At 70.0% G+C, this 44,744-nt stretch carries 37 protein-coding genes and 1 pseudogene; 20 read left to right on the forward strand and 18 right to left on the reverse strand.

The features are described 5' to 3' along the window. The first annotated feature begins 175 nt into the window (after positions 1-175). The 6 genes from pdhA (ACFYPC_RS20525) (at position 176) to ACFYPC_RS20550 (ending at position 7,962) form a co-directional block, all read left to right on the forward strand. Positions 176-1,339, forward strand: coding sequence for a pyruvate dehydrogenase (acetyl-transferring) E1 component subunit alpha (gene pdhA, locus ACFYPC_RS20525; protein WP_388677972.1), 1,164 nt, complete (start codon positions 176-178; stop codon positions 1,337-1,339). Then, positions 1,336-2,340 (forward strand): alpha-ketoacid dehydrogenase subunit beta, encoded by a 1,005-nt coding sequence (locus tag ACFYPC_RS20530; protein WP_365441235.1) that lies wholly within the window; start codon positions 1,336-1,338, stop codon positions 2,338-2,340. Before pdhA (ACFYPC_RS20525) ends, ACFYPC_RS20530 begins: the two co-directional genes overlap by 4 nt. After that, positions 2,340-3,980: a dihydrolipoamide acetyltransferase family protein gene (locus ACFYPC_RS20535; protein WP_388677975.1), complete on the forward strand. Its 1,641-nt coding sequence runs from the start codon at positions 2,340-2,342 to the stop codon at positions 3,978-3,980. The genes ACFYPC_RS20530 and ACFYPC_RS20535 overlap by 1 nt, the downstream gene beginning before the upstream one ends. Before the next feature lie 63 nt (positions 3,981-4,043). After that, positions 4,044-5,300 carry a DUF6457 domain-containing protein gene (locus tag ACFYPC_RS20540; protein WP_388677978.1) on the forward strand — a complete coding sequence of 419 codons (1,257 nt, stop codon included), beginning with the start codon at positions 4,044-4,046 and terminating at the stop codon, positions 5,298-5,300. After that, on the forward strand, positions 5,297-6,856 hold the full coding sequence (locus tag ACFYPC_RS20545; protein WP_388677981.1) for a molybdopterin molybdotransferase MoeA: 1,560 nt from the start codon (positions 5,297-5,299) through the stop codon (positions 6,854-6,856). The genes ACFYPC_RS20540 and ACFYPC_RS20545 overlap by 4 nt, the downstream gene beginning before the upstream one ends. Next, on the forward strand, positions 6,853-7,962 hold the full coding sequence (locus tag ACFYPC_RS20550; protein WP_388677983.1) for a potassium channel family protein: 1,110 nt from the start codon (positions 6,853-6,855) through the stop codon (positions 7,960-7,962). The genes ACFYPC_RS20545 and ACFYPC_RS20550 overlap by 4 nt, the downstream gene beginning before the upstream one ends. A 202-nt stretch (positions 7,963-8,164) precedes the next feature. Here ACFYPC_RS20550 and ACFYPC_RS20555 read toward each other — a convergent pair whose 3' ends face one another. Continuing rightward, positions 8,165-9,013: an ABC transporter permease gene (locus tag ACFYPC_RS20555; RefSeq protein ID WP_388677986.1), complete on the reverse strand. Its 849-nt coding sequence runs from the start codon at positions 9,011-9,013 to the stop codon at positions 8,165-8,167. Beyond that, positions 9,010-10,053: an ATP-binding cassette domain-containing protein gene (locus ACFYPC_RS20560; protein WP_388677989.1), complete on the reverse strand. Its 1,044-nt coding sequence runs from the start codon at positions 10,051-10,053 to the stop codon at positions 9,010-9,012. Before ACFYPC_RS20560 ends, ACFYPC_RS20555 begins: the two co-directional genes overlap by 4 nt. A 218-nt stretch (positions 10,054-10,271) precedes the next feature. Here ACFYPC_RS20560 and ACFYPC_RS20565 point away from each other — a divergent pair, with 218 nt between their 5' ends. Next, positions 10,272-11,252, forward strand: coding sequence for an NAD(P)H-quinone oxidoreductase (locus tag ACFYPC_RS20565; protein WP_388677992.1), 981 nt, complete (start codon positions 10,272-10,274; stop codon positions 11,250-11,252). Between the two features lie 229 nt (positions 11,253-11,481). On the opposite strand, the gene ACFYPC_RS20570 is transcribed toward ACFYPC_RS20565, so the two are convergent. Then, positions 11,482-11,955, reverse strand: a complete 474-nt coding sequence (locus ACFYPC_RS20570; RefSeq protein WP_388677994.1) for a hypothetical protein — start codon at positions 11,953-11,955, stop codon at positions 11,482-11,484. 173 nt (positions 11,956-12,128) lie between these two features. Between ACFYPC_RS20570 and ACFYPC_RS20575 the strand changes: the two genes are divergently transcribed. Further along, positions 12,129-12,671, forward strand: a complete 543-nt coding sequence (locus ACFYPC_RS20575) for a bacterial proteasome activator family protein (RefSeq protein WP_388677995.1) — start codon at positions 12,129-12,131, stop codon at positions 12,669-12,671. A 159-nt stretch (positions 12,672-12,830) separates the two neighbouring features. Here the strand turns inward: ACFYPC_RS20575 and ACFYPC_RS20580 are convergent, their stop codons facing one another. Next, a complete protein-coding gene (locus ACFYPC_RS20580) occupies positions 12,831-14,483 on the reverse strand; it encodes a protein kinase (protein WP_388677998.1) in 1,653 nt (550 codons plus the stop codon). Between the two features lie 390 nt (positions 14,484-14,873). Between ACFYPC_RS20580 and ACFYPC_RS20585 the strand changes: the two genes are divergently transcribed. Continuing rightward, on the forward strand, positions 14,874-16,451 hold the full coding sequence (locus tag ACFYPC_RS20585; protein WP_388678001.1) for a protein kinase: 1,578 nt from the start codon (positions 14,874-14,876) through the stop codon (positions 16,449-16,451). Positions 16,452-16,560: 109 nt separating this feature from the next. On the opposite strand, the gene ACFYPC_RS20590 is transcribed toward ACFYPC_RS20585, so the two are convergent. From ACFYPC_RS20590 to ACFYPC_RS20600, 3 genes are all read right to left on the reverse strand, one after another. After that, positions 16,561-17,586, reverse strand: a complete 1,026-nt coding sequence (locus ACFYPC_RS20590) for a phosphotransferase (RefSeq protein WP_388678112.1) — start codon at positions 17,584-17,586, stop codon at positions 16,561-16,563. A 102-nt stretch (positions 17,587-17,688) separates the two neighbouring features. After that, entirely contained in the window at positions 17,689-18,138 is a 450-nt protein-coding gene (locus ACFYPC_RS20595; protein ID WP_388678004.1) for a pyridoxamine 5'-phosphate oxidase family protein, read from the reverse strand. A gap of 182 nt (positions 18,139-18,320) precedes the next feature. Then, positions 18,321-18,989 carry a response regulator gene (locus ACFYPC_RS20600; protein WP_388678007.1) on the reverse strand — a complete coding sequence of 223 codons (669 nt, stop codon included), beginning with the start codon at positions 18,987-18,989 and terminating at the stop codon, positions 18,321-18,323. Positions 18,990-19,369: 380 nt separating this feature from the next. Here ACFYPC_RS20600 and pdhA (ACFYPC_RS20605) point away from each other — a divergent pair, with 380 nt between their 5' ends. The 4 genes from pdhA (ACFYPC_RS20605) (at position 19,370) to ACFYPC_RS20620 (ending at position 23,527) form a co-directional block, all read left to right on the forward strand. Further along, a complete protein-coding gene (gene pdhA, locus ACFYPC_RS20605) occupies positions 19,370-20,602 on the forward strand; it encodes a pyruvate dehydrogenase (acetyl-transferring) E1 component subunit alpha (protein WP_388678010.1) in 1,233 nt (410 codons plus the stop codon). A 2-nt stretch (positions 20,603-20,604) separates the two neighbouring features. Next, the gene (locus tag ACFYPC_RS20610) at positions 20,605-21,585 is read left to right on the forward strand and encodes an alpha-ketoacid dehydrogenase subunit beta (RefSeq protein WP_388678013.1); all 981 of its coding nucleotides are present in this window, start codon (positions 20,605-20,607) and stop codon (positions 21,583-21,585) included. Positions 21,586-21,595: 10 nt separating this feature from the next. Then, positions 21,596-23,116 carry a dihydrolipoamide acetyltransferase family protein gene (locus tag ACFYPC_RS20615; RefSeq protein WP_388678016.1) on the forward strand — a complete coding sequence of 507 codons (1,521 nt, stop codon included), beginning with the start codon at positions 21,596-21,598 and terminating at the stop codon, positions 23,114-23,116. Between the two features lie 225 nt (positions 23,117-23,341). After that, entirely contained in the window at positions 23,342-23,527 is a 186-nt protein-coding gene (locus tag ACFYPC_RS20620) for a DUF397 domain-containing protein (RefSeq protein ID WP_388678018.1), read from the forward strand. Positions 23,528-23,661: 134 nt separating this feature from the next. Here the strand turns inward: ACFYPC_RS20620 and ACFYPC_RS20625 are convergent, their stop codons facing one another. Both ACFYPC_RS20625 and ACFYPC_RS20630 read right to left on the reverse strand, forming a co-directional pair. Further along, positions 23,662-24,582: a Bro-N domain-containing protein gene (locus tag ACFYPC_RS20625; protein WP_388678021.1), complete on the reverse strand. Its 921-nt coding sequence runs from the start codon at positions 24,580-24,582 to the stop codon at positions 23,662-23,664. A gap of 199 nt (positions 24,583-24,781) precedes the next feature. Further along, complete coding sequence (locus tag ACFYPC_RS20630; RefSeq protein ID WP_388678023.1) at positions 24,782-25,678, reverse strand: D-alanyl-D-alanine carboxypeptidase family protein; 897 nt, start codon at positions 25,676-25,678, stop codon at positions 24,782-24,784. Between the two features lie 181 nt (positions 25,679-25,859). Here ACFYPC_RS20630 and ACFYPC_RS20635 point away from each other — a divergent pair, with 181 nt between their 5' ends. Both ACFYPC_RS20635 and ACFYPC_RS20640 read left to right on the forward strand, forming a co-directional pair. Further along, positions 25,860-26,582 (forward strand): GntR family transcriptional regulator, encoded by a 723-nt coding sequence (locus ACFYPC_RS20635; protein ID WP_388678025.1) that lies wholly within the window; start codon positions 25,860-25,862, stop codon positions 26,580-26,582. Continuing rightward, positions 26,579-27,877, forward strand: a complete 1,299-nt coding sequence (locus ACFYPC_RS20640; protein ID WP_388678028.1) for a nitrate/nitrite transporter — start codon at positions 26,579-26,581, stop codon at positions 27,875-27,877. Before ACFYPC_RS20635 ends, ACFYPC_RS20640 begins: the two co-directional genes overlap by 4 nt. 161 nt (positions 27,878-28,038) lie before the next feature. On the opposite strand, the gene ACFYPC_RS20645 is transcribed toward ACFYPC_RS20640, so the two are convergent. Then, positions 28,039-28,863 carry a maleylpyruvate isomerase family mycothiol-dependent enzyme gene (locus ACFYPC_RS20645; protein ID WP_388678031.1) on the reverse strand — a complete coding sequence of 275 codons (825 nt, stop codon included), beginning with the start codon at positions 28,861-28,863 and terminating at the stop codon, positions 28,039-28,041. Between the two features lie 155 nt (positions 28,864-29,018). Between ACFYPC_RS20645 and ACFYPC_RS20650 the strand changes: the two genes are divergently transcribed. Beyond that, entirely contained in the window at positions 29,019-29,813 is a 795-nt protein-coding gene (locus ACFYPC_RS20650; protein WP_388678033.1) for a carbon-nitrogen family hydrolase, read from the forward strand. Positions 29,814-29,992: 179 nt separating this feature from the next. Here the strand turns inward: ACFYPC_RS20650 and ACFYPC_RS20655 are convergent, their stop codons facing one another. Then, positions 29,993-30,487, reverse strand: coding sequence for an LURP-one-related/scramblase family protein (locus ACFYPC_RS20655; protein ID WP_388678036.1), 495 nt, complete (start codon positions 30,485-30,487; stop codon positions 29,993-29,995). Beyond that, the gene (locus ACFYPC_RS20660) at positions 30,484-31,482 is read right to left on the reverse strand and encodes a GlxA family transcriptional regulator (RefSeq protein WP_388678039.1); all 999 of its coding nucleotides are present in this window, start codon (positions 31,480-31,482) and stop codon (positions 30,484-30,486) included. The genes ACFYPC_RS20655 and ACFYPC_RS20660 overlap by 4 nt, the downstream gene beginning before the upstream one ends. Positions 31,483-31,534: 52 nt before the next feature. Between ACFYPC_RS20660 and ACFYPC_RS20665 the strand changes: the two genes are divergently transcribed. Further along, entirely contained in the window at positions 31,535-31,927 is a 393-nt protein-coding gene (locus ACFYPC_RS20665) for a cupin domain-containing protein (RefSeq protein ID WP_388678042.1), read from the forward strand. A 74-nt stretch (positions 31,928-32,001) separates the two neighbouring features. On the opposite strand, the gene ACFYPC_RS20670 is transcribed toward ACFYPC_RS20665, so the two are convergent. The 4 genes and pseudogenes from ACFYPC_RS20670 to ACFYPC_RS20685 form a co-directional block, all read right to left on the reverse strand. Then, on the reverse strand, positions 32,002-32,247 hold the full coding sequence (locus ACFYPC_RS20670; RefSeq protein ID WP_388678045.1) for a DUF6458 family protein: 246 nt from the start codon (positions 32,245-32,247) through the stop codon (positions 32,002-32,004). Between the two features lie 111 nt (positions 32,248-32,358). Beyond that, positions 32,359-33,666, reverse strand: a complete 1,308-nt coding sequence (locus ACFYPC_RS20675; protein WP_388678047.1) for a M18 family aminopeptidase — start codon at positions 33,664-33,666, stop codon at positions 32,359-32,361. A gap of 289 nt (positions 33,667-33,955) precedes the next feature. Beyond that, a complete protein-coding gene (locus ACFYPC_RS20680; RefSeq protein ID WP_388678049.1) occupies positions 33,956-35,782 on the reverse strand; it encodes an acyl-CoA dehydrogenase in 1,827 nt (608 codons plus the stop codon). A 218-nt stretch (positions 35,783-36,000) separates the two neighbouring features. Next, positions 36,001-36,525: pseudogene (locus ACFYPC_RS20685) on the reverse strand (intradiol ring-cleavage dioxygenase); the annotation flags it as partial. Positions 36,526-36,571: 46 nt separating this feature from the next. Between ACFYPC_RS20685 and ACFYPC_RS20690 the strand changes: the two are divergent. Then, complete coding sequence (locus tag ACFYPC_RS20690; RefSeq protein WP_385730424.1) at positions 36,572-37,063, forward strand: SseB family protein; 492 nt, start codon at positions 36,572-36,574, stop codon at positions 37,061-37,063. Positions 37,064-37,175: 112 nt separating this feature from the next. After that, on the forward strand, positions 37,176-38,147 hold the full coding sequence (locus tag ACFYPC_RS20695) for a pirin family protein (protein ID WP_388678052.1): 972 nt from the start codon (positions 37,176-37,178) through the stop codon (positions 38,145-38,147). A 128-nt stretch (positions 38,148-38,275) separates the two neighbouring features. On the opposite strand, the gene ACFYPC_RS20700 is transcribed toward ACFYPC_RS20695, so the two are convergent. Beyond that, positions 38,276-40,012 carry a multicopper oxidase family protein gene (locus ACFYPC_RS20700; protein ID WP_388678055.1) on the reverse strand — a complete coding sequence of 579 codons (1,737 nt, stop codon included), beginning with the start codon at positions 40,010-40,012 and terminating at the stop codon, positions 38,276-38,278. 380 nt (positions 40,013-40,392) lie between these two features. Further along, positions 40,393-42,564, reverse strand: coding sequence for a SpoIIE family protein phosphatase (locus ACFYPC_RS20705; protein WP_388678057.1), 2,172 nt, complete (start codon positions 42,562-42,564; stop codon positions 40,393-40,395). Positions 42,565-42,797: 233 nt separating this feature from the next. Between ACFYPC_RS20705 and aspS the strand changes: the two genes are divergently transcribed. Then, positions 42,798-44,561 carry an aspartate--tRNA ligase gene (gene aspS / locus ACFYPC_RS20710; RefSeq protein ID WP_388678060.1) on the forward strand — a complete coding sequence of 588 codons (1,764 nt, stop codon included), beginning with the start codon at positions 42,798-42,800 and terminating at the stop codon, positions 44,559-44,561. Positions 44,562-44,744: the final 183 nt, after the last annotated feature.

A 44,744-nucleotide genomic window follows, 5' to 3' on the forward strand; every position in this document is an offset into this window, starting at 1 on the left:
GTCCCCCCGCCTCTCTACCATGGACGTACTGCGTCCATCTCAGGCTGTGCAGAACCGTTTGTCCACAGCTTGCGGGGGTCTGTAGCCAAAATGTGCCGACGACCGAACAATCGGTAGGTGAGGCGCATCACAACCGTGACGCGTCCGGAGCCGTCTCCCATGAGGAGGTGCCGTTATGACGGTCATGGAGCAGCGAGGCGCTTACCGGCCAACCCCGCCGCCCGCCTGGCAGCCCCGCACCGACCCCGCGCCGCTGCTGCCCGACGCGCGGCCCTACCGAGTCCTCGGCACCGATGCAGCCGCGCAGGTCGACGCGGGCCTGCTGCGCCGTCTGTACGCGGAACTGGTGCGTGGCCGCCGCTACAACGCGCAGGCCACCGCCCTCACCAAGCAGGGCCGCCTCGCGGTGTACCCCTCCAGCACCGGCCAGGAGGCCTGTGAGGTCGCCGCGGCGCTCGCTCTGGAGGACCGCGACTGGCTCTTCCCCAGCTACCGCGACACCCTCGCGGCCGTCGCCCGCGGCCTCGACCCCGTCCAGGCGCTCACCCTCCTGCGCGGCGACTGGCACACCGGGTACGACCCCCGCGAGCACCGCGTCGCGCCCCTGTGCACCCCCCTCGCGACCCAGCTTCCGCACGCCGTGGGCCTCGCACACGCTGCTCGCCTCAAGGGCGACGACGTGGTCGCCCTGGCGATGGTCGGCGACGGTGGCACCAGCGAGGGCGACTTCCACGAGGCGCTGAACTTCGCCGCGGTCTGGCAGACCCCGGTCGTCTTCCTCGTCCAGAACAACGGCTTCGCCATCTCGGTACCGCTGGCCAAGCAGACCGCCGCCCCGTCGCTGGCCCACAAGGCCGTCGGCTACGGGATGCCGGGCCGCCTGGTCGACGGCAACGACGCGGCGGCCGTGCACGAGGTGCTGAGCGAAGCCGTCCGCCGTGCGCGCGCGGGGGGCGGTCCGACGCTCGTCGAAGCGGTGACGTACCGCATCGACGCACACACCAACGCCGACGACGCCACCCGCTACCGCGGCGACTCCGAGGTGGAGACCTGGCGTGCGCACGACCCGATCGTGCTCCTGGAGCACGAGTTGACCGAGCGCGGGCTGCTCGACGAGGACGCGATGCGGTCCGTGCGCGAGGACGCCGAGACGATGGCCGCCGACCTGCGTCAGCGCATGAACCAGGACGCGGTGCTCGACCCCATGGATCTGTTCGCCCATGTGTATGCCGAGCCCACACCGCAACTGCGTGAGCAGGAGGCGCAGCTCCGCGCGGAGCTGGCGGCCGAGGCCCACGAGACGGTGGAGGCCCACGGTCCGGAAGGAGCCGGGCGATGACGACCGTTGCCCTGAAACCGGCCACCATGGCGCAGGCCCTCGGGCGCGCACTGCGCGACGCCATGGCCGCCGACCCGGCCGTCCATGTCATGGGTGAGGACGTCGGCACCCTCGGCGGCGTCTTCCGGGTCACCGACGGGCTCGCCAAGGAGTTCGGCGAGGACCGCGTCACGGACACCCCGCTGGCCGAGGCGGGCATTCTCGGGACGGCCGTCGGCATGGCGATGTACGGGCTGCGGCCGGTCGTGGAGATGCAGTTCGACGCCTTCGCCTACCCGGCGTTCGAGCAGTTGATCAGCCATGTCGCGAAGATGCGCAACCGCACCCGCGGCGCGATGCCGCTGCCGATCACGATCCGCGTCCCGTACGGCGGCGGCATCGGCGGCGTCGAGCACCACAGCGACTCCTCCGAGGCGTACTACATGGCGACTCCGGGGCTCCATGTCGTCACGCCCGCGACGGTCGCCGACGCCTACGGTCTGCTGCGTGCCGCCATCGCCTCCGACGACCCGGTGGTCTTCCTGGAGCCCAAGCGGTTGTACTGGTCGAAGGATTCCTGGAACCCGGACGAGCCGCCGGCCGTTCAACCGATAGGCCGCGCGATGGTGCGGCGCTCCGGCCGGAGCGCCACGCTCGTCACGTACGGGCCGTCCGTGCCCGTCTGTCTCGAAGCCGCCGAGGCGGCGCGGGCCGAGGGCTGGGACCTGGAAGTCGTCGATCTGCGCTCCCTGGTGCCGTTCGACGACGAGACGGTGTCGGCTTCGGTCCGGCGGACCGGGCGCGCGGTCGTCGTACACGAGTCGGGTGGGTATGGCGGCCCTGGCGGGGAAATCGCCGCGCGGATCACCGAGCGGTGCTTCCATCATCTGGAGGCGCCGGTGCTGCGCGTGGCCGGGTTCGACATCCCGTATCCGCCGCCGATGCTGGAGCGGCACCACCTGCCTGGCGTCGACCGGATCCTGGATGCCGTGGGGCGTCTGCAATGGGAGGCGGAGAGCTGATGGCCCAAGTGTTGGAGTTCAGGCTTCCCGACCTCGGTGAGGGACTCACCGAGGCGTTGATCGTCCGCTGGCTGGTCGAGGTCGGCGAGGTCGTCGCCGTCGACCAGCTCGTTGTCGAGGTCGAGACCGCGAAGGCGATGGTCGACGTCCCCTGCCCGTACGGGGGTGTGGTCACCGCGCGATTCGGCGAGGAGGGCGCGGAACTGCCCGTGGGCGCCCCCTTGTTGACGGTCGCCGTGGGCGCGGCTGCCTCCGGCGAGGGTGACGAGGTCGACGAGGCCGACGAGGGGTCCGGGAACGTACTCGTCGGTTATGGCACAGGGGCCCCTCCGGCGCGGCGTAAAAGGGTGCGGCCGCCGGGCGTCACCGGCCTGGCGGGCGGCCCGCGTGCGGAGGGGCAGCCGGCGCCGGGTGCCTTTGGGCTGTCGGCGCCGGGTGCCTTGGAGGGTGTGCCGGGCGCTTCGGTGGCTGTGGACGGTGCGGTGGCCTCCCCTGACGCGGTGCGTGAAGCGGACCGTCGGCCGGCTGCACGTTCGGGGGACTGGGACCACGCGGTTCCCGACGGCCGGTACGGCGCGGGCACGGACGTCCGGGACCGGTCGGCGGAAGGCGATCACGGCATCCATGGTGATCACGGCAGCCATGGTGATCACGGTGGTGTCGCGGTGTACGGGGACGGTCCCGTGCCGGTCATCTCTCCGCTCGTGCGGCGGCTCGCGCGGGAGAACGGCGTGGACCTGCGCGAGTTGGAGGGTTCGGGGCCTGATGGGCTCATCCTGCGGGCGGACGTCGAGTACGCGCTGCGTGCGGCGGCAACCGGTCACGCACGGGTGCCCACAGCCGCGGAACCCCGCAGGTCACCGGCAGTCGGCCACGGGCCGGTCGCGCCCCTTGGCGCACCTCAACTCCACTCCCGGCCGGCGACCGGGATCGGTCCCACCGAGGCCCCGAACGGCACCCGTATCCCCCTGCGAGGCATCCGCGGAATCGTCGCCGACAAGCTCTCCCGCAGCCGTCGGGAGATCCCCGACGCGACCTGCTGGGTGGACGCCGACGCCACGGAACTCATGCACGCGCGCGTGGCGATGAATTCCGCCGGTGGCCCGAAGATCTCCCTCCTGGCCCTGCTCGCCCGGATCTGCACGGCGGCGCTCGCCCGCCACCCGGAGCTGAACTCGACGGTCGACATGGATGCCCGCGAGGTCGTCCAACTCGACCAGGTGCACCTGGGTTTCGCGGCGCAGACCGAGCGCGGGCTCGTCGTACCTGTCGTTCGGGCCGCGCACGCCCGCGACGCGGAGTCGCTGAGCGCGGAGTTCGCGCGGCTGACCGAGGCCGCGCGGGCCGGGACACTGACCCCCAGGGACCTCACGGGCGGCACCTTCACGCTGAACAACTACGGGGTGTTCGGGGTCGACGGCTCCACGCCGATCATCAACCACCCCGAGGCGGCCATGCTGGGCGTCGGCCGGATCGCCCCCAAACCCTGGGTCCACCAGGGCGAACTGGCGGTGCGGCAGGTCGTGCAGCTCTCCCTCACCTTCGACCACCGGGTGTGCGACGGCGGCACGGCGGGCGGGTTCCTGCGCTATGTGGCGGACTGCGTGGAACAGCCCGCGGTGCTGCTGCGGACCTTGTGACTGCACCTGTCCACATGCTGCCCAGGGGGTGGCAATGATCCTTCGGGCGCTCATACTCGGGGGATGAACGCGTACGAGGCCCCGGGTGAACCCGGCGCCGGTGTGCCGTACGGCGCCGGTCTGCCGTACGACGCTGTCGTGCTCGCCGGAGGCGCCGCCCGGCGGCTCGGCGGGGTGGACAAACCCGCGGTGCGGGTGGGCGGCCGGCCGCTGCTCGACCGGGTGCTCGCCGCCTGCGCCGGTGCCGCGACGACGGTGGTGGTGGCCGAACCACGGTCCACCGCCCGTCCCGTGGTGTGGGCCCGGGAGGACCCACCCGGCGGGGGACCGCTCGCCGCGCTCGGTGCTGGGCTGCGGCACACCACCGCGGAGTTCGTCGTCGTGCTCTCCGCCGACCTGCCGTTTCTGGAAGCGGGGACGGTACGGCGACTGGTGGAGGCCCTTCAGCTGAGCACCACCAGGCCGGTGCACACCTTGAACGCCGAAAAGAAGCCCAGCGGCCCGGTGGACGCCGAAGGCAAGCCGAGTGGCCCCGACGGCGTCCTGTTCGTCGACCCCGGAGGCAAGCCGAGTGGTCCAGACGGTGTTCTGCTCGTCGACCCCGAGGGCAAGCCGAGTGGTCCAGACGGTGTTCTGCTCGTCGACCCCGAGGGCAAGGACCAGCCGCTCGTGGCCGCCTACCGGGTGGCAGCCTTGCGGTGGGAGCTGGCCTCACTCGCTTCCGCAGCCATCAGGGGCTCCGCCACCGTCGCCGCGGCTGACAACGGTTCCGCCACCGCCGCCGCGGCCGCGGCTGACAACGGTTCCGCCATCCCTGTAGCCATCGGCGACTCCGTCGCGGGCGGCGGTCTGGCCGGGCTGCCGCTCCGGCGGCTCACCACCGCGCTCGATCTCATCCGAATCTCCGACCCCGTCGCGTCCTTCGACTGCGACACCTGGGACGACATCGCCGCCGCCCGGGCACGTATCAGGGAGCATGGTCACGTGTTGGATGAATGGATTTCCGCAGTCAAGGACGAACTGGGCATCGATCTGGACGTCGACACCGGCCTCCTGCTCGACCTCGCTCGCGACGCCGCGCACGGTGTGGCCCGGCCTGCCGCACCGCTGACCACGTTCCTCGTGGGCTACGCGGCCGCCCGGGCCGGAGGAGGCCCCGAGGCGGTGGCCGAAGCCTCCCGGAAGGCCGCCGCGCTGGCGCTCCGCTGGGCCGACGAGGAGGCCGCCGACGCCGCCGACGCCAAGCCGGAGACCGGTCCCGCAGAAGGTCCCGCAGGCGTATCCGGTGCGGGTTCCGACGCCCGGCCGGACGCCGGATGACCGCCGCGCGCGGCACCCGGGACAGCCAGGACGCCGACGACCTCGACGACCTCGACGTTGACGAGGTGCTGGCACTGGTCAAGGAAGGCAGCGCCCGTGCCTCGGCCGGGCCGGGCCCCGGGGACAGCGCCGCCGGGGACCGCTTCGGCGCACCCGCCGCCCCCATGCCCACCCCCCAGGGCGAGCACCACACGCACGCCGCTGGCAGCGGCCACCGGGGCCACGGCGGCGGCCACGGGGAGCGCAACGGCGGCGGCCACGGAGAACAGAGCGGCGGCGGTCACGGAGAACAGAGCAGCGACCACGGCGTGCGCCACAAGGCCACCTCCTGGCCGCAGGCCCGCACCACCGCCGAGCGAGCCGCCCGTGCCCTCCCGCGCCCCACCGCCCTCTCCGTACCCCTGGACGCCTCCCTCGGCCTGGTCATCGCCGCCCCCCTCACTGCTCTCTCGGACCTCCCCTCCTTCGACACCTCGGCGATGGACGGCTGGGCGGTCGCCGGGCCCGGGCCCTGGGACGTACGCGAAGAGAGCGTGCTAGCCGGGCACGCGCAGCCCGCGGCGCTCACCGACGGCGAGGCGGTGCGGATCGCCACCGGGGCGCGTGTCCCGCAGGACGCCACCGCCGTACTGCGCAGCGAGCACGGGCGTATCGACGACAAGGGGCGGCTGCACGCGGCCCTCCCCCAGGCTCCTGGCTCCGTCCGGGCAGGGGGCACCCCGGACGTCGTGCACGGGCAGGACATCCGGCCGCGCGGTCAGGAGTGCCGCAGCGGCGACCAGCTCCTGCCGGTCGGCGCGCTGGTCACGCCCGCCGTGCTGGGTCTCGCCGCCGCCGCCGGGTACGACACGCTTGCCGTCATCCCCCGGCCACGCGTCGAAGTCCTCGTACTCGGCGACGAGTTGCTCACGGAGGGGCTGCCGAAGGAGGGGCTGATCCGGGACGCTCTCGGCCCGATGCTGCCGCCCTGGCTGCGTGCGATCGGCGCCGACGTCGTCGCGATGCGCAGGCTCGGTGACGACGCCAAGGCCCTGCATCGGACCATCACCAACTCCGAAGCCGACCTGATCATCACGACCGGCGGCACCGCGGCCGGCCCCGTCGACCATGTCCACCCCACCCTGCGCCGCATCGACGCCGAACTCCTCATCGACGGCGTCAAGGTGCGCCCCGGCCACCCCATGTTGCTGGCCCGCACCAAGCAGAATCAGTACCTCGTGGGCCTGCCGGGCAACCCCCTCGCGGCCGTCTCCGGCCTGCTCACGCTCGCCGAGCCCCTGCTGCGTATCCTCGCCGGACGACCGGCGGCGGAGTCGTACACGCTGCCCCTCAAGGAAGCCGTGCACGGGCACCCGTACGACACCCGGCTCGTGCCCGTCGTCCTGCGCGCGGACCGGGCGGTGCCGCTGCACTACAACGGCCCGGCGATGCTGCGTGGCATGGCGGCGGCCGATGCCCTCGCGGTTGTACCGCCGGGGGGTGCCCGCGCGGGTCAGGAGCTGGAGCTCCTCGATCTGCCGTGGGCCACGGCAGGAATCGGGGTGTGTTTCACGTGAAACAACCGGGCCATGATGCGATTGCCCGCCAGGCGGACGAACACCTCGTGACCCATCGAGTGAAGCTCCCGAAGAGCGTGGTGGAACGTCCGATCCGCCAGGTGGGGAAGCGCGTGGCAATGGCCCTGCTGGTGCTCGCCGGCACGGCGTTCATCGTGTGGGCCGACCGCGACGGCTACACCGACAACTCGGACGGCGCCGTCGATCTGCTCGACGCGTTCTACTACGCGACCGTCACCCTCTCCACCACCGGATACGGCGACATCACCCCGGTCAGCGACGGCGCCCGGCTCACCAACATCTTCGTCATCACACCGCTGCGGGTGCTGTTCCTGATCATCCTGGTCGGCACCACGCTGGAAGTCCTCACGGAGCGCACGCGCGAGGAATGGCGGCAGAACCGCTGGAGGGCGGCCTTGCGAGATCACACCGTCGTTGTCGGCTTCGGTACCAAAGGGCGGTCGGCCATTGAGACCGTGTGTGCGACCGGGCTGAAGAAGGAGCAGGTCGTGATCGTCGACCCCAACTCCAAGGTGGTCGACGCGGCGACGGCCGATGGATACGCGGGGGTCATAGGGGACGCGACGCGCACCGAAGTGCTGGATCGGGCCGAGGTGCGCAAGGCCCGGCAGATCATCATCGCCACCCAGCGGGACGACACGGCCGTGCTGGTCACGCTGACCGCGCGACAGCTCAACAGCGGGGCGAAGATCGTCGCCGCGGTGCGGGAGGAGGAGAACGCGCCGCTGCTGCGTCAGTCCGGCGCCGATGCCGTGATCACCAGCGCCAGCGCGGCCGGGCGACTGCTCGGGCTCTCCGTGCTCAGTCCCGCCGCGGGCATGGTCATGGAGGACCTCATCCAGCAGGGCACCGGACTCGACATCGTGGAGCGGCCGGTCGTAAAGGCCGAGGTCGGCAAGGGCGTGCGGGAGACGGAGGACCTGGTGGTGAGTGTCGTACGAGGGCATCGGGTGCTCGGATACGACGATCCGGCCGTCGGCACACTGCAGTTGACGGACCGGCTCATCACGATCGTGCGGGTGACGCCGGGCACCCATGTGGCACCCGACGCCCATCGCCTGCGCACGGACCCCCGCAGGCCGTAGCAGTCGCCGGACGCGCGGACCACCGCAGGCCCTGGCGGGCATTCACGCCCGCACCATCGGGCGGTAGCAGTCGCCTCGTGCCCGGACCACCGGGCCGTGGCGGTCGCCTGGCGCCTGGGCCACCGCAGCCCTGGTGGGCGCCTGCGCCCGGGCCACCGCAGCCCCTGGCGGTCACTCACGTACGAATCACGGGCCCTGGCGGTCACTTGCGGTTGTACAGGCGCATCGTGATGGGTCCGAAGACCAGGACGAGCAGTCCTGCCCAGCCCAGTGACCAGGCGACCTCCGCGGCCGGCCAGTCGCCCGCCATCAGGCCGCGCACCGCGGACGACACGTGGGTGATCGGACTGTTGTTGACGAAGGCCTGGAGCCAGCCGGGCATGGTCTTGGGGTCGACGAAGACGTTCGACAGGAAGGTCAACGGGAAGATCACCATCATGCTGACGCCCATCACCGACTTCTCGGTGCGCAGCAGCAGTCCGAACATGGTCCAGATCCACGAGAACGCGAACGAGAAGACCAGCAGCAGGGCGATCCCGGCGAGTACGCCGAGGACCCCACCGTCCGGGCGGTAGCCGAGGATGACGCCGACGACCAGCATCACCACCGACGCCATCGTGTAGCGCAGGGCGTCGCCGAGGAGATAGCCGACCATCACCGACGGCCGCCAGATCGGCAGCGTACGGAAGCGGTCGAAGACGCCCTTCTCGATGTCCGTGTTGACCGAGACACCCGTGTACATCGTGATCATCACGACCGACATCACCAGGATGCCCGGCAGCAGGAACTGGATGTACTCCGTGGGCGATCCGGCCAGCGCACCGCCGAAGAGGTACGTGTACATCAGGACCATCATGATCGGGAACGCGGTGACGTCGAAGAGCTGCTCCGGCACGTGCTTGATCTTGAGGATCGCCCGCCAGCCGAAGGTCAGCGACGCCGACAGGGCGCTGGGCCGCGGCGGACGGTCCTTGCTGATGAGCAGCTCGGCCAGCGACTCGGCGCTGACCGGGGCGAGATCCTTGCTGTCCGTGGTCGTCGCGGTGCTCATACCGCCGCCTCCTTGTCCATCGCGGTGTCGGCCGAAGGAGCCTCGGGGTCGGTCACGTGTCCGGTGAGGGCGAGGAAGACCTCGTCCAGGCTGGGCTGTCCCAGCGAGAAGTTGTCGACGATCACGCCGGTGCGGGCCAGCTCGGCGAGCGCTCGCGCGGCCTGTTCCGCCGCGCCCCGGCCATTGGCGGCGCCGGCGCCGACCCGGGCCGTCAGTGCCACCGGATCCGGCTCCAACTGGACCTCGGCGTCCAGGGCCAGGCGCAGCACTTCCTGCGCCTGCGGGCGCTGCGCCGGATCACGCAGCCGCAGATGTACGGAACCGGCGCCGACGGACGCCTTCAGCTCGCCCTTCGTGCCCTCGGCGATCACCTTGCCCTTGTCGATCACCGCGATCCGGGACGCCAACTGGTCGGCCTCGTCCAGATACTGCGTGGTGAGCAACACGGTGGTGCCCTGGGCGACGACCGCACGCACGATGTCCCACACCTGGTTGCGGCTGCGCGGGTCGAGGCCGGTGGTCGGCTCGTCGAGGAAGAGCAGGTCGGGGGTGTTGAGGATGGAGGCGGCGATGTCGATACGGCGCCGCATGCCGCCCGAGTAGTGCTTGACCTGCTTGCCCGCCGCCTCGCTCAGCCCGAAGGCCTCCAGGAGCTGCGCCGAGCGGATCGCCGCGGCCCGCTTGTGGTGGCCGAGTAGGCGGCCGAGCAGCACCAGGTTCTCGTGGCCGGTCAGGTCCTCGTCCACGGACGCGTACTGGCCGGTGAGGCTGACTCTCTCGCGTACCCGGTCGGCCTCCTGCACGACGTCGTGGCCGAAGACGTGGGCCTGGCCGCCGTCGGGGCGCAGCAGGGTGGCCAGCATCTTCACGGTGGTGGTCTTGCCGGCGCCGTTCGGGCCGAGGACGCCGTAGACCGTGCCGGCGGGCACGGCGAGGTCGACGCCGTCGACGGCCCGGGTTTCGCCGAACGTCTTCACCAGACCCGCGGTCTCGATGGCCAGACCGGATGTCGGTGTGTTCGGTGCGCTGCGTGCGCTCATGTCTCGGTGTCCTTCCAGGTGCGTGGCTACGCAAGGGAGACCGCCGCCGCGACGCGAACTCATCGCCCGCCGTATGAGTAATTCGCGCAGTTGTCCGTTTCGCTGTTCACGCGGCCATCCGCCGCCACGGGCCGTGACTTTACGGTCCCTTTGCCTCCACCGTGCCTCTACTGGAGCGTCCGCGCATCCCATTTACTGCGAGGAGTAGCGTCCCCCTCATGTACGCGATCACGATTCCTGAACCTGGTGGGCCCGAGGCGCTGGTGTGGGACGAGGTCCCGGATCCGGTGGCCGGTCAGGGCGAAGTGCTGGTCGATGTGGTGGCCAGCGCTGTCAACCGCGCTGATCTCCTGCAACGACAGGGCCTCTACAACCCGCCGCCCGGCGCGTCCCCCTACCCCGGCCTCGAATGCTCGGGGCGCATTGCCGAGGTAGGCCCCGGTGTTTCGGGGTGGGCGGTGGGCGACGAGGTGTGCGCGCTGCTCTCGGGCGGCGGCTACGCCGAGAAAGTCGCCGTTCCCGCCGGGCAACTGCTGCCGGTGCCCGAGGGCATCGACCTCAAGCAGGCCGCCGCGCTGCCCGAGGTGACCTGCACCGTCTGGTCGAACGTCTTCATGGTGTCCCATCTCCGCCCCGCCGAGACCCTGCTCGTGCACGGCGGCTCCAGCGGTATCGGCACCATGGCGATCCAGCTCGCCAAGGCCGTCGGCGCGAGGGCCGCGGTCACGGCGGGCACCAAGGAGAAGCTCGACTTCTGCGCCGAGCTGGGTGCGGACATCTTGGTCAACTACCGCGAGCAGGACTTCGTGGAGGAGATCAAGCGAGCCACCGACGGGGCGGGCGCCGACGTCATCCTCGACAACATGGGCGCCAAGTACCTGGGCCGCAACGTCCAGGCCCTGGCCGTCAACGGGCGGCTCGCGATCATCGGCATGCAGGGCGGCATCAAGGGCGAGCTGAACATCGCCACCCTCCTCAACAAGCGTGCCGCGGTCACCGCGACCTCGCTGCGCATCCGCCCGCTGGGGGAGAAGGCGGCGATCGTCGCCGCCGTACGCGAGCACGTGTGGCCGCTGATCGCCTCCGGCCACGTACGCCCGGTCGTCGACCGTGAGCTGCCGATGAACGACGCCGCGGAGGGGCACCGGGTGCTGGAGGGCAGCGGACACATCGGGAAGGTGCTGCTGGTCGCCCCCTAGGGAGCGCGCTACCCGGGAGTTTCAGCAGCGCGCGCCCTACGAAGTTCTCCGCTCTGGAGCTGCGCGCTTCCGAGGGAGCTCGCAGCTCGGGACGTTCCAGCCGCGTGCTTGCCAGAGAGCGCGCCGCCCGGGAGGTTTCAGCAGTGTGCCTCCCAAGGAGCGCGCTGGTCGTGGGGTTCCAGACGCGCGCTTCCCAGGGAGCGCATCGCCCGGACGGTTCCGGGCGGCATCAGCCGCGCCGGACGCGCAGGGCGAAGAACGCCAGTCCCAGGCCCAGCCCGATGAGGATCAGCCCGCTGCCGAGCGGCACGATCTGCAGTACCGGCTCCGGGGTGCGTCCGGGGCGGCCGACGTTCTGCCGTACGGGGATCGCGGCCTCCTGCGGCGCGGCGCTCGCCTCCGGGCGGTCGAGGGCGGCGGGGTCGCGGTCCGTGTACGTCGGCTCGGCTGCCTCGGACTCCGACAGGCCGCCGGGCTCCTCGCGTCCGGGCCGCGCCCGGCCCTCTCCCGGACGGCTCCCCGCACGGGAGGCATCGGCGCTGGGATCGGGGGCGTACGACGGGGCGTGTGAGACGCGGTGAAGGGCTGCGTACGACGGGGCGTGTGTGACGCGGTGAAGGGCTGCGTGTGACGGGGACGCCGCCCCGGCCGTCAGGGCCAGCAGCAGTCCCGTCATGTGCAGCGCACGGAGCCATGGAGTCACGCCGGTGACCCCCTCCCGGTGAGGAGTCAAAATGATCAACGGGTCAAGATCAATGGGTCAAGCCTCACATGCCCCCTTTGCCCCGGCATCTCGGCTGCTCCTTTTGCTCACGGTGTCCCCGCCGACGCGGGCCGGGGGGTGGCGCGGTGGACGGGTGCGAGACAATGGGCGGCATGGAGATGCCGAGGAACGAACGGTCGCCGGAGAACCCTCAGATCCTGGTCCTGGGCCAGGACGGAACAGCTCTCGGTGGCGCCGGAGACGAGGACTCCCGCGAGATCCCGGTGACGGAGATGGTGGAACAGCCCGCCAAGGTGATGCGCATCGGAAGCATGATCAAGCAGCTTCTCGAAGAAGTGCGCGCCGCACCTCTTGATGAAGCCAGCCGTGTCCGGCTGAAGGAGATCCACGCGAGTTCTGTGAAGGAACTGGAGGACGGCCTGGCCCCCGACCTGGTCGACGAGTTGGAGCGCCTCTCTCTTCCCTTCACGGACGAGGCGATTCCCTCCGACGCCGAACTGCGCATCGCGCAGGCACAGTTGGTGGGCTGGCTGGAAGGCCTCTTCCACGGGATCCAGACGACCCTCTTCGCCCAGCAGATGGCGGCGAGGGCCCAGCTGGAGTCGATGCGCCGCGCCCTTCCGCCGGGCACCGGCGGCGCGGAGGGAGACGAGGACCCCCGTGCGGGCGGCCGTTCGGGCGGACCGTACCTGTAGCCCCCGGCGGCGGCACCCGGACAACGAAACAAGCCCGGCACGAGAGTGCCGGGCTCTTTCGTATCTTGATCCGGACCGCGGACCGCGGACCGCGGACCGCGGACCGCGGACCGCGGACCGCGGACCGGACCGTGATCCCGACCTCGATCCGGACCGGGATCAGGACGGATTGCCGGTCGACACCTTGAGCTGGATCTCCGGCATGTCCTCCGGGTCGACGTCCGTGCCTTCGGAGGGGAACTGGTCCATGACCGTGCCCTCGCCGTAGGTGTTCTCGTCGACGTACTCGATCTTCATCTGCCAACCCGCTGCCTGGAAGCAGGACTTGACCGACTGGAGGTACCTGTAGGTGAAGTCGGGGACCCGGATCTTGTTCTCGTCGTTGTACGACTCCTCCGGCTCCGTGCACTTCTCCGTCTCGATGGTCTTCGTCGTGTCCGGCCCCTTGTGGCCCGCCGCCACGGAAGGCGCCTGGCTGGCCTCGCTGCCGCCGCCCGTGTCGTCGGCGCCGGTCCCGCCGTACAGCGCCAGCGCCGCGATCAGGCCGCCGACCGCGACGACCGCGACGACGATCGAGCCGACGACCACCCCCCTGGCGCTCTTGCGGCCGCCCCCGGAGCCGCCCGGCTGGGGGGTCGGGTACTGGGGTGTCAGGTTGTACGGCGGAGGGGTGGAGACGCCCTGCTGCGGGGAGTACGCCGAGGTCTGCGGCGGCGGCAGATAGCCGCCCTGCTGCGGATAGCCGTACGACGGAGCCGGAGTCTGGGGCGGGGTGGGGGCCGGGGTCGGCGAACCGTAAGGGCCCGGCTGGTAGGGGGCCTGGACCGGGCCCGGTGCCGGAGCGGCCTGGTCGACGGGAGGGAAGACCGCGGAGGCGACACCCGCGCCGCTCGACGTGCGGGCGCCCGGCACGATGCTCGGCGCGGCGGTGTGCAGCGACTGGGCAACGCGCAGGCATTCGTCGCGCATCACCTCGGCGCTGGGAAACCGCTCGTTCGGGTTCTTCTTCAGCGCGCGGGCGATGAGCGCGTCCACGGCCGGAGGCAGCGAGCGGTTGACCGAGGAGGGCGCGACCGGCTCCTCCTGGACATGCGCGTAGGCGATGGCCAGCGGAGAGTCCGCCTCGAACGGCAGCCGCCCGGTGGTGAGCTGGAAGAGCATGATGCCGACCGAGTACAGGTCGGATCTGGCGTCCACGGCTCTGCCGAGGGCCTGCTCCGGCGAGAGGTACTGCGGTGTGCCGACGACCATGCCGGTCTGGGTCATCGAGGTGACCCCGGACTGCATGGCGCGGGCGATCCCGAAGTCCATCACCTTGACGACGCCGCGCTTCGTCATCATCACGTTGCCCGGCTTGATGTCCCGGTGGACCAGGCCCATCTCGTGGCTGATCTCAAGGGCGGCCAGCACGTCCGCGGTGATCCGCAAGGCCTTGTCCGCGGGCATGGCGCCGTGACTCGCGATGTCCTGGTCGAGCACCGAACCGAGCGGGCGGCCCTCCACGTACTCCATGACGATGTACGGCGTCGTCATGCCGTCCAGGACGTCCTCGCCGGTGTCGAAGACCGAGACGATGTTCGTGTGCGTGAGCTTCGCCACGGCCTGGGCCTCGCGGCGGAACCGCTCACGGAAGGCCTGCTCGCGGCCGAGCTCGGTGTGCAGCGTCTTGATGGCGACCTGGCGGTCGAGCACCGAGTCGTACGCGAGATGGACCGAGGCCATGCCGCCCTCGCCGAGCAGATCACGCAACTGGTAGCGGCCGCCGGCGACAGCACCCCCCGCGTACCGGCCCTGTGCGCCGTCCTGGCTCATCTTCTGCGTCCCCCATCGGCGCGGCCGGAGCTGCTGGTTGCTCCCGCGGTCCGTGACTCGCTTGTCGTGATCGCGGCTGTGATCTGCCCGGTGATCGGCCGGTGTTCAGTGATCGATTGGCTCATTCCCGGCCAAGTCTGCCCGAGGGCACTGACACGTCAAGTTCGGTGCCCGTTCCGTGACCGTCTGAGAAAGAAGCGTCGCGGAAGCGTTACAGGTGCCGTACGGCCGGTACACAGGATTTGCACGCGGGTACCCGCGACGGGTTGGATGGCCGATCCATCCCACTTCCGTCTCGGACCGGAGCCTTGCGCAGAGCCTGTAGCGTGGCCCGACGGAGACCGTGACAACCACCGCGCAGACCGCGGGCAGAAACGACGGCGAGGACTGATGGCACAGCAGCAGCGCGCTCAGGGCCCGTCCGACCCCGAGGCGGCTGGCGGCGGTATGTCGGATGCGCCGGAGCTGTGGGGTAACGGCGGGCTGGTCGGCGACGGCCGGTATCGGCTGACCCACAGACTGGGCCGGGGCGGCATGGCCGAGGTGTTCGCGGCCGAGGACGTACGCCTGGGACGCACCGTCGCGGTCAAACTGCTCCGCTCCGACCTGGCCGAGGACCCGGTCTCCAAGGCCCGCTTCACACGCGAGGCCCAGTCGGTCGCCGGCCTCAACCACCACGCGGTCGTCGCCGTGTACGACTCCGGCGAGGACGTGGTCGGCTCCCGCGTCGTCCCGTACATCGTGATGGAGATCGTCGAGGGCCACACGATCCGCGATCTGCTGATCAATGCCGAGGCTCCCGGGCCCGAGCAGGCACTGATCATCGTCTCCGGTGTGCTCGAAGCGCTCGCCTACTCGCACCAGCACGGCATCGTGCACCGCGACATCAAGCCGGCGAACGTGATCATCACGCAGACCGGCGCCGTGAAGGTGATGGACTTCGGCATCGCGCGCGCTCTGCACGGCGCGCAGTCGACGATGACCCAGACCGGCATGGTCATGGGCACGCCGCAGTACCTCTCGCCCGAGCAGGCGCTCGGCAAGGCCGTCGACCACCGCTCCGACCTGTACGCGACGGGCTGCCTGCTCTACGAACTCCTCGCGCTGCGGCCCCCGTTCACCGGTGAGACGCCGCTGTCGGTCGTGTACCAGCACGTACAGGACATCCCGGTGCCCCCGTCCGAGGTCTCCGACGCGGCGCCGCCCGAGCTCGACGGGCTGGTCATGCGCTCCCTCGCGAAGGAGCCGGACGACCGGTTCCAGACCGCCGAGGAGATGCGCGGGCTCGTCCAGTACGGGCTTCAGATGCTGTACGACCAGGGCAGCCACACCGGCACCTGGAACACCGGGCCCGTCGACATACACGGTGGTCAGCGCACCCCGGCGGCGGGCTACGCCGGAGTCGCCGCGATGCCGCATCCCGGCGACTCGGGCACCTCGCAGATCCCGCAGCCGATCCTGCCGAGCCAGTACGGCGGCGGGGACGACGGCGGTTTCGAGGGGCACGGCAACAGGGGCGGCGGCCGGGGCAAGCTGTGGATCCTCGCGGTCCTCGCGGTGATCGCCATCGCGGCGGGTGTGGCGCTCGCGCTCAACCAGAGCGGCGGCGAGGGCGGCGGGACCGGTACCACCGTGTCGCCCTCGGCGTCGACGGCGACCACCGAGGACAGCGGCTCCAGCGCGACCCCCAGCCAGGAACCCACGGACACCTCCACCGACGACTCGACGGACAACGGCAACACCACGGGCTCGGGCTCGCAGTACACGCCGTCGTACACGCCGTCTCCGAGCTACAGCAGCGAGCCGTCGGCCGAGCCCACGGACGAGCCGACCACCACGGAACCGACCACCACGGAGCCGACGGACGAGCCGACCACCACGGAGCCGACGGGCCCGCCGACGGAGGAGCCGACCGGCCCCGGTGGTGTCACCGGTGACACCACCGGCGGCGGGTTGACCGGCGGCTGAACCCGGCGAGCGAAAACACACCCTCACGCGCGCGTGCGGCCCGAAACGGGCTCCACGCGCGCGTGCCGTTTGCCACCGGGCACGCTGGGCACGCTGGGCACGCCGGGGATCACCCCGCGAACGCCTCGCACACCGACTCGTACTCCCGCGTCCACCACACCGCCAGCGCCGACGCCGCCGGGAACTGCGGATCGGCGCGGGTGTCCCCGCGCTCGTAGTGCCAGCGCAGTATCCAGAAGTCGTTGAGGCGCTCCCACCACACGCGGTGCACGGCGGCGGCGAGTTCGCAGGGGGCGGCGCCCGCGGTACGGCGGTACGCGCGCGCGTAGGCCCGCACTTTCGTCAGGTCGAGTGCTCCGACGGGCTGTACGAAGAAGATCACCGCGGCGCGTACCGCCTCCTCGGCGCGGGGCTGGACGCCCAGCCGGTCCCAGTCGACGATCGCGGCCGGTTCACCGTCGCGGTAGAGCAGGTTGAACGGGTGGAAGTCGCCGTGCACCCAGCTCACCGAACCGCACTGCGGAGGCCGCCGGTCGGCATGCCGTTCCAGGAGGGCGCGTCTTTCCAGGAGCCGGTGGCGGGCCAGTTCGTCGAAGGCGTCGGACGGGCGGTGGCGGCGCACCCGGGCGAGCAGGTGGTCGATGAGCGCGAAGGTGTCGGCGGGGTCGGCACCGTCGGCCGGGGCGGCACCTTCGGCCGGTTTCGCCGAACCGCGTCCCTGCGCCGGCATCACCTGTTCCAGGCTCGCGTGGACCACCCCCAGGAGCGCACCGAGCCGCGCGCACTGGTCCGTGCTGAGCTGGCCACCGTGCCGGTGCCGTCCGTCGATCCACGGGTGCAGTGCGTACGCGTGGCCCCCGACGACGGCGACTGTGCGGCCGTCGGTGCCGGTCAGCGGCGGGGCGACCGGGACGCCGAGATCCGCGAGGCGCTGGGTGGCCCGGTGCTGGCGGGCGATCGCGGCGGGGTCGGCGGTCTCGGGGTCGAAGTGGTGCTTGAGGAAGTATCGGCCGCGGGTGGTGCACAGCCGGTAACCGCGGTTGAGCAGCCCCTGGTCGACGGGTTCGCAGGTCAGCGCGGACCCGGCAGCGGCGTACTGGCGGAGGAGGGCGCCCAGAGGGGGCGCGTGAGACACAGGGGGTGGTACAAGAGAGCGCGGCACGCGGCAGATGCTAGGGCACGAGAACGCCTCTGACCTTGGGTTTGTCACACACAGTCGCCCTGTTCGCAACATCGGTCACAGAACGTGCTGGAACCGCCGTTCCAGGCCACCGTCCGTCGCGTGCACGGCGCCGAACTGCGGCTCGATGCCCAGATAGACCGGCTCGTAGGGCTCGCCGTCCACCAGACGCGGCGCGGGGCCGAAACGCCCGAGCTGAATCTCGGTCGGCTCGACCATCTCGCACCGGCCCACGATCTGCGCGGTCCACAGGCCCTCGCCCGGACGTGCGGAGTTCAGGTTGTCGGTGCCGTACGCGACGATGCTGGCGTCGCACGCCTGGTGGTAGCCGAGGTTCCGGGGCATGCGCAGCAGGACGTGGCCGTCGGCCACGATGTGCCGGGCGAACGCGAGGAAGGGCAGGGCGCGCATGCTGGTGGCCATCCGGCCGTAGTCGGTGCGGCCGATCAGTTCCACGGCGAACTGTTCGAGGACCGGCTGCTTGGTGGCCGGCTGTGCGTCGGGCATACGACCAATTTCCGGCACCCGGAGGACCGGGGGAAGGGCCACCCGCCCTCTGCAGGCGGGCCATAAGTCCCGAATGCCGCCTCATTGGGGCGCGGGCGGCTGACGCATGGTCCCCCAATGGCCGCCTCATTGGGCCGCGGACCGCCGACGCCATGCCCCCAATGGCGCCCTGTCAGGCGCGACTACTGCCGCTGCTCCTGCTCCACCTGCAAGCGCGCCACGTACGCCGCCGCCTGGGACCGCCGTTCCATCCCCAGCTTGGACAGCAGACTCGACACATAGTTCTTGATCGTCTTCTCGGCGAGGTGCAGCCGCTCGCCGATCGCGCGATTGGTGAGCCCCTCGCCGATCAGGTCGAGGATCCTGCGCTCCTGCTCGGTGAGGTGGCCGAGCTTGTCGTCGCTCTTGGGGCCACCGCCGTCGCGCAGCCGCTCCAGGACGCGGGCGGTGGCCTCCGGGTCGAGCAGCGACTTCCCCGCGGCGACCTCACGTACGGCCGTGAGCAGTTCGTTGCCGCGGATGGCCTTGAGGACATAGCCCGAGGCGCCCGCCATGATCGCGTCGAAGAGGGCCTCGTCGTCGGCGTACGAGGTCAGCATCAGGCACTTGATGTCCTCGTCCTGGGAGCGGATCTCGCGGCAGACCTCCACGCCGCTGCCGTCGGGGAGCCGTACGTCCAGGATGGCGACGTCCGGGCGGGTGGCCGGAATCCGGACCAGCGCGTCGGCCGCCGTGCCGGCCTCGCCGACCACCTCGATGTCGTCCTCCCCCGAGAGCAGCTCGTGGACGCCGCGCCGAACCACTTCGTGATCGTCGAGGAGAAATACGGTGATTTTCCCGGTTTCGCGCACATTGTCAGTGTCACACAGGACCATTGGCCCTGCCCCGGAGTGAACTCTTCCCGTGTCCGGGGTGACCGGGATAACGTGCCGGTGTTCCGGCCCCCTGCAAGGCTGTTACCAGCGCTGTGACCAGCGGCTGTTCCCGACCGACGCGAGGTACTTGGAAACCCGACTAAAAAGTAGTTGGAAATCCGAGCAAAAACGCAGGTCAGGAGTGGTCTCACAGATTTGTGAGGCACTGGGTAACGTAGCTGTTGCAGGGCGCTCGCCGGGGCACCTGTCACGTCTGTTCCCGGCCGAGTGCACCCACCCCGTGCACGGGTACTGGACCAGGCGAGCCGCACTGGCCGACCGGCAACCCCGGGGGCCGGACCGACGGAGGAGTACACGTGACCGTGGAGAGCACTGCCGCGCAGAAGCCGCGACGCAGCGCCGGTACGAAGAGCGCCGCGAGCGCCGGCACGACCGGGGCGACCGGGACGAAGCGCGCCGCGAGCACCGGTGCCAAGCGCGCCGGTGCCAAGAAGGCACCGGGCGCCGGCCCCGAACTCATTCAGCTGCTGACCCCCGAGGGCAAGCGGGTCAAGGACGCCACGTACGACCCGTACGTCGCCGACATCACCCCCGAACAGCTGCGCGGCCTGTACCGGGACATGGTGCTGACCCGCCGGTTCGACGCCGAGGCCACCTCCCTGCAGCGCCAGGGCGAGCTGGGTCTGTGGGCCTCGCTGCTCGGCCAGGAGGCCGCCCAGATCGGCTCCGGGCGCGCCACCCGCGAGGACGACTACGTCTTCCCGACCTACCGCGAGCACGGCGTCGCCTGGTGCCGCGGGGTCGACCCCACCAACCTGCTCGGCATGTTCCGCGGTGTGAACAACGGCGGCTGGGACCCGAACAGCAACAACTTCCACCTGTACACGATCGTCATCGGCTCGCAGACCCTGCACGCCACCGGGTACGCCATGGGCATCACCAAGGACGGCGCCGACTCGGCCGTGATCGCGTACTTCGGGGACGGCGCCTCCAGCCAGGGCGACGTCGCCGAGTCGTTCACCTTCTCCGCCGTCTACAACGCCCCCGTCGTGTTCTTCTGCCAGAACAACCAGTGGGCCATCTCCGAGCCGACCGAGAAGCAGACCCGCGTCCCGCTCTACCAGCGTGCGCAGGGCTACGGCTTCCCGGGCGTCCGAGTCGACGGCAACGACGTCCTCGCCTGTCTCGCCGTCACCAAGTGGGCCCTGGAGCGGGCCCGCAGCGGCGAGGGCCCCACCCTCGTGGAGGCGTTCACGTACCGCATGGGCGCACACACCACCTCCGACGACCCGACCAAGTACCGGGCCGACGAGGAGACCGAGTCCTGGGAGGCAAAGGACCCGATTCTGCGGCTGCGCACCTATCTTGAGGCCTCAAACCACGCGGACGAGGGATTCTTCGCGGAACTCGAAGCCGAGAGCGAGGCGTTGGGCAAACGAGTACGCGAAGTCGTACGGGCCATGCCGGACCCGGACCACTTCGCCATCTTCGAGAACGTGTACGCGGACGGGCACGCGCTCGTCGACGAGGAGCGGGCCCAGTTCGCCGCCTACCAGGCGTCGTTCGCGGACGAAGGGGAGGACAAGTAGCGATGACCGCGGAAAAGATGGCGCTGGCCAAGGCGATCAACGAGTCGCTGCGCAAAGCCCTGGAGACCGACCCCAAGGTCCTGATCATGGGCGAGGACGTCGGCAAGCTCGGCGGTGTCTTCCGGGTGACCGACGGACTCCAGAAGGACTTCGGCGAGGACCGGGTGATCGACACCCCGCTCGCCGAGTCGGGCATCGTCGGCACGGCGATCGGCCTCGCGCTGCGCGGCTACCGCCCCGTCGTGGAGATCCAGTTCGACGGTTTCGTCTTCCCCGCCTACGACCAGATCGTCACGCAGCTCGCGAAGATGCACGCGCGGGCGCTCGGCAAGATCAAGCTCCCCGTCGTCATCCGCATTCCGTACGGCGGCGGGATCGGCGCGGTCGAACACCACTCGGAGTCCCCCGAGGCGCTGTTCGCGCACGTGTCGGGCCTGAAGGTGGTCTCTCCGTCGAACGCGTCGGACGCCTACTGGATGATGCAGCAGGCCATCCACAGCGACGACCCGGTGATCTTCTTCGAGCCGAAGCGGCGGTACTGGGACAAGTCCGAGGTCAACACGGAGGCGATCCCCGGACCTCTGCACAAGGCGCGGCTGGTGCGTGAGGGCACCGACCTGACGCTGGCGGCGTACGGCCCGATGGTGAAGGTGTGTCTGGAGGCCGCGGCGGCTGCCGCGGAGGAGGGGAAGTCGGTCGAGGTCCTGGACCTGCGGTCGATGTCCCCGCTCGACTTCGACTCCGTGCAGGTGTCGGTGGAGAAGACCCGTCACCTGGTGGTGGTGCACGAGGCGCCGGTGTTCCTCGGCACGGGCGCGGAGATCGCCGCCCGGATCACCGAGCGGTGCTTCTACCACCTGGAGGCACCTGTTCTGCGGGTCGGCGGCTATCACGCGCCGTATCCGCCGGCACGCCTGGAGGACGAGTATCTTCCGGGCCTGGACCGGGTGCTCGACGCCGTCGACCGCTCGCTTGCGTACTGAGGAGAGGGTCGTGACGACGATGACCGATATTGCGTCGGGGCTCCGCGAGTTCAAGATGCCCGATGTGGGCGAGGGGCTCACCGAGGCGGAGATCCTCAAGTGGTACGTCCAGCCCGGCGACCAGGTCGCCGACGGGCAGGTGGTCTGCGAGGTCGAGACGGCGAAGGCGGCCGTGGAGCTGCCGATCCCGTACGACGGTGTGGTGCGCGAACTCCGTTTCCCCGAGGGGACGACGGTGGACGTGGGCCAGGTGATCATCGCGGTGGAGGTCGCCGGAGGCGCGCCTTCGCCCGCCGGGGAGGCCACCGCGGCACCGGCTGAAGCGACTGCCGCGGCAGCGGTTGAAGTGCCCACCGCGGCAGCGGTTGAAGCGACTGCCGCAGCACCGGTTGAAGCGCCCGCCGCCGAGCAGCCCGAGGCGGAGCAGTCCAAGCCCGAGGGCCGCACGCCGGTTCTTGTGGGCTACGGCGTCGCGGTGTCCTCCACCAAGCGGCGCCCCCGCAAGGGCCCCGAGGTTCCGGCCCAGGCGTCCGAGCCGGTCTACGCGGCTTCGGCGATCCAGGCCGAGCTGAACGGACACGGCCACTCGGCGTCCGGGACGGCCCGCCCGCTGGCCAAGCCCCCGGTCCGCAAACTCGCCAAGGACCTCGGCGTCGACCTGGCGACGATCCGCCCGGCCGGCCCGGACGGCATCATCACGCGCGAGGACGTGCACGCGGCGCTGGCACCGGCGCCGACCGCTCCGGAGCCGGCCGTTCAGCAGCCCGTGGCCGCTCCTGCCCTGGCCGCTTCCGCCCAGGCCGCGGCACCCGTCGCCTCTTACGACACGGCTCGTGAGACCCGTATCCCGGTCAAGGGTGTCCGCAAGGCGACAGCGGCGGCGATGGTCGATTCGGCGTTCACCGCGCCGCACGTCACCGAGTTCGTGACGGTGGACGTGACGCGCACGATGAAGCTCGTGGAGGAGCTCAAGCAGGACAAGGAGATGCATGGGCTGCGGGTGAACCCGCTGCTTCTGATCGCCAAGGCCCTGCTGGTCGCCATCAAGCGCAACCCGGACATCAACGCGTCCTGGGACGAGGCCAGTCAGGAGATCGTCCTCAAGCACTACGTGAACCTGGGCATCGCGGCCGCCACTCCGCGCGGCCTGCTCGTCCCGAACATCAAGGACGCGCACACCAAGACCCTGCCGGAACTGGCGCAGTCTCTCGGCGAGTTGGTCTCCACCGCCCGGGAGGGCAAGACCTCCCCGGCCGCGATGCAGGGCGGCACGGTCACCATCACCAACGTCGGCGTCTTCGGCGTCGACACCGGCACGCCGATCCTCAACCCGGGCGAGGCCGCGATCCTCGCCGTCGGCGCGATCAAGCTCCAGCCCTGGGTCCACAAGGGCAAGGTCAAGCCCCGCCAAGTCACCACGCTGGCGCTGTCCTTCGACCACCGTCTGGTCGACGGGGAGCTGGGCTCCAAGGTGCTGGCCGACGTGGCGGCCGTCCTGGAGCAGCCGAAGCGGTTGATCACTTGGGCGTGATCACGGGGGCGTGAGCCAAGGACACGGGGCCGTCCCTTGAGGGTGCGGCTGAGGGTGCGGCCCCGTGTGAGGTCCTCAGGCGGTTGTCCTGCCGACCTTCAGAATCCTGATCGCCCTACGCATCCGTGTTTTCACAACGTCACGTTCGAGCGGATCGCCCGGAACGGTCTCGCCCTTCGCGATTCCGTCGACCTGATCGAACGTATCCGCAAGGAGCTGTGAGCCGTGCCGCACTTCGAGTTCGTCAAGCCCAGCTACAGCAGCGGCAATGGCGAGTGCGTCGAAGTCGCCCGCAACATCCCCGGCACCGTCGCCGTCCGCGACTCCAAGGACGCGGAGGGGCCGATACTCCGCCTCGCGCCCTCCGCCTGGGCGGCGTTCACCGGATTCGCCGCCGCACGCGAACGCTGACGCCTGACGACGGAATGTGCTGAACGTGCGGAAACCGGCACACGCTCACCCCCGTCACGTAGGCTCAGGCGCCGAGCGGTCGGCCGCAAACTCGACTTGCGGCCGGCCGCTCAACCAACCTCACCCGGCTGCGGTCAAGGCCGATCCAGTACGTAGACGAGTGTGCCGTCCTCCGCGCCACCTCTGGACCGGATGCACGCATGCCTCCGCATGAACCGCAGGCACTCGTTGACCCGATGGGCGTTCAGTCCCGTCCGCTCCGAGAGAGTTTCCAGAGACATTCGGATCTCACCGTGCTCAGCAAGCACAGGTGCGATCGTGACGGCCACGGCCCACACGTCCTCGGTCACCGACATCCGTGACCTCCAGTCCGCGAGGAGGGCGTCGGCACTCGGCCGGTACGTGTGCGCCGGGGCTGCCAGGCGCTCCGCCCGGACAGGACGGAACGCCTCCAGTGCGTCCGCGATCCGATCCATGGCATCGGCCATCCGGGACTGCACCCGCTCTGAGGCCCGTTGCGCCTCTGCGAACTCCCCGTCCAGCCGCACGTTGCGTTCTTCGAGCCGCACGATCGCGTCGGCGACCTGCGCGGGCATCGCGTACGCCACGGGACCGTCCGGGTCGCGGGGCTGTACCTCTGCTGTGGGGAGGGTGTACGAACCGTCACGCTGGACCGACATGATCACCTCGCTGACCCATTCCTTGAACGGCCTGCACGAGGGTTTGGTGCAGCCGGTCACAAGTTGGATCAACCCGGAAAGGTCGATCAGTTGCAGATCTCGGCGCCACTCTCGACCTGCGGGAACGCTGAGACTGTGGCTTCCAGTCACAGTCTCGAGAAAGTCTCGGTGCGCCTCCGGTACATGATCCAGCAGAGCCTTCCGGGTCGTTGTGTAGCCGAGCCGCTTGCATACGTCCGCCGCCGGAAACCAATGGCTCCCGTCCGGCATCGTCAGCCTCCGCACTCGGGCCCCCGTAGCCCCGTACACGAAGTCGTTGATGTCGATCGCTTCGGTCCGTGGTGCCGTGGTCGACGTCGTGTCGTGTTCGCTCATACGAACCACCTCCTTGGCGGAACGTAGATCGACATGCATCGCATATGCCAACGGGATCCGGGATGTTCACCACTCCGAGTGCAGATCACGCGTAGCCCTGCGGGGGTGCCCCAGAACGTGGTGGGCACACGACGGGGGACCTGCCGCTCGTACGCGGCAGGCCCCCCATTCCCTGTGCCTGAAGTCCCGGAGCTACCGGCTACTTGGCGAAGGCGTAGTTCATCAGCTTCTTCGCGTCCGACTCACGGGCCGTGATGGACGTGGAGGCGAGGACCGTGCCGATGACGGTCTTGCCGTTGCGGGTGGCCGCGAAGACGAGGCAGTACTTGGCCTCGGCGCCGGAGCCCGTCTTCACGCCGATCGTGCCGCTGTAGCTGCTCAGCAGACCGTTCGTGTTGGTCCACGTGCCCATGGTGCGGGTGGAACCGGTCTTCGTGATGGTCTTGGCCGTGAACGACTTCGTCTTCACGACCGCCTTGAACGCGGAGTTCTTCATCGCGCTGCTGGCGATCTTCGTCAGGTCGCGCGGCGTCGAGTAGTTGGAGCCGTTGCCGATGCCGTCGAACGAGTCGAAGTGCGTGTTCGTCAGGCCGAGGTTCTTCGCGGCCGTGTTCATCTTGCCGATGAACGACTTCACGCGGGCGGCGCGCGTGGTGCCCGTGCCGAACTTGTCGGCCAGCGCGTACGCGGCGTCACAGCCGGACGGCAGCATCAGCCCGTAGAGGAGCTGACGGACGGTGACCTTGTCGCCGACGATCAGGCGGGCGGACGAGGCGGTGTTCGCCACGATGTAGTCGCTGTAGGCCTGCTGGATCGTGACCTTCGCGTCCAGGTTGAGGTTCGGCTGGGCGAGCACGACCTTGGCGGTCATGATCTTGGTGGTGGAGCCGGTGGAGAGCCTGGTGTCCGAGGCCTTGCCGTACAGGGACGTGCCCGTGCTGTTGTTCATCACGTAGCCGCCCTTGGCGGCGATCGTGGGCGTGGTGAGGGCCTGTGCGGGAGCCGCGTTGAGGGCTCCGGTCGCGATCATGGCGCCGGTCGTGACGACTACAGCGGCAGCTCTGCGGACGCGCGTGCCCTTAATGCCGGTTATCAAGTTTCCTACCCCGATTACGTTAAATGCCCAAGGAGCGCGGCCACATAAGAGTGCCGCCTCTCGTGTGACACGTACGTCGTGCGAAAAGTTGTGCGGTTGATCGGAGAAATGTTCGTGCTTTTCGCGTCCGCATTCTGGAAGGGGCGCGACGATGCGTACGTGTTGTATCTATGCTGTGCGCATGTCCTCCGCCCCGTCCCCCGCAACAACCTCACCCGCTACCGCTACCGCTACCGAGTCGACGCCCGCGCCCACGCACGCGCCCGTGAAACAACCCCCCGCCGCCGAACGCGTCTACGCGCACGTCAAGCAGGGTGTCCTGGATCGCCGGTACGAGGGCGGCACGCTGCTCACCGAGGGTGAGCTCGCCGAGGCTGTGGGGGTCTCGCGCACGCCGGTGCGTGAGGCGCTGCTCCGGCTCGAGGTCGAGGGGCTGATCAGGCTCTACCCCAAGAAGGGCGCCCTCGTCCTGTCCGTCTCCGCGCAGGAGATCGCGGACGTGGTGGAGACCCGGCAGCTCGTCGAGGGACACGCGGCGCGTAAGGCCGTACCGGCATCGCCGCAGCTCATCGCCCGCCTTGAGGAACTGCTCGCCAGGCAGAAGGAACAGGCCGCCGCCGGGGATCTGGCCGCCGCGGCCGTCACCGACCGCTGTTTCCACGCCGAGATCGTCCGCAGCGGCGGCAACGAGATCCTCTCCCGGCTCTACGACCAGCTCCGCGACCGGCAGTTGAGGATGGGTGTCGCCGTGATGCACGCGCACCCCGACCGGATCACCAAGACGCTCAGCGAGCACGAGCAGATTCTGCAGGCGCTCCGCTCCGGTGACGCCGAGGAGGTCGTCGGCCTCATCCACCGGCACGTGAGCTGGTTCTCCAACCTGGCGCGGGGCGAGGTCCGATGACTTCTCCGGCCACGCTGCCCGGGGATCCGCCCGGCGGCCGGCGCGCCATCGCGGTCTGGAGCGTCGGCGTCTCCGTCTACTTCGTCGCCGTCATCTTCCGTACGTCGCTGGGGGTGGCCGGCCTGGACGCGGCGGACCGCTTCCACATCAACGCCGCCGCCCTGTCCACCTTCTCGATCCTCCAACTCCTCGTCTACGCGGGCATGCAGATACCCGTGGGCCTGCTGGTCGACAGGCTCGGCACCAAGAAGGTGCTGGCCATCGGCGCAGTGCTGTTCACGGCGGGGCAGCTGGGCTTCGCGTTCTCCCCCTCGTACGGGATGGCGCTCGCCTCGCGCGCGCTCCTTGGCTGTGGCGACGCGATGACCTTCATCAGCATCCTGCGGCTCGGTACCCGGTGGTTCCCCGCCCGGCGCGGACCGCTCGTCGCACAGCTCGCGGGTCTGGTGGGGATGGCGGGCAACCTCGTCTCGACGCTGGTGATCGCCCGGCTGCTGCACGGGGTGGGGTGGACGGCGGCGTTCGCGGGCAGTGCGGGCGCCGGTGTCGTCGTCCTCGTCCTCATGCTGCTGTTCCTGAAGGACCACCCCGAGGGACACGAGCCGGAGCCGTTCCCGCACCAGGGAGCCGTCTACGTGCGGCGTCAGATCGCCGCGTCCTGGCGTGAGCCCGGGACCCGGCTCGGGATGTGGGTGCACTTCACCACGCAGTTCCCGGCCATGGTGTTCCTGCTGCTGTGGGGGCTGCCGTTCCTCGTCGAGGCGGAGGGACTGTCGTCGGCCTCCGCCGGTGACCTGCTGACCCTCGTCGTGCTGTCCAACATGGTCGTCGGACTGGTGTACGGGCAGATCGTCGCCCGGCATCACGCGGCCCGGCTGCCGCTGGCACTCGGCACGGTGGCCGCGACGGCGGTCGTCTGGGCGGGGGTGCTGGTGTACCCCGGAGAGCACGCGCCCACGTGGGTGCTGGTCGTGCTGTGCACGGTGCTCGGGGCCTGCGGTCCGGCTTCCATGCTGGGGTTCGACTTCGCCCGGCCGGCGAATCCGCCCGAGCGGCAGGGGACCGCGTCGGGGATCACCAACATGGGCGGCTTCGTCGCCTCCATGATCACGCTGCTCGCGATCGGTGTGCTGCTGGACGCGACCGGTGGCAGTTACCGGCTCGCCTTCTCCGCCGTGTTCGTTCTTCAGGCGGTGGGCCTGAGCCAGATCTTCCGGTTGCGCAAGCAGGCGGCTCGCAGGGAGCGGGAGCGGTTGGTGGCCAGCAGGGTGGAGACGGTGCACGTTCCGGCGTAGGTGGTGGGGGCCGGGGGGATTTCTTTCGCCCCCTCCGCCCCTACCCGTCCCTTGTTTCTGGGGCTCCGCCCCAGACCCCGTTTCTGGGCTGCGCCCCAGACCCCGTTTCTGGGCTGCGCCCCGGACCCCGCTCCTCGAACGCCGGAGGGGCTGCGAACCGACTACCGGGTGACCGCGAAGTTCCTGAGGATCGCCGTCGTCAGTTCCGGGTCGCCCTCCGTCTTGATGCGGTCGGCGACCGCATCGGCCGTCACGCGCCCGCAGGCCAGGCGGAAGTACGTCTCCCAGTCGAGGACGAGGGTGGCGGCCGGGCCCAACGAGGGCGCGCCGTCTATCGTGCCGTTGCCTTCGGCGTCGACGCGGACCGTCCGGAGGAACTCCACCGGCCCGTGGACATCGAAGACGACCGCCGAACTCGCGGGCGCCCCCGCGTCCTTGGCGACCACCTTCGGGAGGGCGGCGAGAAGCTCGTCGCGCGCGATGTAGGCGCCCGGGGAGTCGAGGTCGCCGGGCCGGCCGAGGGCGGTGCGGAGGTCCTGCTCGTGCACCCATACGTCGAACGCGTGGTTGCGCATGGCGTGTTCGAGGGTGACCTCGGTGCCGAGGGGGCCACGCATCTTGGTGTCGGGCTGCCGGTTCTCGTTCCGCAGCTGGCGGTTGCGGCGGATGATCGTGTACTCCAGCTCGGAGGTCATCTCCGGCGCGGTGTGGTGACGGCGTACGTCGACCTGCATCTCCGTGTACCGCTGGTGTTCGTTCGTCACGTGGTACAGGTCGCGTGGCAGCGTATGGATCGGCCGCGGGTCGCCGAGCATCTCGGAGTCCAGGCCGATGACGTGCGAGACGAGGTCACGCACCGACCAGCCCGGGCATGGCGTCCGCCTGTTCCACTCGCCCTCCACAAGGGGCGACACCAGCTCGGATATCGCTTCGATCGACTGGGTCCAGGCATCGGCGTAGGACTGAAGGCTGGGATGCAGACTCACGGAAACGGGACCCCTCGGGCGATTGGACGCGGGCAGTGCACAGGCAGCGGGTGTCTTGGGACGCTAAGTTACGCTGCTGTGAGGCACCCCGGCAGTGCTTTGGTGTGACGATCGTAGGCCCGTATCAACGGCTCGAATGCCAGGACGGTGGTAGTGTGCGCGCCTCTATCCTCCAAGTCGACGTAAAAGACACCGAATCCGTCGATTCACGGCGCGCGCGGGTGGCGGCTCTGGTACGGGAGCAGGCCGGTGCCGACCTTGTCGTGCTGCCCGAGCTGTGGACCACGGGGGCGTTCGCGTACGAGGAGTTCGGCGCGGAGGCCGAGCCGCTGGTGGGGCCCACGTACGAGGTGATGGCGAAGGCGGCGAGCGACGCGGGCGTATGGCTGCACGCGGGCTCGATCCCCGAGCGGGACCCTGAGGGACCCCTCTACAACACCTCCCTCGTCTTCTCGCCCTCCGGCGAACTGGCCGCCGCCTACCGCAAGATCCACCGCTTCGGCTTCGACAAGGGCGAGGCCGTGCTGATGGGAGCCGGGTCCGAACTGGTGACCGTCCGGCTGCCGGAGACCACCCTCGGCATCGCCACCTGCTACGACCTCCGCTTCCCCGAACTCTTCCGCGGGCTCGTCGACAGGGGCGCCGAGACCCTCGTCCTGGCGGCCGGCTGGCCCGAGCGCCGCCGCTCCCACTGGACGCTGCTCGCCCAGGCCCGTGCCGTCGAGAACCAGGCGTACGTCCTCGCCTGTGGAACGGCCGGTACGCACGCCGGGGTTCCCCAGGCCGGGCACTCCCTCGTGGTCGACCCGTGGGGCGAGGTCCTCGCGGAGGCGGGGGCCGGCGAGGAGGTCCTCACGGTGGAGTTCGACCCCGCGCGGGTCGGGGTTACCCGGGAGCAGTTCCCGGCGCTCAAGGATCGGGTGCTGGGGCTCTCGCTCCCGCGGCGCTGATTTACCGGTTGCCCGGGCTGGGGGCTGGGGGCTGGGGGCTGGGGGCTGGGGTCGGGGTGGGTGCACTTGCCTGCGCTTGCAGGGTGCCGCTGTGCCCACCCGTGCCCACCCGTGCCCACCCGTGCCCACCCGTGCCGCCCCTGGCGGCACGCATGCCCACAGCGAGGACGGCTGCGGTATCAGTCCTCCTCGCGCTCCTTCTCCGCCAGGTGGATCACGCACACCGCCACCGCGATCAGCAGCGCCTGATCGGCGTCCTCCCGTACGACGTCCACGCCGTACGTCTCGCGGACGTGCAGCCGGCGGCGGGAGATCTGGGCGAGGAGTTCGTTGTCGTAGTCGATGGCGAACTCGCGGTCGAGGATCTTGCCGCTGACGTCGAGTTCCGTGCCGTCCACCAGGGACACCCGGTAGTGGTTGCGCAGCAGGGAGAACCGCTTGCGCTTGATCGTCGCGAGCGGGTCGCCGTCGCGTTCGATGATCATCGTGTCGCGCAGGGCGAGCATCTTCCGATGGATGTCGATGAGGACGCGCCCCTGCGTGTCCTTCAGCTCGAAGGTGTCCCGCAGCCGCATGGCCTTGCCGTCGACGAGGAAGACCTTGTTGCCGTGGTCGTCCTCGATCCAGTAGTCGTCACCGAAGCCGAGGAGCCGGTCGCGTACGAGGTATCTCATGCCATCACCGCTTCCCCGGCGGGCGGTCCGAAACGCCGCCGATAGGCCGACGGACTGAGTCCGGTCGCCCGCCGCACCCGCTCCCGCAGGTTGGCGGCGGTCCCCAGGCCGCTGCGTTCCGCGACGACGTCGAGCCGCTCCTCCCCGCGCTCGATGAGCCGGCAGGCCAGCGCGACCCGCTCTCCGGTGAGCCACGCCAGCGGGGTCGTGCCGAGCTGGGCCCTGAAGCGCCGGTGCAGTGTGGCCGGGCTGACCGCCGCTCGCGCCGCCAGGTCCGCGACCGTCAGCGGTTCGCCGATCCGCCGCTGCGCCCACGCCAGCAGCGGAGCGAGCGACTCGTCCGGTACGTCGGGCACGGGCCGCTCGACGAACTGCCGCTGCCCGCCGTCGCGGTGAGCGGCGAACACGAGCCGCCGGGACACCGCGTTGGCGATCTCGGCGCCGTGGTCGCGCCGTACGACGTACAGGCTCAGATCGAGCGCGGAGGCGCTGCCCGAGGCGGTGAGGATGTCCCCGTCGTCGACGAAGAGGACATCCGGTTCGAGCCGAACCTGCGGGAACCGCGCCCTGAACGACTCCGCCCACATCCAGTGGCAGGCCGCCCGCCGCCCGTTCAGCAGCCCGGCTTCCGCGATGGTGAACGCGCCGGAGCAGAACCCGATGAGCCGCGCGCCCCGCGTGTGCGCCCTGCGTACGGCGTCCAGTACCTCGCGGGAGCGCGGGGCGTCGGTGTCGGGCCGGTTCGGCACGATCAGTGTGTCCGCGTCCTCGGTCGCGTCGAGCCCAGCGACGTCGGTGAGGGTGAAGAAGCCGCCCCGCATCCGGGTGCTCGGCCCGGCCGCACAGAGCCGGAAATCGTACAGCTCACGCCCGAGCTCGGGCCTGCGCAGCCCGAAGACCTCGATCGCGCAGCTCATCTCGAAGGGGTTCGAGTTCTCGTCGACCACGAGAACCACTCGGTGCGGTCCGGACTGCTGCGAGGATCCTTGCGGCATATGCGATTTCTAGCACTCGTGCGGGCGCGGGACCACCGCCGAGGATGACGGCATGGCCAACGAACCCGTCTCCCTCGCCGCCGCCCTCGCCTCCTTCTCGGACCAGTGGAGCCCCCGCATCGTCACCTCCGTCAACGACTACGACGTACGCGTGGCCAAGGTCGAGGGCGAACACGTCTGGCACGTGCACGACCACACCGACGAGTTCTTCCTGGTCGTCGAGGGCGAGCTGCACATCGCGCTCCGGGAAGCGGCCGGCGAGCGGACCGTCGTACTCGCCGAAGGTTCCGTCTTCACCGTTCCGCGCGGCACCGAGCACAGGCCGTACGCGCCGCGGCCCACCTCGATCCTGATGTTCGAGCCCACCGGCACCCTCACCGTCGGCGACCGCCACGACGAGGTACCGGATCATGTGGACGCGACCACGGGACACCTGTTGCGCTGAGTGTCGCTGGTCCTCGCCTGGATGCGGCTCACCGGGACGTCCTGGCCCAGGCGGCCCGATCCGAACGGTGCGGCTCAGGCGCCGTACCCGTCGCGGTAGCTGCCCCGGTGGGGACGCTCCTCATCGATCACCGGGGTGCTGGGCGGCATGACCACGCGCCTGCGCCGGGCCATGCTGCTGAACGTGGCCACCCCGATCAGGCCGACGATCATGAGGATGAGACCGACCAGGTCGAGGTTGACCCCCTGCATGTCCCAGTCGGTCGCGAACGTGAGGATCGCACCTACGGCGATCAGAATGATGCATCCGCCCAGGCCCATGGGTGTCGCCTCCCTGCATTCAACTCGGTGTCGTTCTGGCCAACTTCGGGTACCCGCCGTCGAGCCGGCCATGCGCCGCGGCCCGATCCGAGGTGATCCGAGCGGCACCCGCTAGCCCTCCAGGAACGCCACCATCGCGTTCGCCAGCAGGAACGGGTCGTCCGCGCCGCACAGTTCACGCGCGCTGTGCATGGACAGGATGGCGACCCCGATGTCGACGGTCTTGATGCCGTGACGGGCCGCGGTGATGGGGCCGATGGTGGTGCCGCAGGGCATGGAGTTGTTGGAGACGAAGGACTGGAAGGGCACACCGGCCTTCTCGCAGGCGGCGGCGAAGACCGCGCGGCCCGAACCGTCCGTGGCGTAGCGGTTGTTGACGTTCACCTTCAGGATGGGCCCGCCGCCCGCACGCGGGTGGTGCGTCGGGTCGTGCCGCTCCGCGTAGTTGGGGTGCACGGCGTGGCCCGTGTCGGAGGACAGACAGACGGTGCCGGCGAAGGAACGCGCCCGGTCCTCGTACGAGCCCCCGCGCGCGAACACCGAACGCTCCAGGACGCTGCCGAGCAGCGGCCCGTCCGCGCCGGTGTCGGACTGCGAGCCGTTCTCCTCGTGGTCGAAGGCGGCGAGGACGGGGATGTACGGCAGGTACGGCTCACCGGAGTCGGCCGTCGCGACCGCCGCCAGCGCCGCCGTGCCCGCGTGCACGGACAGCAGGTTGTCCATGCGCGGGCCCGCCAGCAACTCCCGGTCGCGGCCCAGGTAGGAGGGCGGCTCGACCGAGTGGGTCATCAGGTCCCAGCCGGTCACCTCGCCGGCCGCGAGCCCCGACTCCTCCTCCAGGAACGCGATCAGGTCGCCGTCGCGGACCTGCTCGCCCAGACCCCAAATGGGCTGCAGATGACGCTGCTTGTCCAGCTTCAGCCCCTCCGTCGACACGGAACGGTCGAGGTGGACGGCGAGTTGGGGCACCCGCAGCAGCGCCCGGTCGATGTTCACCAGGCGCGTCGAGCCGTCCCGCAGCGACAGCCGTCCGGCCAGGCCCAGGTCCCGGTCCAGCCAGGAGTTCAGCAGCGGCCCGCCGTAGATCTCCACGGCCACCTGCCGCCAGCCGTGCGCGCCGCTGTCCGGGCGCGGTTTCACCCGCAGGTTGGGGGAGTCGGTGTGCGCGCCCACGATCCGGTACGGCGTGTGCGGCTCGGCACCCTCAGGTACGTACCAGGCGATGAGTGCACCCCCGCGCAGCACGTACTTCCCGCCGCTCGTCCCCTCCCACGCGTCGGTCTCGGCGACCTGACGGAATCCGGCCTTCTCCAGCCGCTCGGCGGCGTTCGCCACGGCGTGGTACGGCGTCGGACTCGCCGCCAGGAAGGGCATGAGGTCGTCGGTGTGGCCGCGGTCGAAGCGGGGGGAGGTGCTCATGGGGTTCACCTTAACGACGCCGAAGGGCCCGCTCCCGGGGATGGGAGAGGGCCCTCGTAACGGGGTTGTAAAGGGCAGACATGGCCGGACACCTGAACGGAAAGACAGGTTCCGGTCAGGTGCCCGCCCTGTCCTGGAGTGCGTCGCGACGCGGCTTTGGTGCGATGCGACGAGGCTTTGGAACGGTTGGAGCGCTTGGAACGGTTGGAGCGGTTCGAACGGTTGGAACGGTTGGAGCGCTTGGAACGATTGGAGCGGTTCGAACGGTTGGAGCGCTTGGAACGAAAGGCTAGAACGCCGCCTCGTCCAGCTCCATCAGGTCCAGGTCCACGCCCTCGGCGAGCTTGCGCGCGCCCGTGACACCCGGCAGGACGGTGGCGGCGAAGAACTTCGCGGCCGCGATCTTGCCGGCGTAGAACGCCTTGTCCTTCGCCGAGGCGGTCCCCAGCTTCTCGGCGGCGACCGCGGCACCGCGCAGCAGCAGGTAGCCGACGACCACGTCACCGGAGGCCATCAGCAGCCGGGTCGTGTTCAGGCCCACCTTGTAGATGTTCTTGACGTCCTGCTCGGTCGCCGCGAGGTCGGTGAGCATCAGGCCGACGATGGCCTCCAGCTCGACGGCCGCCTTGGCGAGCTGCTCGCGGGCGCCCGCCAGCTCCTCACCGCCGGTGCCGAGCGCCAGGAACTTCTTGATGTCCTCGGCGAGGGAGTTCAGCGCAGCGCCCTGGTTGCGGACGATCTTCCGGAAGAAGAAGTCCTGGCCCTGGATCGCGGTCGTGCCCTCGTACAGGGTGTCGATCTTGGCGTCGCGGATGTACTGCTCGATCGGGTACTCCTGGAGGAACCCGGAGCCGCCGAAGGTCTGCAGGGACTGCGCGAGCTGCTCGTAGCCCTTCTCGGAGCCGTAGCCCTTCACGATCGGCAGGAGCAGGTCGTTGAGGGCGTGCAGCTGCGCGGTGTCCTCGCCCGCCGCCGTCCGGACCGCGATCTCGTCCTGGACGGACGCGGTGTGCAGCACCAGGGCGCGCATGCCCTCGGCGTACGCCTTCTGCGTGATGAGCGCGCGACGCACGTCCGGGTGGTGCGTGATGGTGACCTTGGGCGCGGTCTTGTCCATGAAGTTCGCCAGGTCGGGACCCTGGACGCGCTCCTTGGCGTACTCAAGGGCGTTCAGGTAGCCCGTCGACAGCGTCGAGATGGCCTTCGTGCCGACCATCATGCGGGCGAACTCGATGATCCGGAACATCTGGCGGATGCCGTCGTGCTTGTCGCCGATCAGCCAGCCCTTGGCGGGGTGCCGGTCGCCGAAGGTCATCTCGCAGGTGTTGGAGGCCTTGAGGCCCATCTTGTGCTCGACGTTCGTGGCGTACACGCCGTTGCGCTCGCCCAGCTCGCCGGTCTCGAAGTCGAAGAGGTACTTCGGTACGAGGAAGAGGGACAGACCCTTGGTGCCGGGACCGGAGCCCTCGGGGCGGGCCAGCACGTAGTGAAGGATGTTCTCCTCCATGTCGTGCTCACCGGAGGTGATGAACCGCTTCACACCCTCGATGTGCCAGGAGCCGTCCTCCTGCTCGATCGCCTTGGTACGGCCGGCGCCCACGTCGGAGCCCGCGTCGGGCTCGGTGAGCACCATGGTCGAACCCCAGGTCCGCTCCACCGCGATCTCGGCGATCTTCTTCTGTACGTCATTGCCCTCGTCGAAGAGGATCCCGGCGAAGGCCGGTCCCGACGAGTACATCCAGACCGCCGGGTTCGAGCCCAGGATCAGCTCCGCGAACGCCCAGATCAGGGACGCGGGGGCGGTCGTGCCGCCGATCTCCTCGGGCAGGCCCAGACGCCAGTACTCGGAGTCCATGAAGGCTTTGTACGATTTTTTGAAGGACGCCGGTACGGGCGCGGTGTTGGTCTCCGGGTCGAAGACCGGCGGGTTGCGGTCGGCGTCCGCGAAGGACTCCGCGAGCTCGTTCTCCGAGAGCCTGGTCAGCTCGCTGAGGATGCTCTTGGCGGTGTCGACGTCCATCTCCGCGAACGGGCCGGTGCCGTACAGCTTGTCGCGCCCGAGCACCTCGAAGAGGTTGAACTCGATGTCGCGGAGATTCGACTTGTAGTGCCCCATGGCGACGGCTCCGTAAGGGATCGGGGAGGCCACAGCTCTTCGGAGAACTCGAGGCCTCGTTACACGTACCAGCAAGTAGCTACGATGATGCTACCCGTCGGTAATAAGACGCAACCCCGGACGGCCATCTGTGACGAGTCAGACCGTGAGCGTTACACCGCGACGGTGAGGACGGCCGTGTAGCCCTGCGTGACGCTTCCCGTCATGGTCGCCAACTGCTGGTCGTAGCCGTCCGCCTGCTGGACCCCGCGCAGATGGTTCTCGTCGGTGACGCCCTCGGAGTACAGGGAGTGGTTGTCCTCCCGGTCGCAGTGCCAGAGGTGGACGGCGGCGCCCTCCTTGGGGGTGCCGCAGCCCGACGCGGTGTCCACGACCGTGAGTGTGATCGTCAGGGGTACGCCCTCGGCCGTCCCGCCGGCCGAGTCGCCGAAGCCGGACCTGATGTCGCTGCGGACGACACCGCTTTCCGTCAGGACGTTCACACCGTTCGAACCGTCACCGGGGTACGGACCGGCCGTCTCGTCCGGGATGGTCGCGCACTCGGCCGGTGAGGCGGCTGAGCTGCCCGCGGAAGAAGCGGGGGGCGACGCCGGGGAGGACGAGGGGAGGAAGCGGAGCCGGCGGTCTCGTCGTCGGCCCCGTGACGCCTCGGGGGGCGTCCCGTGGAGGCGCGTCCTGATGGCGGCGCCCGGCCTGTCCTGTCCGCAGCCCCGCAGCCCCGCACCCCCCGCCCCGTCGGTCACCCCCGTACCGGCCCGCCCGGACGGCCGTCTCGGTACGCTTGCGCCCATGTACGGCTATGACCAGAACGCGGGCGCACAGCAGGGGTACGCCGCGCCCCAGCAGCAGATGCCCGGGCAGATGCCGGGCGGCCAGATGCCCGGCGGGTACGGGCAGCAGCCGCCGCTCTACCCGGAGCCGTCCCCGCCGTCCCTCGCGGACGCGGTCCGCGCGTTCACCACCGGGTCGATGGCCGCCGAGGACTTCCAGCAGGTCTTCGCCACGTCGAAGGTGTACTGCCCGCGCGGCGACAATCCCGGATTCCTCGCGCTGCACAACACTCAGCAGCCGGTCATCCCCATGTTCACCTCGCTCAAGGAGCTCCGCCGGTACGCCGGCAAGGAGTCCAAGTACTTCGTGATCACCGGCGCCGAGGTGATCGACCTGCTCCCCACCGGCTACGGCTTCGTCCTGGACATGGAGGGCGAGCACCGCATGGTCTTCGACGCCAAGGCCGTGGAGCAGATGGTGGACTTCGCGATGCGCCGTATGTACGGCTGACGTACCTGGATCTGTGCCGGACGCCCGGAGGGAATTCCCTCCGGGCGTCCGTCGTTACGGGTAGCAGAAAGTTCAACAATCAACTAAAGTGAACGCACAAGGAGGTACCGACATGCCTGCAGTGACCGTCGAGAACCCGTTGGCCCTGCCCCGTGTGGTGGCGCCCGCTGATGCCGTGGCCCGCCCGGTGCTCACCGTGACGACCGCGCCCAGCGGCTTCGAGGGCGAGGGCTTCCCGGTCCGCCGTGCGTTCGCCGGGATCAACTACCGCCACCTCGACCCGTTCATCATGATGGATCAGATGGGTGAGGTGGACTATGCGCCCGGGGAGCCGAAGGGCACCCCCTGGCACCCGCACCGCGGCTTCGAGACCGTCACCTACATCATCGACGGCACTTTCGACCACCAGGACTCCAACGGTGGCGGCGGCACCATCACCAACGGTGACACCCAGTGGATGACCGCGGGCTCGGGTCTGCTGCACATCGAGGCCCCGCCGGAGGCGCTCGTCATGTCCGGCGGCCTCTTCCACGGCCTCCAGCTCTGGGTGAACCTGCCGGCCAAGGACAAGATGATGGCCCCGAGGTACCAGGACATCCGCGGCGGCCAGGTCCAGTTGCTGTCGACCCCCGACGGCGGCGCGCTGCTGCGCGTCATCGCCGGTGAGCTCGACGGCCACGAGGGACCGGGCATCACGCACACGCCGATCACCATGGTCCACGCGACCCTGGCACCCGGCGCGGAGCTGACGCTCCCGTGGCGTGCTGACTTCAACGGCCTCGCGTACGTCCTCGCGGGCCGCGGCAGCGTCGGTACGGAACACCGTCCGGTCCACACCGGCCAGACGGCCGTCTTCGGCACCGGCACCTCGCTGACCGTCCGCGCGGACGAGCAGCAGGACTCCAACACCCCGGACATGGAGGTCGTGATCCTGGGCGGTCAGCCCATCCGCGAGCCCATGGCCCACTACGGCCCCTTCGTGATGAACACCCGCGAGGAGCTCCAGCAGGCCTTCGAGGACTTCCAGAAGGGTCGGCTGGGCACCGTCCCCGCGGTGCACGGGATGAGCGAGGGCGGCCTGTAGGCCTCCCCCGCCCCGGTACCGAGCCACGTGTGGTTCCGGGTGTGAAAGGGCCCCGTCCAGGTTCAGGTTCTGGACGGTGCCCTTTCACGTGGGTCGCCGCGGCGACCCGGCGGAGAGACCGGCGGGGATCAGGAGACGATGCGGTACTTGGCCATCATGCAGTCGTCCTCGTGGTCGATGAGGTGGCAGTGCCAGACATAGCCCTGCAGGCGTTCACCGCTCTGCGACGTGAACACCGCGTCGGGATCGAAGCCGAGCTCGTCGGCGGTCGGGAAGCGGACCAGGACGCGGGTGACGGTGTTCAGCGGGCACAGCACGGTGTCCTTCAGCCCGGCCTCCCAGGGCGCCGGGGCCTGACTCTGCCCGGTCAGGAAGGCGTCGGCCGGCGGGGCCCAGCGGTTCCCCATGGGCGGGGCGGGGTTGGCCTTGAGGTAGGCGTTGATGTCGAAGGACTGACGGCTGAGGACCCGCATGTTCACCAGATGCAGGTGAACGGGGTGGTCCTCCACGGTGGAGTTGACGATCTCCCAGACCTCAGTACTGCCCTGCTTGGGCTGCTCCACCGGATCCTCGCCGTAGCAGAGGTTGCTGAGCGCCATGCCCTCGCCCGTCAGCGTCAGGCCCACCACTCGCCGGGTCGGCACTGCCGTGGCCGGCGGCAGGGCGGCGGGCTGGGACGGACCGCCCCGCAGCACGGTCGGCGCGGCCTTGGTGAAGCCCGTGCTGCTGGAGACGGTGAAGCGCATGACCCGGGGCAGGGTGTAGCCACCGGTGATGGCGGCGATGGACGGGTTCACCTGCTCGTCGTTGCGCAGCTCGACCGTGTCGCCGCCGGACAGGGCGGAGAAGTCGATCAGCAGATCCGCGCGCTCACCGGGACTGACCCGGATGGACGTGGTGCTGACACTGCTGTTGAGCAGACCGCCGTCGTTCCCGATGACCCGGAAGGCCATGTTGTTGGACAGATAGAGGTGGTACGCCCGCCAGTTGGACGCGTTCAGCAGCCGGAACCGGTACAGCCCCCGCGCCACTTCCAGCGTCGGCATCACGACCCCGTTCACCGTCATCGTGTCGCCGACCATGGGCTCCACGAGGGTGCCCTCGGGGGTGTTGCGGGCGGTACGGGGATTCAGTGATCCGTCCTCGTTGAAACGGTGGTCGGCGACGATCAGCGGAATCTCGTAGTCACCACTCGGCAGGCCCAGTGGGTTGCTCGCGGTGCCGGTGTCGAACTCGTCCCGGATCAGGTACATACCGGCGAGCCCCGCGGGGACGTTCAGCCGGGTGATCCCCATCGCGTGGTCGTGGTACCAAAGGGCGGTGGCCTCCTGCCCGTTGGTGAACTCGTAGGTCATGGACGCGCCGGTGCGGAAGGTGTTCTCGGTGTGCCCGTCGAACTCGGGCCGCACGACCGCGCCGTGCAGATGGACCGAGGTGCGGGGCCGGGTGCGGTCCTCCTCGGACGTTCCGTCCAAGGTGGTGTCGATGTCGTTGGCGAACAGGTGGCCGTTCAGGTTGTTCGTGAACGTGAGCTTGAGTGTCTCTCCCGACCGGGCCTCGATCGTCGGACCCAGATACGGCTGCCCTCCGAAGGACCACGTGGGCGCGGTGCCCAGGTCCCGGTGGAAGCGGTGGCTGGACCGGGCCATGGACAGGGTGCGGTCTCCGCTGAGCGACGGGGGTATCCACAGGTCGTCCACGTAGGGCGTCAGGTCCGGTGAGGGGTAGGTGACTTGGTCGCCCTGAGAGGTCAGCTCCCCGTCGGGGGCGATCGCCATGGCCCGGGTCACCGCTCCGACCGTTCCCAGGGCGCCCAACACCATCCCTGCGCTCAGCAGCCGGCGACGTGAAATTCTGTGCGACATGGAGTCCGTTTCCAAGTTCGTTGGTGGGGGGTCGGACGAACGGGGAAGGCGTCGCAGGGCCGCACTGAGCCGCACCTGAGCCAAAGATCACTCCGGTCGTCCGCGGCCACAGAATTGCACACTGGTGAGCAAATAATCTACCGCGGTCGGGTCAAGTGAATTCGTGGCTGATCAATAGTCAGAAACCCTCGCCAAAGGGCCGGTTGGGGTGCGAACCGGACCAGTTCCGCCGCGCGGGGAGCCCGCCGTCGCCCGCAGTGACGCCACGCCGGACGACCGCCGACCGGGCCCCCGTCCAGCGAGACGGCGATCCGGGGGACGCTGCTTGCCGTACCGCTGACGGTGGCCACCTTCGGAGTGCTGTCGGAGCTGCGGACGCGTTACTCCGCGGAGGAGTCGAAGGCGTCGGGAGCCGGCTCGTAGAACTCGAACCAGATGCTCTTTCCCTCGCCCCGCGGGTCGACGCCCCACAGGTCCGCGAGGAGTTCCACGAGGACCAGCCCACGCCCGGAGGACGCCAGTTCACCGGGGTGGCGCCTGTGCGGCAGGTCGTCGCTGGCGTCGGTGACCTCCACCCGCATCCGGCGCTTGCCGCCTTCGCCGGTCACCTCGGCGAGGAGGAGGGCGTCGGAGTCCGTGTGCACGAGGACGTTCGTCATCATCTCGGAGACGAGGAGGACGGCGGAGTCGAGCTGGTCCTCGGACGTCCAGTCGTGGAGGAGTTCCCGCAGCTGCTGGCGCGCCACCGCGACGCCCTCGGGCTCGGCCTGCGCCACGGTCAGCACGGTACGGCGCGTGAAGGGCCGTACGGCCGTGACCGTGTCGCCGCAGCCGCAGCCCGGCCCCATCCGGCACAGCAGCAGGACCGCTATGTCGTCCTCGCGTCTGTCCACCAGCGGACCCGGAGTGTGGTGCGAGGAGGGCCCGTGGACGGCCTGGACCAGGGCGTCGGCGAGGGACTCCATGTCGCCGTCGTGGGCTTCGAGGATCCGGCGGATGCGCCGCCAGCCGGTGTCGAGGTCGTGGCCGCCGGTCTCGATCAGCCCGTCGGTGCAGATCAGCATGGTCTCGCTGGGCTCCAGCACGAGCCGGGTCGTCGGATAGTCGGCGTCCGGGTCGATGCCGAGCGGCAGCCCGCCCGCCGTGGGGCGCGTCAGCACGGTCCCGTCCGCCATGCGTATCGCCGGGTCCGGGTGCCCGGCACGGGCGATGTCCAGCGTCCCGGTCTCCGGGTCGACCTCGACGTACAGGCAGGTCGCGAAGCGCATGTCGCCGGCGTCGCCCTCGCTGTCGCTGCCGCCGCTGGACCCGTACGTCACCGAGTCCGTGACCCCGTACAGAAAGCGTGAGGCGCGGGAGAGCACCGCGTCCGGGCGGTGGCCCTCGGAGGCGTACGCGCGCAGGGCGATCCGGAGCTGGCCCATCAGACCGGCCGCGCGGACGTCATGGCCCTGGACGTCGCCGATGACGAGGGCGAACCGGCCGCTCGGGAGCGGGATCATGTCGTACCAGTCGCCGCCGACCTGGAGCCCGCCACCGGTGGGGACGTAGCGTGCGGCGACGGTCATGCCGGGCATCTGGGGGCCCAGCGTGGGCATCATCGAGCGCTGAAGGCCGTCGGTCAGCTCCCGCTCGGTCTCGGCGGCGCCGGCGCGGGAGAGGGCCTGGGCGAGCATGCGGGCCACGGTCGTCAGGACCGCGCGTTCGTCGGGTGTGAAGGTGACGGGGTAGGCGAAGGCAGCCATCCACGCGCCCATCGTGCGGCCCGCGACGGTCAGGGGCAGGAACGCCCAGGACTGCCGGTCGAAGCGCTGAGCCAGCGGCCAGGAGACGGGGTAGCGCCTTTTGTACTCCTCAGGGGAGGAGATATAGACGGCGCGGCCGGTTCGGACGACCTCCGTGGCCGGATAGTCCGTGGTGAGGGACATGTGCACGAACGGTCCCTCGTCGCCCGGCTGCTGTCCGTGATGCCCTATGACCGTCAGCCGGTCGCCCTCCGCGCCGAAGACCGCGAGTCCGTCCGGTGAGAACCCGGGCATCGACAGGCCCGCCGCGACCCGCAGCACCTCCGCCGTGGACCTGGCCTCGGCCAGCGCGCGCCCGGCGTCCAGCAGGAACGCCTCGCGTGAGCGCCGCCAGTCACCGGTGACGGCCGCGCGCGCGGCGCCGGCCTGCGAGGGTTCGGTGACCTCCTGGACGAGGCCGATCAGATCGAACTCCCCGGTCGCGGGGTCGATCACCGGCTTGGTGCGGCTTCGTACGGTTCGGATCACCCGGCCCTGTACGTCCATCACCCGCAGCCGGACCTCGGCGAGGGTGTTCTCGACCATGGCGAGCTGGACGACTCCGTCGACCTCGTTCCAGTCGACCGGGTGGAAACGGGAGCGCACCCCCGCCTCGGTGAGCGTCACCGGTTTCGCGGGCAGGCCCATGAGCCGGGCGGCCTCCGCGTCGAACGTGACCTGCCCGGTGCCGGTGTCCCAGCGCCACAGGCCGGTCGCGAGGGCGGCCAGGACGTCCCCCGCGGCGGGCAGGGGCTCACCAGTTCGCATTGACCCACTGTAGGGAGAGGTGATCCGTACCTGCCACCTAGACAGTGCCGGGGTCGCGGGGAGCTGCGGGGGTTATAGGGAGGAGTGATCTTGGCCCGGCCGGTACCCTTGGGGAAGTTTCACGTGAAACAGCGCCTGATTCGCTCCGATGAACAGGGCTCGATCGGGCTCGATCCGTTCCGATCCGTTCACGTGAAGACAGACCCGATTCGCAAAGACTGGATGAAACGACGATGCATCGGTACAGGTCCCACACGTGCGGCGAGCTCCGCGCCACTGACGTCGGCAACGACGTCCGGCTGAGTGGCTGGCTGCACAATCGGCGCGACCTGGGCGGCATCCTCTTCATCGATCTGCGCGATCACTACGGCATCACGCAGCTCGTCGCCCGCCCCGGCACGCCCGCCTACGAGGCCCTCGACAAGATCTCCAAGGAGTCGACGGTCCGCGTCGACGGCAGGGTCGTCTCGCGCGGTGCGGAGAACGTGAACCCGGATCTGCCGACCGGCGAGATCGAGGTCGAGGTGAGCGAGGTCGAGCTGCTCGGTGCGGCGGCCCCGCTTCCGTTCACGATCAACGCCGAGGACGGGGTCAACGAGGAGCGGCGCCTGGAGTACCGCTTCCTGGACCTGCGCCGCGAGCGCATGCACCGCAACATCCTGCTGCGTACGGCCGTGATCTCGGCGATCCGTCACAAGATGACGGCGCTGGGCTTCAACGAGATGGCGACGCCGATCCTGTCCGCGACCTCCCCCGAGGGCGCCCGTGACTTCGTCGTCCCCTCCCGCCTGAACCCGGGCAGGTTCTACGCCCTGCCGCAGGCGCCGCAGCAGTTCAAGCAGCTGCTGATGATCTCCGGCTTCGACCGCTACTTCCAGATCGCGCCCTGTTTCCGCGACGAGGACGCGCGCGCGGACCGTTCGCCGGGTGAGTTCTACCAGCTCGACGTGGAGATGTCCTTCGTCGAGCAGGAGGACGTCTTCCAGCCGATCGAGAAGCTCATGACGGAGCTCTTCGAGGAGTTCGGCGGTGGCCGCCATGTCACCTCGCCCTTCCCGCGCATCCCGTTCCGCGAGTCGATGCTGAAGTACGGCTCCGACAAGCCGGACCTGCGGGCCAAGCTGGAGCTCGTCGACATCACCGACGTCTTCGAGGGCTCGGAGTTCAAGGCGTTCGCGGGCAAGCACGTGCGCGCCCTGCCGGTGCCGGACGTCGCCGGGCAGTCGCGGAAGTTCTTCGACGGCCTCGGTGACTACGCGGTCGAGCAGGGGGCGAAGGGCCTGGCGTGGGTGCGCGTGACCGAGGACGGCTCGCTGACCGGCCCGATCGCCAAGTTCCTGACCGAGGAGAACGTCGCGGAGCTGACGAAGCGCCTGTCGCTCGCCGCGGGCCACGCGGTGTTCTTCGGCGCGGGTGAGTTCGACGAGGTTTCGAAGATCATGGGCGCGGTGCGCGTGGAAGCCGCGAAGCGCGCCGGTCACTTCGAGGAGGGCGTCTTCCGCTTCTGCTGGATCGTCGACTTCCCGATGTACGAGAAGGACGAGGAGACCGGCAAGCTCGACTTCTCGCACAACCCGTTCTCGATGCCGCAGGGCGGCCTGGAGGCCCTGGAGACCCAGGATCCGCTGGACGTCCTGGGCTGGCAGTACGACATCGTCTGCAACGGCGTCGAGCTGTCCTCCGGCGCGATCCGGAACCACGAGCCCGACATCATGCTCAAGGCCTTCGAGATCGCGGGCTACGACCGTGACACCGTCGAGGAGCAGTTCGCCGGCATGCTCCGCGCGTTCCGCTTCGGCGCCCCCCCGCACGGCGGCATCGCCCCCGGCGTCGACCGCATCGTCATGCTTCTCGCGGACGAGCCGAACATCCGCGAGACCATCGCGTTCCCGCTCAACGGCAACGCGCAGGACCTGATGATGGGCGCGCCGACGGAGCTGGAGGAGTCCCGCCTCCGCGAGCTGCACATTTCCGTACGGAAGCCGCAGCCCAAGTAAGCCTCTGTCGGTGGGAGTGGGGGGGGGGGGGGGGGGGGGGCGCGGCCCCCCGCGGGGGGGGGGGGGGGGGGCCCGCGCGGCCCCCGCGCCCCCCCCCCCCCCCCCCGCCCCCACCCGCCCCCCCCCCCCCCCCCCACCCCCCCCCGCGCTGAGCGCTCCGACCCCCGCCCCCCGCGCCCCGCC

It is taken from the genome of Streptomyces sp. NPDC005808 (genome assembly GCF_042871385.1).
Taxonomy (GTDB): Bacteria; Actinomycetota; Actinomycetes; order Streptomycetales; family Streptomycetaceae; genus Streptomyces.

Excerpts from the sequence above, each read along its gene's own strand:
- ACFYPC_RS20655 (WP_388678036.1), bottom strand. The coding sequence starts at position 30,487 with ATGAGATACCTCGTACGCGACCGGCTCCTCGGCTTCGGTGACGACTAC.
- ACFYPC_RS20580 (WP_388677998.1), bottom strand. The coding sequence starts at position 14,483 with ATGAGCCAGGACGGCGCACAGGGCCGGTACGCGGGGGGTGCTGTCGCC.
- ACFYPC_RS20545 (WP_388677981.1), top strand. The coding sequence starts at position 5,297 with ATGACCGCCGCGCGCGGCACCCGGGACAGCCAGGACGCCGACGACCTC.
- ACFYPC_RS20660 (WP_388678039.1), bottom strand. The coding sequence starts at position 31,482 with ATGCCGCAAGGATCCTCGCAGCAGTCCGGACCGCACCGAGTGGTTCTC.
- ACFYPC_RS20575 (WP_388677995.1), top strand. The coding sequence starts at position 12,129 with ATGGAGATGCCGAGGAACGAACGGTCGCCGGAGAACCCTCAGATCCTG.
- ACFYPC_RS20560 (WP_388677989.1), bottom strand. The coding sequence starts at position 10,053 with ATGAGCGCACGCAGCGCACCGAACACACCGACATCCGGTCTGGCCATC.
- ACFYPC_RS20680 (WP_388678049.1), bottom strand. The coding sequence starts at position 35,782 with ATGGGGCACTACAAGTCGAATCTCCGCGACATCGAGTTCAACCTCTTC.
- ACFYPC_RS20540 (WP_388677978.1), top strand. The coding sequence starts at position 4,044 with ATGAACGCGTACGAGGCCCCGGGTGAACCCGGCGCCGGTGTGCCGTAC.
- ACFYPC_RS20670 (WP_388678045.1), bottom strand. The coding sequence starts at position 32,247 with ATGGGCCTGGGCGGATGCATCATTCTGATCGCCGTAGGTGCGATCCTC.
- ACFYPC_RS20690 (WP_385730424.1), top strand. The coding sequence starts at position 36,572 with ATGTACGGCTATGACCAGAACGCGGGCGCACAGCAGGGGTACGCCGCG.
- aspS (WP_388678060.1), top strand. The coding sequence starts at position 42,798 with ATGCATCGGTACAGGTCCCACACGTGCGGCGAGCTCCGCGCCACTGAC.
- ACFYPC_RS20530 (WP_365441235.1), top strand. The coding sequence starts at position 1,336 with ATGACGACCGTTGCCCTGAAACCGGCCACCATGGCGCAGGCCCTCGGG.
- ACFYPC_RS20675 (WP_388678047.1), bottom strand. The coding sequence starts at position 33,666 with ATGAGCACCTCCCCCCGCTTCGACCGCGGCCACACCGACGACCTCATG.
- ACFYPC_RS20705 (WP_388678057.1), bottom strand. The coding sequence starts at position 42,564 with ATGCGAACTGGTGAGCCCCTGCCCGCCGCGGGGGACGTCCTGGCCGCC.
- ACFYPC_RS20665 (WP_388678042.1), top strand. The coding sequence starts at position 31,535 with ATGGCCAACGAACCCGTCTCCCTCGCCGCCGCCCTCGCCTCCTTCTCG.
- ACFYPC_RS20640 (WP_388678028.1), top strand. The coding sequence starts at position 26,579 with ATGACTTCTCCGGCCACGCTGCCCGGGGATCCGCCCGGCGGCCGGCGC.
- ACFYPC_RS20635 (WP_388678025.1), top strand. The coding sequence starts at position 25,860 with ATGTCCTCCGCCCCGTCCCCCGCAACAACCTCACCCGCTACCGCTACC.
- ACFYPC_RS20700 (WP_388678055.1), bottom strand. The coding sequence starts at position 40,012 with ATGTCGCACAGAATTTCACGTCGCCGGCTGCTGAGCGCAGGGATGGTG.
- pdhA (WP_388677972.1), top strand. The coding sequence starts at position 176 with ATGACGGTCATGGAGCAGCGAGGCGCTTACCGGCCAACCCCGCCGCCC.
- ACFYPC_RS20695 (WP_388678052.1), top strand. The coding sequence starts at position 37,176 with ATGCCTGCAGTGACCGTCGAGAACCCGTTGGCCCTGCCCCGTGTGGTG.
- ACFYPC_RS20565 (WP_388677992.1), top strand. The coding sequence starts at position 10,272 with ATGTACGCGATCACGATTCCTGAACCTGGTGGGCCCGAGGCGCTGGTG.
- ACFYPC_RS20585 (WP_388678001.1), top strand. The coding sequence starts at position 14,874 with ATGGCACAGCAGCAGCGCGCTCAGGGCCCGTCCGACCCCGAGGCGGCT.
- ACFYPC_RS20610 (WP_388678013.1), top strand. The coding sequence starts at position 20,605 with ATGACCGCGGAAAAGATGGCGCTGGCCAAGGCGATCAACGAGTCGCTG.
- ACFYPC_RS20625 (WP_388678021.1), bottom strand. The coding sequence starts at position 24,582 with ATGAGCGAACACGACACGACGTCGACCACGGCACCACGGACCGAAGCG.
- ACFYPC_RS20535 (WP_388677975.1), top strand. The coding sequence starts at position 2,340 with ATGGCCCAAGTGTTGGAGTTCAGGCTTCCCGACCTCGGTGAGGGACTC.
- ACFYPC_RS20555 (WP_388677986.1), bottom strand. The coding sequence starts at position 9,013 with ATGAGCACCGCGACGACCACGGACAGCAAGGATCTCGCCCCGGTCAGC.
- ACFYPC_RS20595 (WP_388678004.1), bottom strand. The coding sequence starts at position 18,138 with ATGCCCGACGCACAGCCGGCCACCAAGCAGCCGGTCCTCGAACAGTTC.